Below are 57,671 nucleotides of genomic sequence, written 5' to 3' on the forward strand. Positions count from 1 at the left end.
TGGTAGCTGGCCGGGTCGGCGGCGTCCCAGGTCTTCAGCGCGGCCTGGTAGCGTTCGTTCAGTTCGCGCAGCGCCGACTGCGCATCCCCGACCTTCTCGGACGGCACGCCGAGCCTGGACAGCTGGCCGTCCAGTTCCCCGAGCTTGGCCAGCGTGGCGCTGCCGCTCTTGCCGAAGGCCTCCTGGTACTTCGCCAGCGCGGCCGGGTCGCTGCCGCGTACGAGGATGTTCTTCCATTCCTGCACCTGGACCTTGAATTCCACCTGGGCGGCGCGGGCCGTGTCGGCGGCAAGGGCCAGCGCCTCGACCTTGTCCAGCGCCGCGGACGCGCGCGCGTTGGCTTCCCCAAGCGCGTACCAGGCGTTCAGGCTGACGATCAGCAGCGCGCACAGGAACAAGCCGCCGAGCAAACCGAGACGGGTGGAAATCTTGAGGTTGACGAGTTTCATGGCCACTATCTGCCGAATTTGATGAGATAGGAGAATAATGACCAAAGGCAACTACATATACCAGCGCAATCGTCGCAAAATTGCCGAACTGTTTGTTTCAGGCAACGGTTAACCGGGAGGCTTAAAATCGATGCTATACAAGTTGACACCGCCGTCTCCCGGCACCAGGTGCATGAAGCGCTCGAAGCGCATGCCGAGCCTGCCCAGCAGCCCGTTCGACGCCACGTTCCCCGGCGTCGTGATCGCCAGCACGCGCTGCAGTCCCAGCGTGGACGCCAGTGCCAGCACGGCGGATGCCGCCTCGAACGCATAGCCCTGGCCGCGGTGGGCTTCCAGGAAGGCATAGCCGAGATCGACGCCGGGCAACGTATCGCGCTTGATCAGGCCGCACGTGCCGATCGGTGTGCCGCAGGCGCGCAGCGTGACCACGTAACTCGAATGGCCGCGCGCGCGCTGCATGGCGACGGGGCCCTCGGCCACCATGCGCCGCGCATCGTCCAGCGTGCGCACGCCGCGGTCGCCGATGTGCGCAAGGAAGCCGGGGTCGTTGAGCAGCGCGAGGAAGAACGGCGCGTCGTCCAGCGTGGCCGTGCGCAGGCGCAGGCGGCCGGTCGACAGGATCTCGCCGCCCTCCGTCATGCCTCGTCCTGCGCTTGGTCCTGCTCCTCGTCGGCGAGCTCCCAGCGTGCCGGATCTTCCAGCAGCTTGTACATCACGTAGGCGTCGACGTAGCCCAGGCGGCGGTGGCGGTAGGCCTTGGGCAGCGTGCCGACGATGGAAAAGCCGAGGCGCTTCCACAGGTGGATGGCGGCCGTGTTGGTGCTGACCACGTAGTTGAACTGCATCGCCAGGTAGCCCCGGCGGCGCGCCTCCCCGAGGCTGTGCTCCGCCAGCAGGTGCCCGATCCCGACGCCCTGGGCGTTGGGGCTGACCATGTAGGACGCGCTCGCGACGTGGCTGCCGCGTCCCAGCTGGTTCGGCACCAGCTTGTACATGCCGAGCACGCGCTCGCGGCCCTTGACGGCCACGAAGGTCGTGGCCGGTGCGCCGAACCAGTAGTCATAGGATGCCTCACGGTCCATGTCCGGCCCATGGGGAAAGGTTTCTCCGGCGGCGACGTGCGTCTGGAAGATGCCATACATGGCATGGAAATCTTCTTCGGTGGCGGGGCGAATCTGGATATCGTTCACGTGCGGAACCTGCTTGCGTGTGTCGAAAGCGCTCGATTCTAAACCGGGTTCGTCAGTACGGGCGCCTTTCCAAAGAGACTTTTTCGTAAATATTTCTGCGGAATAAAAGGAGGAAAGAAAACCTTCCTGGCGGCTATTCCTGAGCCCGGTTCAAGCGGAAATCGACCATCTCTGGGCGCCCCGGCAGGCGCAGCGCGGCGCGTGCCGGCGGCGCCTCGCTGATCACCCGGCCACGGCGCAGCACGAGGCGCCGCGCCGCGCGCAGGCGGATCGCCTCGACGGGGCTGCCAGCGTCGAGCCAGACGAGGTCGGCCTTGCAGCCGGGCGCGATGCCGTAGCCCTGCAGGCCCAGGATGCGCGCGGGCGTGGCCGTCACCGCCTCGAAGCACTGCAGCATGGCGGCCTGCCCAGTCATCTGCGCCACGTGCAGGCCCATGTGCGCCACTTCCAGCATGTCGCCGGAACCGAGCCCGTACCACGGGTCCATCACGCAATCGTGGCCGAAGGCGACGGGCACGCCGGCCGCCAGCAGTTCCGGCACGCGGGTCATGCCGCGCCGCTTCGGATAAGTGTCGTGGCGGCCCTGCAGCGTGATGTTGATGAGCGGGTTGGCGATCGCCGCCACGCCCGATTCCGCGATCAGCGGCAGCAGCTTGCTGACGTAGTAGTTGTCCATCGAGTGCATCGACGTCAGGTGGGAGCCCGTCACCCGGCCCTGCAGGCCCAGGCGCAGGGTTTCCGCCGCCAGCGTCTCGATGTGGCGCGACAGCGGGTCGTCGCTCTCGTCGCAATGCATGTCGACCATCAGGCCCTGCCCGGCGGCGTATTCGCACAGCAGGCGCACCGATTCGGCGCCCTGCGCCATCGTGCGCTCGAAGTGCGGGATGCCGCCGACGACATCCACGCCCATCCCGATCGCCCGCTTCAGGTTGTCGAAGGCGCCGGGACTGCGCAGCAGGCCGTCCTGGGGAAAGGCGACCAGCTGCAGGTCGATGTACGGGGCCACGCGGCGCTTGACGTCCAGCAGCGCCTCGACGGCCAGCAGGCGTTCGTCGCACACGTCCACATGGGTGCGGATCGCCAGCAGGCCGCGCGCGGCCGCCCAGTCGCAGTACTGCAGCGCGCGCTCGACCAGGGCGTCCTGGGCCAGCTGCGGCTTCAGTTCTCCCCACAGGGCGATCCCTTCGAGCAGGGTGCCGGAAGCGTTCACGCGCGGCAGGCCGTAGCTCAGCGTGGCGTCCATGTGGAAATGGGCGTCGACGAAGGGCGTGCTGACCAGGTCGCCGCCCACGTCGATCGCGCGCCCCGCCTGCACTTGCAGCGCGAGGCCGACCGCGGCGATGGTGTCGCCGTCGATGGCGATGTCGATGTTGCGGCGGCCGTCGGCCAGCGTGGCGTTGCGGATGACGAGGTCCATGCATGCTCCGGATTGATGCGCTTGTCGCAAGATTAACACGCAAGACATCGAATGTTGCATTGTCAATGATCTAGATCAGTGGCTAATGCTGCGACGCAAGATTTCCTTGTAAAAACAACATAGAATTTCCTTTTCAACCCAAATGAACACCCTTACACTCTTCGCTATTGCAGTGCGTCATAACCCGAACTGAAAGACAAGGAACCCAGATGACTTTACTCTCCGAACAGTTGTCCGCCGTCCGCAAGTCCCAGTGGGAAGCCCAGCTCGACATGTTCCGTGCGCTGAGCACCCGTGCGCTGGACAGTACCGAGCAGTTGATCGCGCTCAACATGAACACGTCGCGCCGGTCGATGGAACAGGCGGCCGGCACTTTCCGGCAGATGCTCGACGTGCGTGATCCGCGCGACCTGCTGGCCCTCGGCACGGCGGCGCAGGGACAGTGGCAGCAGCTGTTCAGCTACGGCCGCGACCTGCTGGGCATCGCCACCGGCAACCGCGTGCAGTCCTGGAGCACGGTATGGACCACCCTGCCGCTGGCCGCGCCGGCGCCGAGCGTACCGCGCCTGTCCGCGCCGCCGGTGCTGGAACAGGCGGCCATCGCCACCGCCGAGGCGACCACGGTCGTGAGCGAAATCGCGGCGGCGGCCACCGAATCGGGCAGCGCGCTAGCCGAGGCCACGCTGGATGCCGGCCAGCAGGCCGTCTCCCGGGCGACCGGCGACGCGGCCCAGCCGCAGCAACCGCAGCAGCAGCCCGCCGCCCCGGTCGATGAGCCGACCGAGCTGGAAGCGGAAAAGACGAACGAGGCGCCTTCCGAGCAGCCTGCCGGCGAGGCGGACGACGCCGGCGCCACGGTCGACGGCGCCCCGTCGGTCGTGACGAAGGAAGCGGCCGCCGACCCGATCGACGCCGTCATCGCCGAGGAAGCGCCGCCGGCCAAGGCCAAGCCGCTGGCGCGCGCCCTGAACAAGGTGGCGCCGAAACCGCTGGCCGCCGGGCACCCGCTCGCCTCGACCGTGCCGCTGGAAGCGAACGGCCACGTCGCGCTGCCGATCGTCACGCCGGTGGAAAGCACGCCGCCGCTGCACATGCCGGCGCAGGAAGGCAAGCCGGCGCGCGCGTCGCGCAAGAAGTGAGCGCTCCGCTGCGCCGTCGCCGCGGACGCCACGGCATGCAGCGCCGCATTGCCTCTGCAAAGGACGGTCAAAAATAGTACATTAGCGGGCCTCGGCCCGCCTGTCGTTCCATTCCTTCGAAGCGGGCCGCGGCCCGCTTTTTCTTTTCCGGCCTCCGTCCGGCAGTAATAAGAACAGGATATTCCATGGGTCTGGCAAGGCTGATCGGCGGCTTCGTGCGCCGGCATTGGCGCTCTTATGCATCGTCGGCGGTCATGCTGTTCGGCGTGGCCGTGTGCACGGTCCTCATTCCCCGCAAGACGGGCGCCCTCATCGACGGCCTGGCCGCGCACCGCCTCGGCCAGCACGAGCTGGTCGTGGGCATCCTCGAGCTGCTCGGCCTGGGCCTGGCGATCTACGGCTTGCGCGTGGCCTGGCGCCTGCGCCTGTATTCGGCCGCCTACCGCCTCGGCGTCGAGCTGCGCACGCAGCTGTATGCGCGCCTGGCGGCCCAGGGCCCCGCCTTCTTCCAGCACCAGCGCACGGGCGACCTGATGGCGCTGGGCACCAACGACATCGACGCGATCGAACAGGCCGCCGGCGAGGCGCTGCTGGCCGCGTTCGACGGCAGCCTCACGCTCGTCATGGTGCTGGGCGTCATGTTCCTGGGCGTGGACTGGCGCCTGACCGCCATTGCCCTGCTGCCCTTCCCGCTGATGGCGCTCGCGTTCTGGCACATCTCGAGCCACATCCATACGGCGTCCGGCGATTCGCTCAAGCGCTTCTCGGACTTGAACGACCACGTCCAGGAGACGCTGTCCGGCGTGCGCACGCTGCGCGCCCTCGGCCTGGAGGCGCGCAGCAGCCAGCAGTTCTCGCAACTGGCCGCCGGCGCGGCCGAGGCCAGCCTGCGCGCCCAGAAATGGGAAGCCGCGTACGAACCGGCCGTGGGCCTGACGCTGACGGCGGCCACCGCCCTGACGCTGGGCCTGGGCGGCTATCTCGTGTGGCAGCAGCAGCTGACCATCGGCGCCCTGACCAGCTTTTCCATGTACCTGGGCCAGCTGATCTGGCCGATGTTCGCGGCCGGCTGGGTGCTGTCGCTGATCGAGCGCGGCCGCGCCGCCCTGGCGCGCCTGCAGCCGCTGCTGGAGACGCCGCTGAGCGTCGACGACCACGGCACCGTGGCGCAGCTGGAACCGGGCCCGCTGGTGTTCGAGCATGTCGGCTTCGCCTACGGCAGCCACGAACCGCAGGAACGCCGCCAGCTGCCGCGCCTGGCGCTGGACGACGTCTCGCTGCGCCTGGAACCGGGCCGCACGCTGGGCCTGGTGGGTGCCACCGGGGCCGGCAAGTCGACGCTGCTGCGCGTGCTGCTGCGCCAGGCCACGCCGCAGCAGGGCCGCGTTCTCTGGGGCGGCCACGCGCTGGACGACTACACGCTCGCCACCCTGCGCTCCGGCATCGCCTGGGTGCCGCAGGAATCCTTCCTGTTCTCCGCTTCGATCGCCGAGAACATCGCGCTGGGCCGTCCCGGCGCCTCGCGCGCGGAGGTGGAGCAGGCCGCCAGGATGGCGGCGATCCACGACGACATCCTGCGCTTCCCGCAGGGCTACGACACGCCGGTCGGCGAGAAGGGCATCACGCTGTCGGGCGGCCAGCGCCAGCGCGTGGCGATCGCGCGCTCGCTGCTGGCCGACAGTTCCCTGCTGCTGCTGGACGACGCGCTGTCGGCCGTCGACACGGGCACCGAGACGCGCATCCTCGAACACCTGGACGAACTGCGCCGCACGCGCCCGCAACTGTCGGCGATCATCGCCAGCCACCGCCTGTCGGCCGTGGTCAAGGCCGACCTGATCGTCGTGCTGCGCGACGGCCGCATCGTCGAACGCGGCACCCACGAACAACTGCTCGCGCTGGACGGCTGGTATGCCGGCCAGTGGCGCTACCAACAACTGGAGGCCAGCCTCGATGCCATCTGATCCGAACCAGGCCACCAAGAGCGTCAGTGGCGCGCAGGCGAAACAGGCCGCAGGCCTGCTGCGCCGCGCCGCCTACCCCGATCGCGCCCACCTGGGCTGGGCCACCGCCTGGCTGGTCGTCGCCGCCGCGCTGGAAGTGCTCGGCCCCCTGCTGGGCAAGAAGCTGATCGACGACCACCTGCTGCCGCACCACCTGGACTGGACCCGCATGGCCCTGCTGCTGGGCGGCGTGCTGGTCACCGGCTGGGTCGCGTCGTGGCTGCGCTTCCTGCAGCTGGTACGCCTGTCGGGCCTGGCGATGCGCTCCGTGCAGCGCCTGCGCGAATGGGTCTACGGCCACGTGCTGCGCCTGCCGATGGCCTTCTTCGACCGCGCCATCACGGGCCAGCTGGTCAGCCGCGTCACCAACGACACCGAGGCCGTCAAGACCCTGTACATCCAGGTGCTGTTCGTGATCCTGGACAGCAGCATCGTCCTGGTCGGCACCTCGGTCGCCATGGCGTGGCTGGACTGGCGCCTGATGCTGATCGTGCTGGCCCTCGTCCCCGCCGTGCTGGGCATCGTGTGGCTGTACCAGCGCCTGTCGGCGCCGGCGGTGACGCGCGCGCGCGCCCTGCGCAGCGACATCAACGGCCAGATGGCCGAATCGATCGGCGGCATGAGCGTGCTGCAGGCGAACAATGCCCAGCACCGCTTCGGCCAGCGCTTCGCCGCCACCAACGAGCAGCACTACACGGCGCGCGTGGCCGAGCTGCGCGCCAACGCCTTCCTGCTGCGACCCGCGCTCGACTTCCTGAACGTGGTGCTGCTGGCGGTGGTGATCTACAGCTTCGGCCAGCGCAGCATGAACGCGGTCGAGGTCGGGGTGCTGTACGCCTTCATCAGCTACATCGCGCGCGTGGTCGAGCCGCTCATCCAGATCACCATGCAGTTCAGCGGCCTGCAGCAGGCCGTCGTCGCCACCGCGCGCGTGGCCACGCTGCTGGACGAGGCGGCGGCGGCCGAACATGCGGGCGACCGCGTGGCCGCCGAGCGCCCGGTCGTCGCGCCCGACGTGCCGGCGGTACGGGTGCGCAACGTGAACTTCGCCTACGTCCCCGGCCAGACCGTGCTGCACGACCTGTCGCTGGACATCCCGCAGGGCGCCTTCTTCGGCATCGTGGGCCACACGGGCAGCGGCAAGTCGACCTTCCTGTCGCTGCTGCTGCGCTACTATGCCTTCGACGACGAGGCGCTGGGCAACCGCGGCAGCATCGACCTGTTCGGCGAGCCGCTGGCCGGCATCGACAATGTCCGCTTCCGGGCGGAGGTGGGCCTGGTGCCGCAGGACCCGTTCCTGCTGGCCGCCTCGGCCCGCGAGAACATCGACATGGGCCGCGGCCTGCCGCAGGACACCATCGAGGCGGCAGCGCGCGCCGCCCATGCCCACGACTTCATCATGGCGCTGGAACAGGGCTACGACACGGCGCTGGGCGAAGGCGGCTCGCGCCTGTCCTCGGGCCAGAAACAGCTGATCGCGATCGCCCGCGCCCTCGCCGGCCGCCCGCGCATCCTGCTGCTGGACGAGGCCACGTCGCGCATCGATAGCCAGACCGAGCAGATCGTGCAGCAGGCGCTGGCGGGATTGCGCGGCCAGGTGACCATCGTCGCCATCGCCCACCGCCTGTCGACCATCCGCGACGCCGACCGCATCGTCGTGCTGAACCACGGCCGCATCAGCGAGGCGGGCCGGCACGAGGAGCTGATGCAGATCGAGGGCGGACTGTACCAGCGGCTCTACCTGCTGCAGCAACTGGCCGTGTAATTTCACCTTTGGAAAGCCTACTGTTCAATTTCTGACACAGTAGTGTGTCTTTTACGCATACTGGTCACAAAATTGATCTTTCTCGCTAGCAAGCGGCCTATAATTTCGCCTCTCGACCCGTCCTGGGTCGAACGACGAATTCCTGGGGAACTATGTTGGCAGCCCTGTATAGCGCATTGCGGCACCATGGCCGCCACCTGCTGCGGGGCGCCCCCCTGCTCGCGTCCCTGCTCGCGTCCCTGTCTGCCCCCGTTCCGGCAAGTGCCCAGGACGACAACCCCGCGCCGCTGGACCGCATCACCCAGATCGAGGAGATCACCCGGGTCACGCCCCAGCGCGCCATTCCCCTGCTCGACAAGCTCGATGCCGAGACGCGCAGCGGCACGCCGGCCGAACGGGCCAACTACCTGATCCTCGCCTGCGACCTGCGCCACCGCCTGGGTGACCACGTCAAGTCGGCCGCGCTGTGCGACGAGGCGTTGCGGCTGGCACGCCAGGCGCGCGACAACGACGTCATCGCCAAGGCCATGCTGTCCAAGGCCTACGCGCTGTTCAGCCTGAACGAGATGACGAAGTCGCACGAACTGATCTGGGCAGCGGAACAGGCCAGCGCGGCCAGCCGCGATGCCGGCCTGCGCGTGCGTGCCCTGATCTCCTCGGGCGAGGCCTTCGGCGAGGACGGCAACCTGCCGATGGCGCTGGTCAAGACCCAGGCCGCCGTCACGCTGGCGCGCCAGACCGGCCAGCCGCTGCACGTGCTGGTCGCCCTGAAGGCGCTCGCCTACCAGTACTACCTGATCCGCGAATACGACAAGGGCTTCGAGGCGATCGGGGAAGCCGAGGACATCGCCGTGGCGATGAAATGGCCGGGCCGCCTGGCCATCCTGAAGACGACCGAGTACTTCCTTTCCGTCGGCGCCGGTACGCTGCAGCGCGGTACCAGGGTGCTGCTCGAGGCGCTCGCCCTCGAGCGGGAAATCGGCGCGGACGAACTGATCGCGAATACCCTCGTCAACCTGTCCGACGCCTATCTGCAGCAGTGCAAGTATCCCGAGGCGCTGTCGTATGCCCAGCAGGCGCTGGGCCAGGCCCTGCGCCTGCACAACGATGGGCTCACGGCCACGGCCCGCATCAACGTCGGCCATGGCTACCTGGGCATGGGCCGCCTGGCCGAGGGCAAGAAGACCATCGAGGAAGGCATCGCCTGGTACGACCGCGCCGCCAACAAGCCGGACCTGCAGAGCGTGCTGGTCGAATACGGCGACGCGCTCGAGCGCGTCGGCGACCTGGCCGGTGCGCTGGCCGCCTACCACCGCGAGCGCAAGCTGTCCGACGAACTGTTCGAGGCGCGCCGCCAGAAGGCGGTAACGGAACTGCAGGAAAAATACGAGGCCGACAAGCGCCAGCGCCAGATCCAGCTGCTGCGCCAGGAGAACCAGGTCAAGTCGACGGAGCTCGACAACCCCCGCCTGCAGCAACGCATCTGGTGGCTGCTGGCGCTCGTGTTCGCGCTGGCCTCCGTCATCGTCGGCATCCTGTACCGCAAGGTGCGCAATGCGAATGCCCAGCTCGAGGAGAAGAACCAGGAACTGAAGCAGCAGAGCGCGCGCGATCCGCTGACGGCGCTGTACAACCGCCGCCACTTCCAGGAATTCATGCGCAGCCACGACGGCGTGGAGCGGCGCCACGCCGGCGGCGACGACATGGTCGGCGCCATGATCCTGCTCGACGTCGACCACTTCAAGCACATCAACGACACCTACGGCCACGGCGCCGGCGACGCCGTGCTGCGCGAGATCGCCGACGCGCTGCGCGACATCCTGCGCGAGACCGACATGATCGTGCGCTGGGGCGGCGAGGAATTCCTCGCCTTCCTGCCGGCCGTCCCGCGCGGCAAGCTGGACGAGGTGGCGCGCCGCCTGCTGTCCGGCATCCCGGCGCGCACCATCGACTGGCAGGGCATCACGCTGTCGGTCAACGTCTCGATCGGCTTTGCCCCGTTCCCGCTGGCGCCGGGCGGCGCCGCCATCTCGTGGGAGCGCGCCGTGAACATCGTCGACATGGCGCTGTACCTGGCCAAGGGCCACGGCCGCAACCGCGCCTACGGCGTGCGCGGCCTGGTGCCACTGGACGAGGCGGCGATGGACGTGGTCGAGCAGGACATCGAACAAGCCTGGCGCGACGGCCTCGTCGAGCTGTCGATCGTGCAGGCCGATCCGGCCGAGCTGCACGCCGCGTCCTGAGTCACGGAGCGACGGGCTTGGGCCTATCCCGGTAGGGTGGGCACCACGTGCCCACCGGGCGCTGACGTGACCGGAGCACTTGGTGGGCACATGGTGCCCACCCTACGGTTTGGCGCCTGCCCGACCATGTTCTCAATGGGCGGCCTGCTGGATCTTCTGCCCCGTCTCTTCCACTTTTTCCCCGACCTTCTCGGTAGCGCGGTCCAGGTTGCGGCGCGCTTCCTCGGTCGCGTCCTCGGCATCGATGCGGGCGCGGCGCGCCGCGGCATCGGCCTTGACGACCTGTTCCTGCACCTTGTCCCTGACCTTGTCGCCGGCCTGGTCGACCGCGGCGGCGGCGCGGGCGCCGGCATCGTCGACGGCCTTGCCGGCGCGCTCGGCCGGACCGGGGCCGGCGTCGTTGTGGTTGCAGGCGGACAGCAAGGCGGCGACCGAGAACATGGCGATGAGCGATAAGCGTTTCATGACGGATCTCCTTTTTGTTGTCAAATATACACCCAACGACAACAAGATGGCGCCAGCCGCTAGGGCACCGCCAGCGGATGCTCGCGCCGCGCGGCGTCGATGCGGCCGCGCAGCGCGCGCGTGTCCTCGTCCTCGCCCCAGCGCTTGACGTAGGCCTGCAGGCGCAGGCGCGCCCGTTCCGCGTTGCCGGCCTTGAGCGCCGCCTCGGCCGCGTCCTGCGCTTCCGTCCACGCCTTGTCCTTCTGGCGCCGGCGCGTGCATTTGCCCGCTTCCTCGTTCAGCGCCTTCTGCACCCGCTCGAGCTGGGCCGGCGTCGCACGCGCCTCGCGCAACGCGATCAGCTCGTCCTGCGCCTCCCGCGCCTTGCACTCGCGCGCCAGCGCGATGGCGGCCTCCATGCGCCGTTCGGTCTTCCTGGCCGACGGCTTGGCGACGAGCCACACGGCCCACAGGATCGCCAGCGCCAGGATCCACCAGCGCAGGCGGATCGGTTCGCGCTGCCGCGGCCGCGACTGGCCGCCCGTGACGCCCTGGCGCGGGAGCGGGCCCGCCGTTGCTCCCGCCGTTGCGCCGGGGCTGGCCGTGCCGCTGCGGCCGAATGCGTGCGGCGATGGCGGCGGAGGTGGCGGGGGCGGCGGCTTGGGCGTTGGAGGCGGCGCCGGCGATGGTGGCGCTGGCGATGGCGCTGGCGATGGCGGCGGCGGCGGCGGCGCCGACGCTTCCGCTTCCGGCGCATCCGCCCATCCGGACAGCGAAGCCGCCGTCGTGGCGCCGGCAGCGGCCAGCGCGGCGCGTTGCGCCTCGCGCTCCTCGGCGGCGCTGCGCTCGTCCGCCTGCGCGCGCGCGCCGGCGTGCTGCGCCGTGCCGCACCACGGACAGAAGTTCACCGGACGCGGCATGGTGCGCGCGCAGGTGGGATTGATGCAGCGGTAGATCGTGTCGTCCTGCACGTCGGCCCTCATTCCGGATCGGGGATGCCGTCGTCCGGATCGGGGATCGCGGCGTCGAGGAGCGGCGCCAGCTCGGGCATCTCGCCGACCGTCTTCCATTTGTCGACGCGCGGATTCCACCCCATGTTCCAGATGCGCGTGCCGGCATCGATCTCGCCGCGCGCCAGCTGCTGGGCCACTTCATCGATCCCGAACGGCCCGCGCTGGACGCCGCCGACGAACAGCTTGTAACGCGCGGACGGCAGCGCTGCCGTCGCCGGCGCGGCATGCGCTACGCCCGTCGATGCGCCGGTCGATGCACCAGCCGCGCGCCGTTCCAGCGCCTGCGCCGCGCGCGCCTCGCTGGCCAGGAACTCCGGACGGATCGCGCGCTTGTCGACGGCGCGCTCGACTTCCCATTGGTAGGCGTCGCCGGCCGAATCCGGGACGACGTCCGTCCACGCGTCGAGCTGGGCGAGCGCGGCCTCGACCTGGGCCGGCGACAGCGTCGGATCGAGCGCCGTCGCGCGCTTGATCCAGGCGTCGTACAGGCGCCGCGCCGTGATGTTGGGCAGCGACGGCGACGGCAGCTGGGCACCCGTCTCGTCCACTTCCAGCTTCGGTTCGTACACGCGCAGCTGGTAGTGGCGCATCAGCGCGGCCAGCAGCGCCAGCTGGTGCGGTCCCATCGCGTTGAGGCGCCGGCGCACGGCCTCGAGTATCTGCTCGCGGTAGTACGGCGGCAGGCCGTTGGAACGGATCGCATACTCGTTACCGATCTGCAGCCATTCCCCGGAGCCCGGCTCGACCTCGAACAGGTACTGGCCGCGCGGCTGGAATGCCGCCTCGCGATCGCCTGCGTCGCCCTTGCGCCGCAGGATGCCCAGCGCCACGGCCTGCAGGAACCAGTCGTAGTCGTCGGCCAGGCGATTCAGCTCGTCCATCGACGGCGAGATCGGATGGCGGTAGCGGGTCGAGTCGAAGTGCACGTGGGTCGGGATCTTCGGGTTCTCGATCTGGTAGCTGGCGCGCCAGGTCGGCAGGCCGCGCAGCACCGTCATCGGATAGCCGGACAGCTCGATATAGCACACGGCCCGTCCCGGCACGCCCGTGTTCACGATCGACACCAGGTCGCCGTGGAAGAAATTGGTCGGGACGGCGGCGCGGATCTCCCCTTCCAGGCGGCGCCAGGCGGCCGGGTCGCCCACGCCGATGAAGCACTTGAACTGGTCGGCGCCGGGCGTGAACTCGGCCGAGAAGCGCGCGTTCACCCACGGCATGGCGCTGCGGATCCATTCGCTGAACACGCGGTGGCGCTCCTGGGGCGGCATGGCGGACAGGCGGTCGAGCAGCGGATCTTCCGCCGGTGTCGCGTCCTGGCCAGACAGCTGCACCTGGGCGCGGCGGAACAGCTTGAGCAGCAGGTCGGCGCGGCGGCGCTCGTCGGCCAGTTGCGGGAACAGGCGCGCCGAGCCGCCGAATTCCAGCAGCACTTCCTCGCTCCAGGCACTGACGTCGCCCGTCAGGCGCACCGGCTCGGGCAAGGTCTCGTCGGCCAGCTTGATCGTCGTCGCGTGTTCCTGGCGCGCGTCGGCACGCAGCTGGCCGATGCGCTGGTCGACGGCGGCCAGCATCGCCTGCACGGCGCGGCGCCCGTCCTGGAATTCGCCGGCCAGCCCGCTCCAGCGCGGCTGCCCCTGCTCGTCCAGCGATTGCGGGTCGCCCAGCCAGGCCGACAGCGACTGCATGACCTCGATGGCCTGGCCGGCCGCGACGGCCAGCAGGTGGAAGCGCAGGTAATCGGCGATGTCGCGCTTGAGGTGGTTCATCACCTCGCGCGCCTGGGCGTCCTTACCGAACAGGCGAGACGACGCCTGCGACAGGTTGTTCATCGATTCCTCGACCTGGCGCGTGCGCAGCGCGTCGCGCACATCGCGGTAGCGCTTGCCGTTGCGCTGGGCATTGGCCAGGTCGCGCTGGGCCAGGCGCGCCTTCACCTGTTCCAGCAGCGACAGCACGAATTCCAGGCCGCCCTGCTTGCGGTCGTCCAGCAGCATGTACAGGCGGCCGCGCACGTTCAGGCGCAGCTGCGCCAGCAGTTCCCCCGTGTGCCGCTTGATGCGGTCCTCGCTCGTCTCGGCGGTGGCGCCGGCCTCGCGGATGGCGTCGCGCTCCAGGTTGGGCAGCAGCTCGACGACCTTCTCGCGCCAGACCTTGAGGTCATAGGACGCCATGATGCGGTCGATCTCCAGCTGCACCTTGCTCTCGACGCGCTCCAGCAGCGAGCGGCCGTCGCGGTCCAGCAGCAGCATGTCGGTGAGCGCGTATTCCTGGAACGGCGTGACGTCGACGGTGCCCTTGCGGAAGTCGGGGAATTCCGTGAACGGGCGCTCGTTCATGCCCATCTGCTCGCGCATGAAGGCATCGCGCTCGTTGTCGGCGGCGCGCCGGGCCGCCGCGCCGTCGCTGCCCGCGAGGCCAAAGAAGGCCTTCACCATCAGCGCCGCCAGCTCATAGGCACGGATGTCCTCGCGCAGGCTTTGCTGGGTATCCAGCACGGACTGGCCGAACGCCGAATACACCTTCGAGTACGACAGGCGCATGTCGCCGAAGCGGCTTTCCGGCACGCGCGGGTTGTACGGCCCCAGCTTGTGCTGCTGCTGGTTGACGGCCACCGAGCGCTTGCGGTTGGCGAAGTCGGCCGAGGCGAAGTCCTCGAACAGCGTGTCGGCCACCATCTGGTACACGTCCTTGACGTCCTGCGTGGCCTTGTTGGCCAGGTTGGCCGTGTCGACGAAATACACGTCGTCGAACGGGGCGCCGCGGCCCGTCACGCTGTCCGGCTCCATCCACTGCACCTGCGCGTTCATGTCGCGCATCGTCGTTTCCAGTTCCATCAGCGTGGCGTAGGCGTTCGCCTCGGTGCGCTCCTTGTTCGCCTTGGCGTAGCCGGACGGCAGGAACATCACGAGGTCGACCTGGCTGTCCGACACTTCCTGGCGCGCGATGGCCTTGGCGATCCAGCCCAGGTCGATGGCGCTGCCGGCGCCGGTGCCGCCCGCGTTCGACGCGATCACGACGATGCGGAACTTCGACGTGTCGACCTGCAGGCCGAGGCGCTGGTAGTTTTCCTTGCGCTCGATGCCGGCGTTACTGCTCAGGAAATTCAGCGCGCCCTTGATGCGGCCGCGCAGCTTCGGGTATTTGTCGAACAGGTACAGCCTGGCAAGCGCGCGGATCTGGCCCGCCCCCTTGGACGGGTCGATGCCCAGCGAGCGCAGCTTCTTCGGCCGCAGCGGCATCCAGCTTTCGATCAGCGGGAACCGCGCCAGGCTGTCGTCGGACTCGTGGTATTGCGGCAGGTCGAGCGGTTCGACGAGGCGTTCCTCGTCGGCCAGCTTGACCAGGTCGAACCACGGGTCGGTGCGCTGCGACTTGCCTTCGTCGATGACGGCATTCGTGTCCAGGTCGAAGTGCAGGAAGCGCGCCACAGGAAAATCGGCGATCGACTCGACGCGGGTCGGGTGGTGGCGGTTCCATACGGCCGACAGGATGCGGCGGCGGATGCGCATCATGACTTCCATGCCGGTGCCGCCGGCGCCGATGAACAGCGTCGGGCGCAGGTCGACCTTCAGTTCGTTCTTGCGGTTCAGTGCGGAGGGATCGGGAAAATCTGCCATGGGGTGCTTGCTCCTGGTTCCTGGTTCCTGGTCTCAACGACGGCCGACGAATAAAGCGGCGACGAGGGTCACGACGCCGACCACGACGAGCGGCCCCGTGATCGCCAGCGTCAGGTACTTGCTGGCATTGACGATCGCCAGCACGGCCGCCGCCGACAGGAAGGACATGCCGACGAACAGCAGCCATCCCGCGCTGCCCGCCGCCGACGGCGACACCCGCTTGACCACCAGGTGGTGCACGTAGGCGTTACGCACGAAAAAATAAATCACCAGCAGCACGACGATGATCGCGCCGGCGATCGCCATGTCGCGTCCCGACGTGTCGCGCAGCGGCGCCGCGCTCGGGTTGGTGGCGCCGCCCGGCGCGATCTCGACCGGCATGCGCGAAGTATCGGGCGCCGTCTTGGGGCCGGCGTCGTCCGGCGTGGTCTGGCCCGGCAACTTGAAGCCGGGATCGGCGGCCGTATCCGGCGGTTGCGTTCCTGGCGTCGATGGGCTTGGGGTGGCTTGCTTGATGGTCCTTCGTCGTCGTTATCAGCGGCCCAGCCGGACTTGCGCACCGTCGCGCAGGTCGATCAGCTCGTGGCCGAACAGGGTCGTCTTCAGGCGGGCCACCTGGTTGCCCGCCTTGTCGTAGATCGGCTGCACGGCGCCGGCGCGCGTGCGCACCGTGCGCAATTCGTCTTCCACCGTGAGGTGCACGCGCCGCGGCCGCGCATAGGCCCAGGCCGCGGCGGCCCCGGCGGCGAGCAGCGCCAGCGCGGCGCCGATGGCCGCGTACAGCGGTCCCGACCCATAGTGCACCCTTACCTCGACGGGCAGGCGCGCGATGGAATCGTGGACCTCGGCGGGCGGCGTGAAGATGTCCGGCAGCGGATCGCCCGGGAACAGCGCCGCCATGCGCGCGCGGAACGCCTGCGACAGCGCCAGCTTCTGGCCGTGCAGCTGCAGTTCGATGCGGCCCGGCAGCACGAAGGCCGAGCCGGCGGCCTTGAGCGCGTCGAGCGACCAGGTGCCGGGCAGCTGCGCCACCGGCAGCTGCACGCGCGAGACGAGCGGCGCCTGCTTGCCGGGTGCCAGGCGCTCGACGCTGCCGTCTTCCAGCACGATGCGGTGGTTGGCGCCGTTCAGCACGGAGCGCGCGCCGACGCTGGCGCCGACGATGGTGTACGGGTAGATCGTGTTCTCCAGGTTCCAGCGCACGGTGGCGAAGGGTTCCAGCGCGCCCGGCGCGACGTCGGCGCGCAGCACGCCGTTCGCATCCATCGACATCGCGACGCCGGGCGCATCCTCGACCCGGCGCGGCACCAGGCGCACCGTGTCGCGGTCCAGCGGCTTCAGGCGCGCCGGCGGTTCCGTGATCACGCGCTTCACGCGCCCTTCCGCCACCAGCTGGTCGAGCGCCCGTTCCCCCTCGGCGCCGACGGCGAACACGTACACCATCAGGCCGTTGGCGCGGTAATGCGCGCCCTGCACGGGCATGCGCAGCGGGAAGGCGAGCGCCTTGGCGATGGCCGGGCCGCGGTGGATCAGCCCATAGAAGTCGCGGTTGCGCTGGGCCGTCGCCTGGTCGTTGTTCGGGCTGTTGCGGTTGTTCGTGAACAGCCACACGAGGCCCGGCTTGCCGCGCAGGACGCCGTCGATGGACGCGGTGACGGCTTCGCCCAGGTCGGTATCGGCCAGCGCCCCGCCCTGCGGCTTCCTGGCCGTCTCCAGGCCCGCCAGCGCATCGCGCACGTGCGCGGCCGTGGCGCCGCCCGCCTGCTCCGACAACAGGCCGCGCGGCGACGGCGCGCCGGGCTGCGACTGGTTGAACGCGGCCAGCACCAGCGCGTCGCCGGGCTGCACGACGCTGTCGACGAGGGCCGCCACCAGCGGCTTGAACGGCGACTTCGGATCGGCATAGAACGGTTCCATCCAGCCCGAGTTCTGCACCAGCACCACCTGCGGGATGGCCTGCGCCGGCACGGCGGCGGCCAGGCCCAGGGCCGCCAGCGCGGCCGCGAGAAAGCGTGCGGTACGGGTCATGGCGCTTCCAGGTCCCAGCCCCGGATCCGGTTCCAGTCCGGATGGTGCAGCCACAGGCGGCCCGCGTACACGAAGGGCACGCAGGCGAGCGGACGCGCCAGGCGCGCCACCTCGTCGAGGATGACGTTGCGCCGGCCGATCCACTCCACCGTCGTGCGCGGGATCACGCGGTCGGCCAGCGCATCCTCGGCGCGGCCCGTGTACTTGTGGAAGCGCAGCACGAGGCCGCTGGGCTGGGCGCGGTTGTTGTTGAAGCCGCGCAGCAGCGGCAGCACCAGCGCATCGTCTTCCATCTGGTCTTCCACGTGTTCGCCGGACCAGGGTTCATCGACGACCGGGTGGCCGCGCCGGAACAGCAGGTTGGCGAAGCCCAGGCGCGCGCCGTCGATCGGGGCGCGCTGCGGCGCCGCCACGCCCAGCTCGAGGAAGGAATACGACTGGCCGTCGTGCCCGATCAGCCACATGCGCCCGTCGCGGCTCAGCGTGGGGCCGCCCAGGTCCAGGCTGGGCAGCCAGGTGTCGGGCCAGGGGAGCCAGCGCGGCGCCTCGCCCGGACGCCAGGCCAGCTGGCCTTCGCCGTGCAGCCAGAACAGCTGGCCGTCGTAGCCGATGGGCCGGGTCCAGCCGGACAGCGGCAGCGCGCCGCAATCGTAGGCGGGACCGGGTGAGAGATCCGCGCCCAGCGTGCACAGTTCCAGCGCGCCGGCGCTGCCGCGCACGAGGCAGCCGATCTGGTGCCGCATCATGCCCGGCGCCGCGACCACCGGGGCGGCCAGCACGGCGCGCGTGCGGCAGGTTTCGCCGACGGGGTCCATCCACAGGCGGTACAGGCCGCGCGCCGTCGGCACCAGGCCGACCTCGCCGCGTTCGCCTTCGACGGCCGGCAGCCAGCCGTAGTCGGACGCGCCGAAGGCCAGGTCGGCCGCGCCGTCCTCGGGCAGCAGCACGTGCCAGGTCTCGCCCAGCGGATCCCAGTACTGCAGCACGCCGCGCGCGGGCGCCAGCGCCAGCAGGCGTTGTTCGTGGAAACCGAAGGTGGCGGCGGCGAACACGCAATGGGCGTTCGGCGGCGCCGGCAGCGTGGCGTCGAAGCGGCCCACGTGCGGCGCCGGCGGGCGCTCCTCCAGGCTTTCTCCCAGCGCCAGCGAGGTCACGGGCAAGCCGTGCGGCACGTGGCGCGGCAGCAGCGGATCGGCCCAGGCGCCCCACCAGTCGGGCCGGCGCTGGCGTTCCAGCGCCAGCCGGCGCAGGGGCTGGCCGCATTCCGGGCAGAAGGCGAATCCTTCGGGATAGACGGGGGCATGCGCGCAGGCCGTCGGCAGCGAGGCGCCGAGCAGGTGCGCGCAATCGGTCACGCGGCCACGCGCCTGCACGCCGGCCTGCCAGTCGATGCGGCCCAGGCCCGTGCCGGCGGCCAGCTCGTAGCCGCTGCCTGCCTCGCGTTCCAGCCAGACGCTGGCTGGCGTTTCCCATCTGTATGCCATTCGCTCCGTCCGATTGTCAAAAATCGCCCGGTCCACATGCATATCGGGACCGTTGCGCTTTTGAAATGATATATCCGGCGTCAACGCGACGGCGCCCCGTACACGAGGTAGCGGCTGGCTATGCTTCAGGGATCAAATCACGGGATGTTCGAGGGAACTTTCGGCGCCCTGCTCGCGGGCCGGGTTCACGTGGCGAATCTTCCAGCTGCCGCCTTCCAGCACCATGTCCAGCGCCAGCGAGCGCATCGGCTCGCCGCCGGCGCCCAGCGTGACGATGACGTCGGCGACGCGCTCCCGGCCCTGGGTGCGCTGGTGCACGGTGACGGCGTGCACCTGGCGGCGCAGCCAGTTGCCGTCGTAGTGCGCGGCCTGCAGGAAGTAGTCGTGGTCCGGCACGGCGCCGCCCTTGCCCGCCTGCGCGTCCTGCAGGCGCGCGACCAGCTGCGCGGCGAGGTCGCGCGCCACGTAGGTGAGGAAGCGCTCGTGGCGGTCGCTGAGCGGGTCCTGGTCGGCGGCCAGCGTTTCCAGGTACCAGCCGTAGAATTCCACCGCCACCGCATCCGGCGGCCTGGGCGCGGCCGGCGCCGCCGTCGGCGCGGCCAGCGCGCACAAAGCCAGCAGGACCGAGCACAGGGCCGCGGCACATCTCGCCACTAAGCTAGAAAATAAGAAATTTCCTTTTAGAATCAACATGATGGCGCTCCCGACAGCATCCACTGTGCAGCAAGGACGGCCCCTGCCCCGTGAGCTGGCGCAAGCGGCGGCCGGCGGGGCGGCGGGCGGCCGCCGCCACGCGCCTGATCGCCAGGATGGCGCCGGATCGTATAATGCCGGGCTGTATCCACCAGCCGTTTTCGCCATGACCACCCCGGACCTCCCCGCCGCCGCCATCGACGCCGCCACCGCCCACCTGCGCGACGTGCTCGCGATCGCGCTCGAGCACGGCCCCGGCCGGCGCGCGCTGGTCGTGTACGACACCCGCACGGGCCTGGCGCGCGCGCTCGTCGAAGCCTACCGCCGCAACCTGCCGGAAGGGCCGGACGCGCGCTTCGTCGACTTCGACGCCGTCGCGCCGCAGCAGGTGCTGGACACCTTCGGCACGCTGGCGCCGGGGGACCTCGTCGTGCTGGTGCAGTCGACCAACTTCCGCCTCGACGGCTTCCGCCTGCGCGTGGAACTGTTCAAGCTGGGCCTGAAGGTGATCGAACACGTGCACCTGTCGCGCATGCCGGGCGAGCAGGGCGAGCACTACATCGCGTCGCTCGCCTACGACCCCGCCTATTTCCGCGGCGTGGGCCACGCGCTCAAGGCGCGCATCGACAAGGCCGCGCGCGCCGAGGTGCATGGCGGCGGCGAGGTGCTGGTATTCGATTCGCCGTTCGAAGGCGCCAAGCTGAACGTGGGCGACTACGGCGCGATGCACAACGTCGGCGGCCAGTTCCCCATCGGCGAAGTGTTCACCGAGGCCAGGGACCTGGAAGCCGTCAGCGGCCGCGCCCAGGTCCACGTGTTCGGCGACACCTCCTACCTCGTCAACCGCCCCGCCGTGCCGGTGACCGTCATCATCGAGCGCGGGCGCGTGGTGGGCGCCGAGAACGTCACGCCGGAATTCCAGGAAGTGCTCGACATCATCCGCCGCGACGAGGGCGAGGTGTGGGTGCGCGAGCTGGGCTTCGGCATGAACCGCGCCTTCACGCGCGAGCGCCGCGTCGACGACATCGGCACCTACGAGCGCATGTGCGGCATCCACCTGTCGCTCGGCGCCAAGCACGGCGTGTACGCCAAGCCGGGCTTCAAGCGCAAGGATGCGCGCTACCATATCGACGTGTTCGTCGTGACGGATGCCGTCTACCTCGACGACGAACGGGTCTACGCGGACGGCGCGTGGACCGTCCAGTGAACCACGAACCAACGAGAACGACCATGCTTACCCAGGAACAGCGCGACCAGTACCAACGCGACGGCTACATCGTCATCCCCGGCTTCAAAGCCGCCAACGACATCGCCGCCCTGCGCCGCCGCGCCGGCGAGATCGTCGATGCCTTCGACCCCAGCGAGTCGCGCAGCATCTTCACCACGCAGAACCAGATGAGCGCCAGCGACGCCTGGTTCCTCGGCTCGGACAACACCGTGCGCTGCTTCTTCGAGGAAGAAGCGTTCGGCCCCGACGGCCAGCTGAAACAGGCCAAGGCCCTGTCGATCAACAAGATCGGCCATGCGATGCACGACCTCGACCCCGTCTTCGAAGCCTTCACGCGCGATGCGAAGCTGGCGGTGGTGGCGCGTGACCTGGGCCTAGAACAGCCGCAGGTCTGGCAATCGATGTACATCTTCAAGCAGCCCGGCATCGGCGGCGAGGTGCGCTGGCACCAGGACGCGACCTTCTTCGACTCGACCCCGATCAGCGTGACCACGTTCTGGTTCGCGCTGGAAGACGCGACCATCGAGAACGGCTGCCTGTGGGTCGAACCGGGCGGCCACCGCGGCCCGCTGCGCGAGCGCTTCCTGCGCGACGGCGAGCGCATCTCGATGGAAAAGCTGGACACGACGCCCTGGCCCGACGACAGCACCGCCGTGCCGCTCGAAGCGAAGGCCGGCGACCTGGTCTGCTTCCACGGCCTGCTGCCGCACTACAGCGCGCCGAACCGCTCGCCCGTCTCGCGCCATGCATTCACGCTGCACGTGACGGATGCGCGCACCGCCTATTCGCCGCGCAACTGGATCCAGCGCGACGCCAGCCTGCCGGTGCGCGGCTTCGACTGAGGCCCGGCGGCGCCCGCGCTACGCCTGCCGTCCCACGGCGGCGTAGCGGCGCCGGCACGCTTCGGTTGCGTCGGCCAGGTCCACGATCGGCGCCGGATAATCTGGAATCGGCTCCTTGCGCTTCCAGGGTTCGTGCAGGTCGCGCGCATCGATGGACGCCAGCGCCGGCAGCCAGTGCTTGATGTAGGCGGCATCCGGATCGTAGGTCCGCGATTGCGAGGCGGGATTGAAGATGCGGTAAGGCGGCTGCGCATCGGCGCCGGTGGATGCCACCCATTGCCAGTTGCCGTTGTTCGAGGCCTGGTCGTAGTCGTTCAGCTTGAGCGCGAAATAGGCTTCGCCCGCGCGCCAGTCGACGCCCAGCGTCTTGACCAGGAACGAGCCCGCGACCAGGCGCGCGCGGTTGTGCATCGCGCCCGTCGTGTTCAGCTGCGTCATGGCCGCGTCGACGATCGGATAGCCGGTCGCGGCGTTCTTCCACGCGTCCAGGCGCTTCCTGCCTTCCGCGCCGTCGATCCAGTCGAGCTTCGCATACTTGTCCAGGTAGGGACCGTCGGCGACGCGTGGCACGTGGAACAGCAGCTGCGAAAAGAACTCGCGCCAGCACACTTCGCGGATCCAGCCCGCCACGCTGGCGTCGTTCACGTCCCTGCGCCGGCCGAGCGCGCGGAAGATCTCGCGCACCGACAGCGTGCCGAAGCGCAGGTGGATGTCCAGGCCCGAGGTGGCCGGCAGCGCCAGCGCATCGCGCCGCGCCATGTAGTCGCCGACCTTGCCCTCGAATTCGCGCAGTACGCGGCGGCCGCCCGTCGTGCCGGGATACAGGCTCAGGCCCTCCAGGTCGACCGTGTCGAAGCCGAGCTGGTCCAACGGGATGTTCGACGCGCCGTCCGCCGGCGCGGCCAGCCGCGCCTTCAGTGGCGCCGGGTCGTGGTCGCCCAGGATCCGTTCGTCCTGGCCCAGCCGCTGCAGCCAGGCGCGGTAGTAAGGCGTAAAGCGGGTGTAGGGGGTGCCCGACTTGCTGAGCACCTCGTCCCGGTGCAGCAGCACCTGGTCCTTCGAAAGCAGCAGCGCACGGCCGTCGCGCTCCAGCGCCGCGCCGACCGCCGCATCGCGCCGCCGCGCGGACGGTTCGTAGTCCTCGTTGGCGAACACGCGGCCGGCATCGTGGCGGCGTGCCAGTTCCGGGATCACCCGGGCCGGATCGCCTTCCAGCGCGAGCAGCTTGCCGCCCAGGCGCGCCAGCTGCGCGCCGGCTTCGGCGACGCTGGCGTGGATGAAGGCCACGCGCCGGTCGGTGCGCGGCAAGTCGTCGAGGATCGTGCGGTCGTAGACGAATACGCAGATGACCTCGTCGGATGCGGACAGCGCCGCGTGCAATGCCACGTTGTCGTGCGCGCGCAGGTCGCGGCGCATCCAGAAAATCGATCGTCGGTCGTTCATGCCTGCCAGCGCCATGGTTGAGCTAGGGGCATTGTAGGCAAGCGCCGCATGGACCGGCGCACCGTATCGTGCCCGTTCGGCATCGAAAAATGCAAACCATAATACGAAGAATGTCAACTATTGGAAGGCGGGGGCAAGTATCCGCTTAACAACAGTAACTTCGGCAATTTTCCTTCACTTTCACTCTCATCACAAAATTAAGTTTCATATTTTTCGAATATTAAAAATTTTGTACACCGACGACTCAACAATGTTAACGCTATCATTGATTTCGGTTTCTTTTTGATAACGTTTTCAGGAGTCGGAACATGCCTTGTCAGCATCATCGCCCTACCCGCGTTGTTCAAACCATCTTCATTGCCTGCTGCCTCTTGGCGGGCGCAGCCCCGGCCTTCGCCACCACGATCGACTTCGAAACCCACAGCAATGTCGTGACGCCCGTGCTCGGCAGCGGCGACACGGCCTACGCCGGCCGCGACCGCTTCACCACCGCCGGCTACACGGCAACGGTGGCCGACAGCGTCTACGCCCAGAGCCTGCCCGACTATGAACCCGGCGCGGCCGGCGTGATCGTCGACCATTCGGACCGCCTGGCCTGCAGCATCGTCGTCTGTCCCGGCAGCTTCTTCAACCAGAGCCATTACTACGCCGGCCTCAACGACGGCTCGCTGACGCTGGCGCGCACCGACGGCCTGGCGTTCCGCCTGTTCTCGCTCGACTTCGCCTTCGTCGCGTACACCTATGACCTGCCCAATTTCAGCTACGGCCAGCTGGTGCTGAGCGCCACGGCCGAAGGCAGCGACGATCCCATCACGCGCAACATGAATTTGCCGGGGCAATTCCTGGACGGCAACTTCATCTTCGACACCTGGCAGCTCGACGGCCTCTTCAGCGGCCTGAACCTGACCAGCCTCACCATCAGCGCCTGCGTGTTCGACGACGGCCTGAACTGCGTGAACGGCGCGACCAGCTACAACCTGGCGCAGTTTGCCATCGACAACCTGCAAGTCGAGGCCGTGCCGGAACCGCAGGACTGGCTCGTGTTCGGCAGCGGCCTGGGCCTGCTCGCGGCCATCGTCCGCCGCCGCCGCACGGCCGGCGCCGGCAGCGTGGCCGGAGGTGCCGCATGATGCGCCGCCTGCTCGTCCTGCCCCTGCTGCTCGCCGCTGGCGCTGGCGCTGGCGCTACCGCTGCCGATGCTCCGCGCCGCACCTACATCGTCCAGCTCGGCGACAAGCCCGTGGCTTCGTACACGGGCGGCGTCGCCGGCCTGGCCGCGACCAAGCCGCCGGCGGGCTCGCTGATCAACCCGCAATCGACGGCCGTGCAGCACTACATGCAGTACCTGCAGCAACGGCGCACGGCCGCGCTCGCCGCGCTGCCGCCGGGCGCGCTGGTGCACGACCTGAAGGTGGTGTACAACGGCTTCGTCGCCCGCCTGACCGAGGCCGAGGCGCTCGCGCTCAAGCACAGCGACGGCGTGGTGGCGGTCCGTCCCGACACGTATTTCGCGCCGGCCACCAGCTATACGCCCACCTTCCTCGGCCTGGACCGGCCGGGCGGCCTGTGGAGCCAGCTGGGCGGCAAGGAGCATGCCGGCGAGGACATGATCATCGGCGTCCTCGACACCGGCATCTGGCCCGAGAATCCCGCGTTCGCCGACCGCGTCGACGCCAAGGGCGCCCCCACCCACGATCCGGACGGCACCCCCGCCTACGGGCCGCCGCCGGCGCGCTGGCACGGCACCTGCCAGACCGGGCCGGGATTCGGCGCGGACGCCTGCAACAACAAGCTGATCGGCGCGCGCGCCTATAACTTCCTGGCCGATGCCGGGCGCGAGCCGCACTGGACCGAATTCGATTCGCCGCGCGATTCGCTGGCCGGCCCCGAAGGCAAGGGCGGCCACGGCACGCACACCTCGTCCACCGCCGCCGGCAACAATGGCGTGGCGACCAGCATCGGCGCCGCCGCCCTCGGCACGACGTCGGGCATGGCGCCGCGCGCGCGCCTGGCCATGTACAAGATCTGCTTTTCCAGCGTCGACGAAAAGGGCAAGGCGAGCAACGGCTGCTCGACCAACTCGGCCGTCGTGGCCATCGAGCAGGCCGTGCTGGACGGTGTCGACGTCCTCAGCTATTCGATCAGCGGCAGCAGCGATTCGGTCGACGACCCGGTCGAGCAGGCCTTCCTCGGCGCCGCCAATGCCGGCGTGTTCGTGTCCGTGGCAGGCGGCAACTATGGTCCCGGCAACGCCGTCAACCACCCGTCGCCATGGCTGACGACGGTGGCCGCGTCGACCACCGACCGCATCCAGGGCGCCCAGGTGCAGCTCAGCACGGGCGTCCGCTACACGGGCGCATCGCTGAACGCCACGGCGCTCCCACCTGCGCCGGCGATCCTGTCCAACGACGCCGGCACCATCCCCTACGCCAACCTGGCGGCCGGCGACCGCGAGGCGCGCCGGCTCTGCTATACCGAGGCCGACCGCCTGGAGAACGGCGCCAGCAGCAATGCCGCCCTGGATCCGGCGCTGGTGGCCGGCAAGGTAGTGATCTGCCAGCGCGGCAAGAACGCGATGGTCGACAAGAGCCGCGCCGTGCAGGAAGCGGGCGGCGTCGGCATGGTGCTGGTGGACGACGGCAGCGGCCTGGTGATCAACGACTTCGTCGTGCCGACCGTGCACGTGTCGACCAAGGACGGCGCCGCCATCAGCGCCGCCCTCACGCCGGCACTGCGGATCGGCATCGGCGCCACCGAACTGGTGCCGAATCCGGAAGCGGCGCCCAAGCTGGCCCGGTTCTCCAGCCGCGGACCGAACATGGCGACGGCGAGCATCCTCAAGCCCGACCTGACGGCGCCGGGCGTCAACATCCTGGCCGGCTTCGCGCCCGACCTGACGCCGGCCGAGCACGACGCCATCGCCGCCGGCAGCCCGGCCGGCGGCGCGACCTGGGCCTATGCCAGCGGTACCTCGATGGCGACGCCGCACGTGTCCGGCCTGGCGGCGCTGCTCAAGCAGAAGCATCCGGACTGGTCGCCGGCGGCGATCAAGTCGGCGCTGATGACGACCGCGACGCCGACCGTCGACGACGGCCTGCCCGCCGACTTCAACGGCAAGAACGCGTTCGGCCAGGGCGCCGGCCACGTCGCGCCGACACCGGCGGCCGATCCGGGCCTCGTGTACGAGCTGGGCGCCACCGACTACCAGCGCTTCCTGTGCGGCCTCGGTTCGTACAGCGTGCCGGCTTCCGTGTGCAGCAGCGTCGGCACCGTCGCCGACTACGACCTGAACCTGGCATCGCTGTCCGCCGCCAACGTCGCGGACACGCAGACCATCAAGCGCCGCGTCACCAATGTGGGCGGCGCGCCGGCGACCTACACGGCCAGCGCCAGCCTGCCCGGCTTCACCGTCACCGTGGCGCCGGCCAGCCTCACGCTGGCGCCCGGGGCCAGCGCCGACTACAGCGTGACGCTCAAGCGCACCAGCGCGGCCAACAACACCTGGGCCTACGGCACGCTGGACTGGAGCGACGGCACGCACCGCGTGCGCAGCCCGCTCACGGCCCGCACCTCGCTGTTCACGCCGGACGACTACTATTATTCGGAAGGCACGTCGGGCAACAAGACCGTGAGCGTCACCACCGCCTACAACGGCAAGCTGACGGCCAAGGTGGCGGGCCTGCGCGAAGCGACGCAGGACACGTACACGCTGCATGCGAACGCGTCGAGCGACCACGGTGTGGCCGAGTGCGCCGCGGGCGGCAGCGACAGCGTCAGCTACAAGCGCGTCACGATCCCCGCCGGCACCGTCGGCGCGCGCTTCGCGCTGTACGAGGAGGACACCAGCGGCGGCTCGGGCGACGACCTCGACCTGCTGCTGCTGGATGGCCAGGGCAACCTGATCGTGGGCAGCGTCAACCTGTTCTCCTCGGCCGAGGACATCGAGTCCCCGCACCCGGACCCGGGCGAGTACATCGTCTGCGTGGTCGCGCGCACCCCGGTCGGCGGCGCCGCCACCGCCAAGCTGTCGAGCTGGGTGATCGCGCCGGGCCAGACGGCCATCGGCAACCTCAAGGTGCTGACGCCGTCGACCGTGTTCGCCTACCGTCCCGCCTCGGCCAGCTATACCTGGTCGGGCCTGGCGCCGGGACGGCACTACATGGGCGGGGTCGAGTTTTCCAACGGCAGCCTGCGCCTGGGCGCGACGCTGATCCAGGTGGAAAGCATCGAGACCGTCTGGGGCCGCGCCGCGGGCCGCGGCACCAGGCTGGAGGGGCTGCAGGCGCGGCGCAGCGACCGCTAGCGGCGTGCGGACCGGACGGCAAGGCCTGCCGGCGGCTACCCGCCGACCAGCTGCAGCCTGCGCCCCGGTCCGCGCTCCGGCACGTCGCGCCCGTACACGCTGACGCGGTCGCGCCCGTGCTGCTTGGCGTGGTACAGCGCCTCGTCGGCGCGGCGCAGGATATCTTCCCATTTGTGGTCGCCCGCCTCCAGCGCGGCCACGCCCACGCTTACCGTCATCGCCACTGCCTGACCCTGCGCATGCAGCGGCGACTGGGCGACCAGTTCGCGCAGGCGCTCGGCGATGTGGGCGACGTCGTCCACCGTGGCGCCCGTCAGCAGCACGGCGAATTCCTCGCCGCCCGTGCGGAACAGCGCATCGTAGCCGCGCAGCACGCGTGCCGACAGCGTGGTGACGTGGCGGATGGCGGCATCGCCCACGCCATGGCCGTAGCGGTCGTTGATCGACTTGAAGTGGTCGATGTCGAAGGTGAGGAAACAGGCCGGCGTACCGGTGCGGCGGCAGCGCCGGAACTCGCGCGTGGCGATGTCGTGCAGCGCGCGCCGGTTCAGCCAGCCGGTGAGTACATCGGTGAGCGAGGCGCGGCGCAAGGCCAGCGTCTGCTGCTGAGTCACGATGAGCGCGCAGCCCATGGTGCCGACCGACAGGAACACCAGCATCGACAACGCGCCGGTCGTCAGCAGGAACTGGCCGCCAAGGAAAGACGGGGCATGGCCATCGTTGGCCGCCATGGCGGCGCAGCGCAATGCCATCTGCAGGCCCGACAACAATTCCAGCACGATCAGCGGCAGGTAGGCGGCCCGCGCTTCGCGCTCGCTGCCGCGCCACAGCAGCCAGGCCGTCGCCACGCTGATCGTGACCACGATTGGCGTCATGAAATACAGGCGATGGACGGGCGAGGCGCTCAGGTAGGGCAAGCCATGCGCCGCCAGCACCAGCGCGGACACCGCCGCGAACCAGCCCCAGCCCGGGCGCAAGTTCAGGTGCCGGCGCGCGCCGGCCAGCATGCCGAACTGGCCGGCCACGTGCAAGGCATTGCCCAGGCCGGCGAACATGGGGCCGGCGTCATGCCCGTGGATGATGTAGGCGGCGATGCTGTTGTTCAGGGCAAAGAAGATGCCGGCCAGGGCCCAGTGCACGAGGGAGCGCTGGCGCGAACTGGCGAGATACAGCAATCCCATGCTGCCCGCCATGATCGAACTGGCGAGCGCTGCGGCAACGACGAGTGTGAATGCATCCATCCTCTTCCCTGGGCACCATGTGCAATATAAACAACTGTGATTTCACTATTATAAGAGTCTTGCCATTACGGAATCTCTCTGATTGTCTCGCCCCGTTGAAATCGCTCGCGAAACCCGTCCTGAGCGCGACACCAGTACCGAAAACGCAACGTTTTTCAGAGGTATAGACATATATAAATTTGCCGCCAGCACGTGCTCCCTTAAAAAATTCGCTTTTATTTATCACAAGGTCTTTGTAACAGCCTTGTTACAAATCAAGATCCTCATTATCAGGAGGCAAGACTAGAATATTTTCTTTCTTTCAACCATAAATACAGGGAAAACATGATACGTTTGCCGATCGGCTTGGCGGCACTGTGCTTCACCATGTCTGCCATCGCAGCGGAACCCTTCGACGACAAGTTCCGCCAGCTCGACGAATTGCTCCCGACCCCCACGACGATCCGCACCGCCTCCGGTGCGCCGGGCCACGCCTACTGGCAGCAGCGCGCCGACTACACGATCCGCGCCACGCTGGACGAGGCCAAGCGCACGATCACGGGTGCCGAGACGATCACGTATCACAACAACTCCCCCGACGCGCTGACCTACCTGTGGATCCAGCTCGACCAGAACCTCTTCAAGCCGGGTTCGGACGCGCGCACCACCGCCACCCTGCCCTCGCGCGATGCATGGCAGGGCGCGACGCCGGCAACCGGCGTCAAGTTCGACGCGATCCGCAGCACGCTGGAAGCACGCACCTTCCCGGGCGGCTTCGACATCAAGGCCGTCAAGGACGGCAGCGGCCGTCCGCTGCACTACGTCATCAACCGCACGATGATGCGCATCGACCTGCCCCAGCCCCTGAAGCCGGGCCAGCGCCTGTCCTTCGGCATCGACTGGAGCTACAACATCACGGAATCGAAGATCCTCGGCGGCCGCTCCGGCTACGAGAAATTCGACGACAAGAACGACCTGTTCGAGATCGCCCAGTGGTTCCCGCGCATGGCCGCCTACTACGATGTGTATGGCTGGCAGCATAAACAGTTCCTCGGCGCCGGCGAATTCACGCTGGAGTTCGGCGACTACGACGTGCAGGTCACCGTCCCGGCCGACCACATCGTCGCCTCCACCGGCGAACTGCAGAACCCGGACGCCGTCCTGACGGCCGCCCAGCGCGACCGCCTGAAGCAGGCGCGCACCGCGAGCAAGCCGGTCGTCATCGTGACCCAGGCCGAAGCCGAGGCGAAGGAAAAGACGCGCGTCGACGGCACCCGCACCTGGCACTTCAAGGCGAAGAACGTGCGCGACTTCGCGTTCGCGTCGAGCCGCAAGTTCATCTGGGATGCACAGGGCTTCAAGAAGGACGGCACCAATGTCCTGGCGATGTCCTACTATCCGAAGGAAGGCAACCCGCTGTGGGGCCAGTACTCGACCCAGTCGATCATCCACACCATCAACGAGTACAACAAGTATTCGTTCGACTACCCGTACCCGGTGGCGATTTCCGTGAACGGCCCCGTGGGCGGCATGGAATACCCGATGATCTCGTTCAACGGCCCCCGTCCGACGAAGGACAAGAAGACCGGCGAACTGACCTACTCGAAGCGCACCAAGTATGGCCTGATCAGCGTGATCATCCACGAGGTGGGCCACAACTACTTCCCGATGATCGTCAACTCGGACGAGCGCCAGTGGACCTGGATGGACGAGGGCCTGAACTCCTTCGTGCAGTACCTGGCCGAGCAGGCATGGGAAGAGCACTACCCGCAATCGCGCGGCGAGCCGCGCGTGATCGCCGAGTACATGAAGAGCCGTAACCAGGTGCCCATCATGACCAACTCGGAATCGGTCCTCCAGTTCGGCAACAACGCCTACGCGAAGCCCACCGCCGCGCTGATCGTGCTGCGCGAAACCATCCTGGGCCGCGAGCTGTTCGATTTCGCGTTCAAGGAATACGCGCAGCGCTGGAAGTTCAAGCGCCCGACCCCGGCCGACTTCTTCCGCACGATGGAAGACGCGTCGGGCACGGACCTCGACTGGTTCTGGCGCGGCTGGTTCTACACGACCGACGCCGTGGACGTGAGCGTGGACGGCATCAGCGAGTACACGATCGGCTCCAAGGATCCGGAAGTCGAGAAGGCATGGCAGCGCGCCCAGAAGGATGCGCAACCCGTGTCGATCACCGACCAGCGCAACAAGGGCACCCTGCCGCGCCGCGTCGATGCGCATCCGGAACTGAAGGACTTCTATAACGAGCACGACGACTTCACGGTCACCAACAAGGACCGCAACAAGTACGCGGAAACGACCGAAGGCCTGGAGGACTGGGAAAAGGCGCTGCTCAAGGAAGGCAAGCACATGTACCTGGTCGACTTCTCGAACCTGGGCGGCCTCGTCTCGCCGCTGGTCCTCGAGATCCAGCTCCAGAGCGGCAAGAAGTACATCGAGCGCATCCCGGCCGAAGTGTGGCGCTACTCGCCGAAGAAGATCACGAAGCTGATCATCACCGACGAGCCGATGGTCGCCCTCACGCAGGACCCGTACTGGGAAACCGCCGACACCGACACCAGCAACAACAGCTGGCCGCGCAAGGCGACCCCGTCGCGCCTGGAACTGTTCAAGACGCAGCGCGAACAGTCGGACATGATGAAGGACTTCAACGAGAAGCTGAAGACCAAGGACGCCGGCAAGGACAAGGCGGCCGCCACCGAAGCCCAGAAGGCCGAGTGACACTTGGATGGTGGGCACGTGGTGCCCACCATGCGTGACCGATCCGTAAGAAACCGGGGTCAGAGCCCCTGAAAAGCAACACCGGGCTCTGACCCCTGCGTTGCCGTTTTCCCCCATCAAGATCCCATGAAACGCCTCCCGCTCGCCCTCGCCGCCCTCTCGCTCATCGCCTCCCTGTCGAACGCCACCGCCCAGGCCTTCGACGACAAGTTCCGCCAGCTCGACGAACTCCTCCCCACGCCCACCGACACCCGCACCGCGTCCGGCGCCCCGGGCCACGCCTACTGGCAGCAGCGCGCCGACTACCGCATCCGCGTCACGCTGGACGAAGCGAAACGCGCCGTCAGCGGCAGCGAGACGGTCACGTACCACAACAATTCGCCGGACACGCTGTCCTACCTGTGGGTGCAGCTGGACCAGAACATGTTCCGCAGCGATTCGGACAACCGCAACATCTCGAGCTACCCGTCGCGCGACGCCTGGCGCACGGCGGCCACGCCCGGCGGCCAGGCTGGCCTGAACTACGAGGCGGCCCGCTTCCTCGTCGAGAGCCGGAAGTTCGACGGCGGCTTCAAGCTGGGCGGCGTCACCGACACGTCCGGCCGCCCGCTGGCCCACGTCGTCAACAAGACCATGATGCGCATCGACCTGCCTCAGCCCCTGAAGCCGGGCCAGCGCTTCTCGTTCGACGTGGCATGGAGCTTCAACGTGCCGGAGACGAACGTGCTGGGCCGCCGCATGGGCTTCGAGCGCTTCGACAAGAAGGGCCAGGACAACAACGACCTGTTCGAGATCGCCCAGTTCTTCCCGCGCATGGCCGCCTACTACGACGCCCACGGCTGGCAGAACAAGCAGTACCTGGGCGACGGCGAATTCACGCTGGAGTTCGGCGACTACGACGTCGAGATCACGGTGCCGGCCGACCATATCGTGGCCGCCACCGGCGAACTGCAGAACGCGGGCGACGTGCTCACGACCGCCCAGCGCGAGCGCCTGAAGCAGGCGCGCACCGCCACCAAACCGGTCGTCATCGTGACCCAGGCCGAAGCGGAAGCGAACGAGAAACAGCGCGCCACCGCGACCAAGACCTGGCGCTACAAGGCCAAGAACGTGCGCGATTTCGCCTTCGCCACCAGCCGCAAGTTCATATGGGACGCCCAGGGCTTCAAGAAGGGCGGCACCGACGTGCTCGCGATGTCCTACTACCCGAAGGAAGGCAATCCGCTGTGGGAGCAGTACTCGACGCAGGCGATCATCCACACGATCGACAGCTATAACCAGTACTCGTTCGACTATCCGTACCCGGTCGCCATCTCGGTGAACGGCCCCGTCGGCGGCATGGAATACCCGATGATCTCGTTCAACGGCGGCCGCCCGACCAAGGACAAGAAGACGGGCGCCCTCACCTATCCGAAGAACGTCAAGTATGGCCTCATCAGCGTGATCATCCACGAGGTGGGCCACAACTACTTCCCGATGATCGTCAACTCGGACGAGCGCCAGTGGACCTGGATGGACGAGGGCCTGAACTCCTTCATGCAGTTCCTGGCCGAGCAGCGCTGGGAAGAACACTACCCGTCGCGCCGCGGCGAAGCGCGCAACATCGTCGACTACATGAAGAGCCGCAACCAGCAGCCGATCATGACGAATTCCGAATCCGTGACGAACCGCGGCGGCAACGCCTACGCCAAGCCGGCCACGGCGCTCAACGTCCTGCGCGAGACGGTGCTGGGCCGCGAGCTGTTCGACTTCGCGTTCAAGGAATACGCCCAGCGCTGGAAGTTCAAGCGCCCGACCCCGGCCGACTTCTTCCGCACCATGGAAGATGCGTCGGGCACGGACCTCGACTGGTTCTGGCGCGGCTGGTTCTACACGACCGACGCCGTGGACGTGAGCGTGGACGGCATCAGCGAATACACGATCGGCTCCAAGGATCCGGACGTCGAGAAGGCATGGCAGCGCGCCCAGAAGGATGCGCAACCCGTGTCGATCACCGACCAGCGCAACAAGGGCACCCTGCCGCGCCGCCTGGACACGCATCCGGAACTGAAGGACTTCTATAACGAGCACGACGACTTCACGGTCACGAACAAGGACCGCAACAAGTACGCGGAAACGACCGAAGGCCTGGAAGACTGGGAAAAGGCGCTGCTCAAGGAAGGCAAGCATTTATACTTGGTCGATTTCTCGAACATCGGCGGCCTGGTGAGTCCGCTCGTGCTGGAGATCCAGCTGCAGAGCGGCAAGAAATACATCGAGCGCATCCCGGCCGAAGTGTGGCGCTATTCGCCGAAGAAGATCACGAAGCTGATCGTCACCGACGAGCCGATGGTCGCCCTCACGCAGGACCCGTATCTCGAGACGGCCGACATCGACACCGGCAACAACAGCTGGCCGCGCAAGGCCCAGCCTTCGCGCCTCGAGCTGTTCAAGTCGCAGCAGACGCAGAACGACATGATGAAAGACTACGCGGAAAAACTGAAGCTGAAGAAAGAACCGGTGCAAGACGCCAAGGACGCCGTGCAGAAGGCGGACCAGGCGGTCGAAGCGGGCAAGGCGGTCGAATGACGTCGCGTCGCACCGTATTGAAGGGCATGCTGGCGGCGCTGGCTCTCGGGGCGAGTCCGCTCGCCCCGGCGCACCGCTTCCACGCCGGCATCGCCGACATCAGCCGCAACGAACGCACGGGCAGCCTGGAGATCGTGCACACCTATATGGCGCACGACGTCGAGGCCCTGCTCATGAACGTGTACCAGCGCCAGTTCGACATGGCGGACCCGGACGACCAGGCCGTCGTGCGCAAGTACATAGACAAGCAGTTCTGGCTGGCCGACAAGGACGGCAAGCGCATCCCGCTGAACTGGGTCGGCGTCACGATCGACACCGACAGCCTGACGGTATTCCAGGAAGCGCCAGGCACGCCGGCCGAGAAGGTCGAGACCATCCACAATGCCGTGCTGATCGACTTCCTCCCGGACCAGGTCAACACCGTCAACTTCACCGCGGGCGGCAGCCTGCGCACCTTCGGCTTTTCCGCCGGCCGCATCGAGATTTCCGTTCACTGACATGCAATTACGCTTCATCCCTTGCGCACTGGCTGCGCTGTTCGCGCACACCCATGCTTTCGCCGACGACCCCGTGATCCAGCGCGTGCTGGTCGAGGGTTCCCGCGCCAGCCAGCTCGGCATCGCCGATTCCGCCAACGCGGGCAGCGTCAGCCAGAAGGAACTGGAGATGCGCACCATCTACCGTCCCGGCGAGCTGCTGGAAGCGACGCCGGGCCTGATCGCCAGCCAGCACAGCGGCGAAGGCAAGGCCAACCAGTTCTACCTGCGCGGTTTCAACCTCGACCACGGCACCGACCTCGCCACCTTCGTCGACGACATGCCCGTCAACCAGCGCAGCCACGCGCACGGCCAGGGCTGGACCGACCTGAACTTCCTGGTCCCCGAGCTGACCGCGCGTCTGGACTATGCCAAGGGGCCGTACTCGCCGCGCAACGGCGACTTCGCCTCGGCCGGCAGCGCCGCCATCACCTATGCCAACCGCCTGGTGCGCAACGTGGCCACCCTCAGCGGCGGCCAGAACGGCTACGGCCGCGCGGCGGTGGCCGGGTCGCTTGATGCGGCCGGCGGCGCCCTCACCTATGCGCTGGAGCTGATGCACAACGACGGCCCGTTCACGCGCGGCGACAATTACCAGAAGCAGAACGTCGTGCTGCGCTACAGCCGCGGCTATGCCAACAATGGCTGGAGCGTGACGGCGATGGCCTACCACGGCAAGTGGAACTCCACCGACCAGATTCCCGAGCGCGCCGTCGACGATGGAACGATCGGCCGCTTCGACCCCATCGACCCGACCGACGGCGGCGAGGCGCGCCGCTACAGCCTGTCCGGCGTGTGGCGCCAGACCACGTCCGACACGGCGACCAAGGTCAACGCCTACGTCATCCGCAACCAGCTCGACCTTTGGTCGAACTTCACCTACTTCATGGACGACCCGGTCAACGGCGACCAGTTCGCCCAGCCGGACCGCCGCGTCACCAGCGGCATCAATGCCATCCACACCTGGCACGCGCACCGCTCCGACACGCTGACGTCGGACGTCACCGTCGGCGTGCAGGGCCAGAACGACAATATCTTCAATGCGCTGACGCACACGGCGGCGCGCGAGACGATCGGCATCACGCGCGAGGACCACATCCGCGAGACGAGCCATGCGGCCTGGATCGAGAACGCGACGCGCTGGACGCCGTGGCTGCGCTCTACCGTCGGCCTGCGCGCCGACCGCTACGACTTCCGCGTCCGGAGCGACCGCCCCGAGAACTCGGGCAAGGCCGACGACACCCTCGTCAGCCCCTCGCTGAACATCGCCCTGGGCCCGTGGAAGGACACGGAGCTCTACTTCAACTACGGCACGGGCTTCCACAGCAACGACGCGCGCGGCACCGTCGCGCGCGTCGATCCGAAGACGCTGGACGCGGTCGACCGGACGCCGGGCCTGGTGCGCTCGCGCGGCATGGAGATCGGCCTGCGCACGGAAGCGATCCCGAAGAACCAGACGTCGGTCTCGCTGTACCGCCTCGACTTCGACTCCGAGCTGACCTATATCGGCGACGCCGGCAATACGGAAGCGGGACCGCCGAGCCGCCGCTACGGCATCGAGTTCTCCAACTACTACAAGCCGTTCAAGTGGCTGTCGGTGGACTTCGACGCCGCCTTCGCCCGTGCCCGCTCGCGCGGCGTGGAAGCAGGCCAGGACCGGATCCCCGGCGCCGTCGAGGGCGTGGGCCAGCTGGCGCTGACGGTCAGCCAGCTGGGCGACTGGGACGGCGCGCTGCGCCTGCGCTACTTCGGCCCGCGTCCGCTGGTCGAGGACAACAGCGTGCGCTCGCAGGCCAGCACCACGCTCAACGGCCGCATCGGCTACCGTCTCGCGAAGGACCTGCGCGTGGAACTGGAAGGCTTCAACCTCGCGAACCGCAAGGTGTCGGCGATCGACTACTACTATGCCTCGCAGCTGCGCGGCGAGGCCGAGCCGCACGACGACATCCACTTCCACCCGATCGAGTCGCGCTCGTTCCGGCTCACGCTCATCAAGAACTTCTGAACCCCGCGGCGGGCGGCTGGCGCCGCGACACGTTGTACAAATGCGCCAGTGCCCGCCCGCCCATCGGTGCGCGCCCCGTGCACCCGTTCTCCACTGCTAGACTGTATTGACAGCCATGCGTCCGGCTGCGAGCCCGTTGCGGCATGACGCCGTCGCGGCATCATCGACTTTCTTCGGAGAACACCATGCGTATCTTCCTGGGTCTCATGCTGCTGGCCGGCATGCTGCATGCACACGCGGCGCACGCGCAGAGCGTCACCGTCGGCACGACGAGCAGCGGCATCGTCTACCGCAGCGACATCGACGGCGTATTCGACGGCACCGTGCTCGATACGGGCACGCCCTATGTGCTGGACGTCAAGGCGACCTTCGACATGCGCCGCTTCAACGACAGCGGCTACGGCTCGGCCGACGCCAACCTGGCGTGGATCGACGCCACGTTCGACGCGGGCGGCACCGTCCATGCCTTCCACGCCAGCGGGCTGGCCAGCTTCTTTTTCTCGCGCGACGCGAGTTTCTCCGACGACCGCGTGTTCTTGAGCTGGGCCGCGTCGATTCCCTACGGCGGGTCGGACGACAGGCTGCTCGGCTTCGTCCACACCTTCGAGGTGCCGTTCGTGTTCTTCCCGAGCGAGCACCTGCTCGATCCGGCCGACATCACGTTTACCCATGCGACCCAGCGCGAAACCACCATCGTGCTGCACGACACATTCTCGTCGTTCGGCGCCGTGTACATGGTGCCCACGTCGCTGACCTGGCAAGTGACGTCGTCGCCGACCAGCCCCGTTCCCGAACCCGGCGCCGGTGCCATGCTCGTGGCCGGCGCGGGCGTGCTGTTCGTGCTGCGCAAGCGGCGGGGGGCGCAGGGGCATGCGCCCGGCCTGCCACCGCCCGCGGCAAAAGGTGCTACGCTACCGGGATGACTACACCGCAACCTCCCTACACCGATCCCGCGCGGGTCGTCGACGCCCTGCGCGGCGACGGCTATGCGCTGCTGGCGCCGGCCGCCGTGGCGCAACTGGCCGGCTGCTCCATCGACGAGCTGCAGGCCCTGGTCCCCAGCTGGGACCACCTGGAACTCGACAACTACCTGAAGGACGGCGGCCGCTACCGCCGCCGGCGTCATTCCTGCTTCGTCGACGATGGCGGCGCGCTCGTGCAAAGCCCGCACCGCGCGCACTGGCAGCCGGTCGAGTACAACGCCCTGCACGGCGGCATGCACCGCCTGTTCGTGCCGATCGAGCCGGCCACCGTCGCGCAACCGGCCTGGAACAAGCTGCTGCGCGCCCTCGGCACCGTCTGCTCGCAGGCCAAGGCGCCGCAGACCTGGTACGTCGAGGCGCACCAGTTCCGCATCGACACCGCCGACGGCATCGGCCGCCCGACCCCGGAAGGCGCGCACCGCGACGGCGTCGACTTCGTGGCCGTGATCCTGATCGGGCGCGAAGGCATCAAGGGTGGAGAGACGCGCGTGTTCGAAGCGGACGGGCCGAAGGGCCAGCGCTTCACCATGACCGAGCCATGGACCATGCTGCTGCTGGACGATGCGGCCGTGATCCACGAATCGACGCCCATCCAGCCGCTGGCCGCACATGGCCACCGCGATACGCTGGTGCTGACCTGGCGCGCGGGCGCGTTCCAGGGGGACGACGTGGAGCAGGCAGCTGCGTAGTAGAGGAACTTGGGTCCCTGCCTGCGCAGGGACGACGTGCTGACTGCGCAGGCAGGGACCCGATTTACTGCAAGCCGTACGGGCAAAAAAAATGGCCCGTGTCCAGGGGACCGGGCCGTAATCCAGGTTTTTCGGAGAAAAACTGGAGGAGACGGTTCCAATATATTCCGATTTTTTGTGCACCGCAATACAGTAGAACTACGTAGTCGAAATCTGTCGCGCCAGAGTGACGTTTGCTGTCATCCTGGCCAGATGGCAGGTGACTTTTGCGGCAACGCGGGAAAGATTTTCCGCGGACATCGCCCGCCGACGCGTCCATACAAAACGCTGGCTATGCAGCATGGTTTGTTACACTGTAGAAGTCCCGGCTTGCCGGGGTTTCCACTCACCGACATTCCATGACTTCAGCCCGCAATCGCCGCCTCGCCATCCCTGCCGCGCTCCTCCTTGCCCTGGCCACGGCAGTCTCCCTGTTCGCCACCAGCCGCGCCGCCGATGCCAACAAGCCTGCCGTGGCGCGGCCCGCCCTCACCGTCGCCACCGCCCGTCCGCAAACGGTGCGCCTGCCACTGGGCCTCGCGGCCAACGGCAACGTCGCCGCCTGGCAGGAAGCCGTGATCGGCAGCGAGTCGAACGGGCTGCGCCTGCAGGAAGTGCGCGTGAACGTCGGCGACGTGGTCAGGAAGGGCGAGGTGCTGGCCGTGTTCGACGCGCGCACCGTGGAAGCCGACCTGGCGCAAGCCAAAGCTGCCGTCCAGGAAGCGGAGGCGAATGCCGCCGCCGCCACCGCCGATGCGCAGCGCGCCGCGGCGCTGAAGGAATCGGGGGCGCTGAGCGCCCAGCAGATCACGCAATACGTCACCACCGAACGCACGGCGCAGGCGCGCGTCGCCTCGGCCAAGGCCACGCTGGAGCAGCAGCGCCTGCGCCTGCAGTATGCGCGGGTGGTGGCGCCGGACGGCGGCGTCATCTCGGCGCGCGGCGCGACCGTGGGCGCCGTGGCCGGCGTCGGCACGGAGCTGTTCCGCCTGATCCGCCAGGGCCGGCTCGAATGGCGCGCCGAGGTCACGGCGGCCGAGCTCCCGCGCATCAAGCCGGGCCGGAAGGCCGTCGTGAAGGCGGCCAACGGCAGCAGCGTCACCGGCACCGTGCGCGCCGTGGCCCCGACCGTCGACGCCCAGACCCGCCTGGCCCTCGTCTACGTCGACCTGCCGCCGGCGCTGGATGCCAATGCGCCGCTCAAGGCCGGCATGTTCGCCAGCGGCCAGTTCGCGCTGGGCGAGTCGGACGCGCTGACGGTGCCGCAACAGGCCGTCGTCGTGCGCGACGGCTTTTCCTATGTGTTCCGCCTGAATCCCGACAGCCGCGTCAGCCAGGTCAAGGTGACGACGGGACGGCGCCTGGGCGAGCGCATCGAGGTGGTCCAGGGCATCGATGCCGCCACGGCCGTCGTCACCAGCGGCGCCGGCTTCCTGAACGACGGCGACCTGGTGAAGAACGTGGCCGCCGCCCCGATGGCCGGACGTTGAGCGCACCATGAACTTTTCCGCCCTCTCGATCCGCAACCCGATCCCGGCGATCATGCTGTTCGTCCTGCTCACCTTTGCCGGCGTGCTGGCGTTCAAGGCGAACAAGGTGCAGGACTTCCCGGACATCGAGCTGCCCATCGTCACCGTCACCGCCACGCTCGACGGCGCCGCGCCCGCCCAGCTGGAGACGGAGGTCGCGCGCAAGATCGAGGATTCGATCGCGACGCTGGAAGGCATCAAGAACATTTATACGCGCGTGCTCGACGGCGTGGCCACCATCACCGTCGAGTTCATCCTCGAGAAGAACCTGTCCGATGCCGTCAACGACGTGCGCGACGCCGTGTCGCGCGTGCGCGCCGACCTGCCGGCCGAGATGCGCGACCCCAGCGTCACCAAGACCACGACGGCGGGCCGCGTCGTGCTGACCTATACGGCGCAGGCGGCCCAGGCGAATGGCCGGCCCGCGCTCGACCAGCCGGACCTGTCCTGGTTCGTCGACAACACGGTGGCCAAGCGCCTGCTCAGCGTGCCCGGTGTGGGCGCCGTCAAGCGCGTGGGCGGCGTCTACCGCGAGGTGCGCGTGGAACTCGATGCGGATCGCATGGCGGCGCTGCGCGTGTCGGCGCTGGACGTCTCGCGCCAGCTGCGCAACGTGCAGCGCGAGGAGCCGGGCGGAAGGGGCGACGTCGGCGGCGCCGAGCAGTCGGTGCGCACGCTGGCCACCGTGCAGACGGCCGACGAGCTGGCGCGCATGAACATCCCGCTGCCCGACGGCCGCCGCGTGCGCCTGGACGAGGTGGCGCGGGTGATGGACACGATCGCCGAACCGCGCGCCATCGCCGAGCAGGACGGCAAGCCGGTCGTCGGTTTCGAGATCTTCCGCACCCGCGGCGCCGGCGAGATGGACGTCGCCGGCGGCGTGCGCGCGGCCGTGGCCGAGCTGCAGCGCAAGCACGCCAACGTGGTGCTGCGCGAGGTGATCGACAATGCCGCGCCCGTCGAGGAAAACTTCGACGCCTCGATGGAGATGCTGTACGAGGGCGCCGTGCTGGCCGTGCTGGTCGTGTGGTGGTTCCTGCGCGACTGGCGCGCGACGCTGGTGGCCGCCGCCGCGCTGCCGCTGTCCGTGATCCCCGCCTTCCTCGGCCAGTACCTGTTCGGCTACACGCTGAACATGGTCACGCTGCTGTCGCTGGCGCTGGTGGTGGGCGTGCTGGTCGACGACGCCATCGTCGAGATCGAGAACATCTCGCGCCACCTGCGCATGGGCAAGACGCCGATGCAGGCCGCGCTGGAAGCGGCCGACGAGATCGGGATGGCGGTGATCGCCACGACCTTCTCGCTCGTGGCCGTGTTCCTGCCGACGGCGTTCATGAGCGGCATTCCCGGTAAATTCTTCAAGCAGTTCGGTTGGACGGCCGTGCTGGCGATCCTGGCCTCGCTGCTGGTGGCGCGCCTGCTCACGCCGATGATGGCGGCCTACTTCCTCAAGCCCGCCAAGGTCCACGAGGAGAAGGACGACCCGCTGATGCGGCGCTACATGCGGACCATGCGCTGGTGCCTGCGGCACCGCGGGCTGACGATGATCGCGGCCGCCCTGTTCTTCGTCGCGTCGATCTCCCTCGTGCCCCTGCTGCCGACGGGCTTCGTGCCCGCCGCCGACCGGTCCCAGACCCAGATCAACGTGGAGCTGGCGCCCGGCTCCACGCTGGCCGAGACGCGCGCCGTGGCCGAGCGCGTGCGCCTGGCCGCGATGCAGGTCAAGAACGTCAAGGGCGTGTTCAGCTCCATCGGCGGCGGCTCCAGCGGCGACGCCTTCGCGCCCGGCGCCGCGGCCGAGGCGCGCCGCGCCGTGCTCACACTCACCACAGTGCACCGCGACGACCGCAAGGAATCGCTGGCCGCCATCGAATCCGCGCTGCGCGCAAAACTGGCCGAGATCCCGGGCGCGCGCTTCACCGTGGGCCCGCCCGACACCGGCGTCAAGATGCAGCTGGTGTTGCGCAGCGAGGATCCGGTGGCGCTGAACGCGGCCGCGCGCCAGGCCGAACGGGAACTGCGCGGCCTGCACGGCATCGGCAACGTCACGTCCAGCGCCTCGCTGGTGCGGCCCGAGATCATCGTGCGTCCCGACTTCGCGCGCGCCGCCGACCTGGGCGTGACGGCCGCCAGCATCGGCGAGACGGTGCGCGTGGCCACGGCCGGCGACTACGACCAGGTGCTGGCCAAGATGAACGTGTCCGAGCGCCAGGTGCCGATCCGGGTCAAGCTGCCGGACGCCACGCGCGCCGACCTGGACGCCATCGGCCGCCTGACGGTGCCCGGCAAGAACGGCCCTGTGCTGCTGGCGAACGTGGCCGACATCACGGTGGAAAGCGGCCCCGCGCAGATCGACCGCCTGAACCGCAGCCGCAACGTGACGCTGGACGTGGAACTGAACGGCCGCTCGCTGGGCGAAGTGAATGCCGAGGCGCGCGCCCTGCCCGCGCTGCGCAACCTGCCGGCCAGCGTGGCGATCGCGGAACTCGGTGACGCCCAGGAAATGCAGGCGTTGTTCGCCAGCTTCGGCCTCGCGATGCTGATCGGCGTGCTGTGCATCTACGGCGTGCTGGTGCTGCTGTTCACTGACTTCCTGCAGCCGGTGACGATCCTGGCCGCGCTGCCGCTGTCGATCGGCGGCGCCTTCGTGGCGCTGCTGCTGACGCACAGCGCCCTGTCGATGCCGACCATGATCGGCCTGATCATGCTGATGGGGATCGTGACGAAGAACTCGATCCTGCTGGTGGACTACGCGATCCTCGCGCGCAAGGCGGGCATGAACCGCTTCGACGCCCTCGTCGATGCCTGCCACAAGCGTAGCCGCCCCATCGTCATGACGACCATCGCGATGGGCGCGGGCATGATGCCGCTGGCGCTGGGCCTGTCGGGCGACCCGAGCTTCCGTTCGCCGATGGCGATCGCCGTGATCGGGGGACTCATCACGTCCACCTTATTGAGCCTGCTGGTGGTGCCGGCCGTGTTCACCTACGTGGACGATGCGGAGCACCTGATGGGGAGGATGATGGGGAAGGTGCGCGGGAAGGGGCGCAAGACGGTGGGCAGCGAAGAGAGTGCGGTGAAATAAGAGACACCGCACGTCGCCCCTGCGCAGGCAGGGGCCCAAGTTGTCGTACGGCTTGAACATTGGGTCCCTGCCTGCGCAGGGACGACGGCGTGCGCTAACGGTTCAGAAGGTTTCCCACTCTTCCGTCATCGCCGCCTTCGATACCGGCTTCGCCTTCGGCCGGGCCGCGACCACGGCCGGCTTGCGTGCCGGCGCCTGCACGGCGGCATGCACGGCAGCACGCAGCGCCGGCGCGGCTGCCGGCTTCGCCGCCACCTTCGCCGCCACCCCGGGCCCGCCATCGACCTTGAACACGGCTACCATCTGCGTCAGCCGCTCCGCCTGCTCCTGCAGGCTGCCGGCGGCGCCGGCCGCTTCCTCGACGAGGGCGGCGTTCTGCTGGGTCACCGCATCCATCTCGCCCACGGCCTGGTTGATCTGGACGATGCCGCCCTGCTGCTCGTGGCTGGCGTTGCTGATCTCGCCCATGATGTCCGTCACGCGCTGCACGCTGGCCACCACTTCCTCCATCGTGCTGCCGGCCTGGTTGACGAGCTCGGAGCCCAGCTGCACCTTGGCCACCGAATCGTCGATCAGCTGCTTGATTTCCTTGGCGGCGGAGGCCGAGCGCTGGGCCAGGCCGCGGACCTCGCTCGCCACCACGGCAAAGCCGCGCCCCTGCTCGCCGGCCCTTGCCGCTTCCACGGCGGCATTCAGCGCCAGGATATTGGTCTGGAAGGCGATGCCGTCGATGACGGCGATGATCTCGACGATCTTGCGCGAGGCCGTGTCGATGTCGCCCATGGTGCCGACGACGCGCGCGACCACGTCGCCGCCCTTGCGCGCCACGTCGGACGCGCTCTGCGCCAGCTGGTTGGCCTGCTGCGCGTTCTCGGCGTTCTGCTTGACGGTCGACGTCATTTCTTCCATCGACGACGCCGTCTCTTCCAGCGCGCTCGCCTGCTGCTCGGTGCGCGAGGACAGTTCCAGGTTGCCGGTGGCGATCTCGCGCGACGCGGTCGCGATCTCGCTGCTGCCCACGCGCACTTCCGACACCACCTTGCGCAGCGCGTCGTTCATCTCCTTGAGCGCCCGCATCAGCTGCGCCGCCTCGTCCGTGCCGCGGACCTCGATGTCGCTGGTCAGGTCACCTGCGGCCACGGTGCGCGCCACGTCGACGGCGTGGCCCAGCGGACGCACGACCGAGCGCGTGGTGAGGAACGCGGCGCCGATGGCCAGCAGCACGCTGACGGCGGCACCGATGCCGATGACGAGCGAGGAACGCGCGAAGACGTCGTCCGCATCCTTGGACAGGGCATCGAAACGGCTTTCCTGGAACTCGACCTGCTTGCGCAGCACCTGGGCGAACGCCAGCAGGCTGTCGTAGTTCTTGCTGAAGGCCAGGACGGTCGCTTCGTCGATCTTGCCCTGCTTGACCAGTTCCTGCACCTTGGCGACGTTTGCCAGGTACTCGTCGCGGCGCTCCTTCGCTTCCTGATGGATGGCCTTGCCGGTCGGCGTCACGAGCAGGCCCTCGAGGTCCTGCAAGCCCTTGTTGACGGCATCGATGTTCACCGCCAGGCGTTCCATGGCGGTGGCGCGCACCGCCGGGTCGTCCGAGCCCACCATCTGGCCGACGCGGCCCATGCTGCCGCGCAGGTTGTCCAGCACGAAGCTGGCTTGCTTGGCGCGCGGCCAGACGCCCTTGGCGAGGTCGGTGCTGCTCTGGTGGAGCTTGCCGAGCGATTGGATGCCGACGAAGGCCAGCACGAGGATCAGGACGACGAGCAGGCCGAAACCGAGCCGCAGCCGGTTGGCGATATTCAGGTTCAGGAGACGCATAGCGGGAAAGGATGGACGCAGGCGGCCGGCGCCGGAGATGGGGGCGCGCTGGATGCAAGCTGACGACGTTGGTCGGAACTGCCGGCGAGAGATGGGGGCGGCGAGAGAAGCGGGAAAACGCTTCAGTGGCCAAAGACTAACTGAATTGTTTTCCTAATGCAATTTTTTGATAGATTTGTCGATTTTCAACAACTGAGCGCGCCGCAAGAGCGGGAAATGTGCGGTTTTTGATGGCGACAATGACAAAAGCCGGCGCGTAGCCGGCTTCCGGGGTGGAATCGATCCTTCCGCGTCCGGCCAGGCCTAGGGGCCGGGCCGATCTCGGAAGTCGATGCCGAACGGCTGGGCGCCGATCAGTAGTCGCGGCGCGAGCCGCCCAGCAGCTTGGCCAGCACGAAGCCGGCGGCAGCGGCGATGGCCAGGGCGGTGGCCGGCTTTTCGCGCACGTAGTCGAAGCTGGCATCCTTCCACTTGCCGTAGGCGTCGGTCAGTTGTGCCTGACGCTCGCCCAGGCCGCTGGTGGCGCCGCTCAGCATGCCTTGCAGCTTGTCCACGCCGGCGTGGGCGCTGGTGGCCAGGCGCTCGACGACCGGTTGCACGCTGTTGACGGCCTTGTCGACGTAGGGCTTGGCGGCATCCGCTGCCTTGTCGATCGACTGGTGCAGGTCCTGGGCCTTGGCGTCCACCTGGGAACCGAGGTCCTTGCTGTCGCCGCCGGTGCCCGAGCCGGTCGCCGAATTGGCACTCTGGCTGTTCTGGCTGCCGGTCGAGCCGATGCTCGATGCGGTGGCGCCGCCGGTGCTGCTGCCCATGCCGACCTGCTGGTCCTTGCCCTGGTTCAGCGGCGTGCTCTTGCTCATGCTGCCCGAGCCCGAGGTGCTGCCCAGGTTGCCCGAACCGCTGACGGACGACTGGCTGTTGCCGCTGTCCTTGCCCAGGTTGCTGACGTTATTGTCCTTGCCGAGGCTCGAACCCTGGGTACCGATGGTGCTGCCTTTTGCTTCGTTCGACTTCTGATTATCCATGATGTATTCCTCGTTAAATGGTTGACCAGCGTGGTTGACCAGCGCGGATAGGACCGAAACTCGACCATCACCACATTTTTCCTGTATTCCCTTCGAAACAAAACGAAGGCACGAGAACGGGCTGCGTTACATCAACGAATGCTGTTGGACAGTGCACGGGATCAAGTTTTGTTAGCGTTGACCGCGCAACTGCTCAAAAGTTCCATCGATGTCCGATCCGCCTCGCGTCTCACTGCGTGCAGCGGGTGCCTGAAATTCGACAACGTCGAAATACGGCGTCGCAATAGAAAAAATATAACTTTTGGTCATCCTGCACTGTGCGGTGCATAACAGAGAGTCGGGAACGCAGGAGTTAGCGCAAGCGGGACGCGTGCGGCGGCGCGAAAAGCGCATTTGGAAGCGGAAAACAAAAAGCCCAGCGATGAAGCTGGGCTTGATGTATTTGGTGCCGCTGACCGGAATCGAACTGGTGACCTTCGCATTACGAATGCGCTGCTCTACCGACTGAGCTACAGCGGCGGGAGCCATATTCTAGCAAAGAAGCTCACTGGATTGCTAGAGTAACTCGGCAATTTTATTCGGGCAGCTTGAAAAAAGGTGCTGTCCGAACAATTGGGCCCCTGCCTGCGCAGGGGCGACGTGCGATTTGCGGCGCGAGTGCGATTCGCGCTGCGGCTTTACTCGGCGTGGTACGAGGTCACGCGGTCCACTTCGCTCTTCGAACCGAGGAAGACGGGCACGCGCTGGTGCAGCTTCTGCGGCGGGATGTCGAGGATGCGTCCCTTGCCGTCGGTAGCGGCGCCGCCGGCCTGTTCGACGATCATCGCCATCGGATTCGCTTCGTACATCAGGCGCAGCTTGCCCGGCTGCGACGGGTCGCGGCTGTCGGCCGGGTACATGAAGATGCCGCCGCGGTTCAGGATGCGGTGCACGTCGGCCACCATCGAGGCGATCCAGCGCATATTGAAATCCTTGCCGCGCGGGCCGGTCTTCCCTTCCAGCATTTCGGACACGTAGCGCTGGACCGGCGGGTACCAGTGGCGCTGGTTCGACATGTTGATGGCGAATTCCTTCGTCTCCACCGGGATCTGCATATTGCGCTGGGTGAGAACCCAGGAACCCATCTCGCGGTCCAGCGTGAAGCACTGCACGCCGTTGCCGGTGGTGAGCACCAGCATCGTCTGCGGGCCGTACACGGCATAGCCGGCCGCCACCTGCTTGCTGCCCGGCTGCATGAAATCCTGCTCGGTCGGGTGGGTCATGCCGTCCGGCGCCTTGAGCACCGAGAAGATGGTGCCGATCGAGACGTTGACGTCGATGTTCGAGGAGCCGTCGAGCGGATCGAACAGCAGCATGTATTCGCCCATCGGGTAGCGGTTCGGGATCGGGTGGATCGATTCCATCTCTTCCGACGCCATGGCCGCCAGGTGGCCGCCCCACTCGTTCGCCTCGAGCAGGATCTCGTTCGAGATCACGTCGAGCCTCTTCTGCACCTCGCCCTGGATGTTCTCCGTTTCCGCGCTGCCCAGGATGTCGCCGAGGGCGCCCTTGCCGACCGAGTGCGAAATCGTCTTGCAGGCGCGCGACACGACCTCCAGCAGGAGGCGCAGCGATGCCGGGATGTTGCCGTGGAGGCGTTGCTCCTCGACGAGGTATTGGGTCAGGCTGACACGTTTCATGGTTTCTTTCGGTGTGTGTGAATTCGTTATCTTGCTGGTGGCGATGGTGGCTGCACACCGGGGTCGGAGCCCTTTGAAAAGCAACACCGGGCTCCGACCCCTATGCATCGCAGGGTGGGCATCATATGCCCACCATGCATGTCGCTACCGCGTCAGTTGGCGAGCGCCTTGCCGACGACTTCGCGCACGTCGTTCGACAGCTTGGCCTGGCCGCTCACCTGCTGCAGCGCCTTTCTCATGTGCGCCTGCAGGGCCGGCGTGTAGCGGCGCCAGCGGTCCATCGCGCGGGCCAGGCGGCTGGCGACCTGCGGGTTCAGGGCGTCGAGCGCGATCACCTGCTCGGCCCAGAACGCGTAGCCGCTGCCGTCCGGCGCGTGGAAGCCGACCGGGTTGCCGGCACAGAAGGTGGACACCAGGCTGCGCGCGCGGTTCGGATTGCGCAGCGTGAACGCCTTGTGCGTCATCAGCTCGCGCACGGCGGCCACGTTGGTGGTCGGGGCCGAGGCCTGCATCGCGAACCACTTGTCGACCACCAGCGCCTCGCCCTGGAATTCGTCGTAGAAGCGCTGAAGGGCATCCGCGGCCCCGTCCGCGCGCGCATGCACGAGGGCGGCCAGCGCGGCGACGCGGTCCGTCATGTTGCCGGCCTCGTCGAACTGCTGCTGGGCCAGCGCGATCGATTCGGCGTCCGGCGCCGCGCACAGGTAGGACAGTGCCAGGTTCTTCAGCGCGCGCTTGCCGATCGATTCGGCGTCCGGGCTGTACTCGCCCGGGGTCTGGTTCGCGTGGTACTGGGCCAGCAGCTCGGTACGCAGGCGCGCGCCGATGTCGGCCCGCACGAACTGGCGCGCGACGTGGATGGCCAGCGGGTCGACCACCTCGAGCTGGTCGGCGACCATGGTTTCCGACGGCAGCAGCAGGGCCTGCTCGCGGAAGGCCGGGTCCAGCGTGTCGTCGGCCAGGATCTTGCGCATGGCCTCGACGAACACGTCGTCCAGGTCCAGCTTGACCTTCTCCGGGTTGACGGTGTCGACCTGGGCCGCGAGCTTGAGCAGGCGGCTCATCGCCAGGCGCTGGCCCGCTTCCCAGCGGTTGACGGGGTCGCTGTCGTGGCTGAACAGGTGGACCAGTTCGGCATCGTTGTAGCCGTACTTGAGGATCACGGGGGCGGAAAAATCGCGCAGGATCGACGGGGTCGGCTGCTCGGCCACGCCCGTGAACACGAAGGTCTGGTCCGCTTCCGTCAGTTCCAGCACGGCGGTGCCGCCGTATTCCTTGCCGTCGACGACGAGCGGCAGGTCGCGGCCATCCTGGCCGAGGAGGCCGACGGCGACGGGGATGTGGAACGGCAGCTTCTCGGGCTGGCCCGGAGTCGGCGGGCAGGATTGCAGCAGGCGCAGCGTGTAGGTCTGCTGCTGGGCGTCGTAGCGGGTCTCGGCCTGCACGACGGGCGTGCCGGCCTGGCTGTACCAGCGCTCGAACTGCGTCAGGTCGCGGCCGTTGGCGTCGGCCATCGCCATGCGGAAGTCGTCGCAGGTGACGGCCTGCTCGTCATGGCGTTCGAAGTACAGGTCCATGCCCTTGCGGAAGCCGTCGCGGCCCAGCAGCGTCTGGTACATGCGCACGACTTCGGCGCCCTTCTCGTACACGGTCACCGTGTAGAAGTTGTTGATCTCGACAAAGGAGTCGGGACGCACCGGGTGCGCCATCGGGCCGGCGTCTTCCGGGAACTGGGCCTGGCGCAGCGTGCGCACCTGGTCGATACGGGTGACGGCGCGGCCGGTATCCGTGCCGATCATGTCGGCCGAGAATTCCTGGTCGCGGAACACCGTCAGGCCTTCCTTCAGCGACAGCTGGAACCAGTCGCGGCAGGTGACGCGGTTGCCGGTCCAGTTGTGGAAGTATTCGTGGCCGACCACGGCTTCGATGCCCTGGAAGTCGGTGTCGGTGGCGACGCGCGGGTTGGCCAGCACATACTTCGTGTTGAAGATGTTCAGGCCCTTGTTTTCCATCGCGCCCATGTTGAAGTCGCCCACGGCGACGATCATGAAGCGGTCCAGGTCGAGCTCGAGGTTCCAGCGCTCCTCGTCCCAGCGGATGCTGTGCTTGAGCGACTGCATCGCGTAGTCCGTCTTGTCGAGGTTGCCGTCCTCGACCCAGACCTGCAGCAGCGCGTCGCGGCCGTCGGCCAGGCGGAACGTCTCCTCCTGGCACACGAGGCGCGCGGCGACCAGCGCGAACAGGTAGGACGGTTTCTTGAACGGGTCTTCCCACAGCGCGTAGTGGCGGCCGTCGTCGAGGTCGCCCTGCTCGACCAGGTTGCCGTTCGACAGCAGCACCGGGTACTTGTCCTTGTCGGCGCGCAGCATGACGGTGAACTTGGCCATCACGTCCGGACGGTCCGGGAAATAGGTGATGCGGCGGAAGCCCTCGGCCTCGCACTGCGTGTAGAAGCTGCCGTTCGACGTGTACAGGCCGCTCAGCGTCGTATTTTTTTCCGGCACACAGATGGTTTCGATTTCCAGCACGACGTCGTCGGGCGCGCTCGCGATGCGCAGCACGGTGCCGTCGATCGCGTACTCGCGCTCGCCCAGGGTCTTGCCGTTCAGGCGGATGGCCACCAGCTCGATCTCCTCGCCGAACAGTTCGATCTCGCGCTGGGCGCTGGCCGGGTTGCGGCGCAGCGTCAGGCGGTTGGCGACGACGGTGCGAAGCGGGTCGAGGTCGAAGCCGAGTTCCACGGTATCGACCAGGTAGCTGGGGGCGGTGTAGTCTTTCCGGTAGATGGTCAGGGGCGTATCGGTGCGCATGGTGAGGAATCCGCAAGGCCGTTGGTGAAGTGCCTATTTTACCAACATGACGGGCTTGCAAAACGCGCGCATTTTTGCGCGTGCCATGTATCTTCATGTAGAGGTCGTAACCGCTCGTAAATGTATCGACGAATATCAAACAACAGGCATATCATGTCTGGTGTATAAGTCCGATTGCCGAACAGAATCTTTGGAGAAAGTCATGAAATTCACCATGCTCGCTGCGGTAACGTCGCTGAGCCTGTTGCTGGGTGGTTGCGCGACCACGATCCGCAGCGACGTCACCACCTTCCACCAGTGGCCGGCCCAGCTAGCCGACAAGAGCTATGCCTTCGAGGCGCCGCCGCCGCAGGACAATACGCTGGAACTGCAGGCCTACCAGAACCTGGTGCGCGGCCAGCTCGGCCGCCTCGGCTTCCGCGAGGCGCCGCAGTCGCCCGCCCTGAAGGTGTCGATGCGCTTCTCGACCATCGACGTGCCGACCCAGGTGATCTATCCGAACTACGCGCCCGTGTATGGCCCGTACTCCCCCCGCTTCGGCTACCTCGGCTGGCATCGCCGCGTGTGGGGCGGCGGCTGGTACAGCCCGTTCTACGACCCGTTCTGGGGCCCGTTCCCGGCCTATGACGTCCAGACCGAGCACCGCTACCACCGCCAGCTGCAGGTCGGCATCGTGGAAGCCGGCGACGGCAAGCGCCTGTTCGACGTCACGGTGCGCAACGTCAGCCGCAATATGTCCACGCCGGAAGTGATGCCGGCGCTGGTGCAGAGCGCATTCGAAGGGTTCCCGGGGCCGAACGGGGGGTCGCGTCTGATCGAGTTGAAGCAGGAACCGAAGACCTGATGCTCGCTAACGCATGACACGTCGTCCCTGCGCAGGCAGGGACCCAATTTCCACGCATCGCGTCTACGCATGCAACATTGGGTCCCCGCCTTCGCGGGGACGACGTGTCATGGAAGCTTGAATATCAGCGGCAGCATCGGCCGAAAATCGTGTATCCGCCCTGACGCTGCGCCGTCGAACCCGATCTCCAGGCAGTGCGCCTCCCCCTCGACCAGCACCACCCCACCCTCTTCCATCGCCGCCCGCGCCGCCGCCGACCAGCGCGACACGCCGGGCACCGTCACCGTCACCGACGTGATCGCGCGCAGGCCAGCGGCATGTTCCGGCACCAGCTGCGGCGCCCGCGCCTGGGCCAGGTAAAACCACATCGGCTCGGCCAGCGGCACGTCCCGTCCGACCTGGATCGCCATGCCCGCCGGCAGGTAGGCGGGCCGGTAATCCCATGCGGGGAACGGCACCGTGGCGGGGCCGGGAGATGGCCTGAAGCAGATGCCGAACGGCGAGGCGGAGCCGGGCCGCAGCCGCTCGGCCAGCTGCGTCGGGCGCGTGACGTCGCTGGCGGCTTCGGCGTCGTCCTCGATCCACAGCAGCTCGATATAGGCATTGCCGAAGAAGAAGCGGCGGTTGGCCGTGCCCTGGCCCGGATGCGTGTTGGGGCTGCCTTCGGCGAGGCCGAGGTCGCGCAGCGCCTGCGCCTCCGGTGCGCCGATCCGGGCGCGCAGGAAGACGTGGTCCAGTTCCATGCGGCGTCAGGAAAAATACGCCTGCGAGGCGAACGTGATGGCCACGATCAGCAGCACCGCCAGCAGGAGCACGAGCAGCAGGCGGCCGAATTTCGGTTGCGGCGCCTGCTGCGGCTCCATCTGCGGCTCATGGTCGTCGCTGAACTCTCTCATGGTGGTCCCCGCGAGCGATGGTCAAGGCAGCAGGATGGTCTTGCCCGTGGTCTTGCGCGCTTCCAGGGCGATGTGAGCCTGGGCCGCGTCCGCCAGCGGGAAGCGCTGGTTGATCTCGATACTGATCTTGCCGCTCGCGACCATCTCGAACAGGTCGGCCGCCATCGCTTCCAGCTGCGCGCGCGTACCCGCATAAGCCGGCAGCGACGGGCGCGTGATGTACAGCGAGCCGCGCGAATTGAGCTCGGACAGCGCGAACGGCGGCACGGCGCCGGAGGAATTGCCGAAGCTGACCATCAGGCCGCGCGGCTGCAGGCAGTCGAGCGAACGCGTGAAGGTATCCTTGCCGACCGAGTCGTAGACGACCGGCACCTTGGCCCCGCCCGTGATCTCGATGACGCGCTGCACCACGTCCTCCGTGTTGTAGTTGATGACGTGCGCGGCGCCGTGCGCCCTGGCCAGCGCCGCCTTCTCGTTGGACCCCACGGTGCCGATGAGGTTCGCGCCGATCGCGCGCGCCCACTGGCAGGCGATCAGGCCCACGCCGCCCGCGGCCGCGTGGAACAGGATCGTCTCGCCCCGTTTCACCTGGTAGGTCTGCTTGAGCAGGTATTGCACGGTGAGGCCCTGCAGCATCATGGCGGCGCCCGTCTCGAAGGAGATGGCGTCGGGCAGCCGGACCAGGATGTCGGCCGGCATCGTGCGGACCTCGCTGTAGGCGCCGTTCGGACGCGCGGCATAGGCCACGCGGTCGCCCGGCTTGACGTGGCTCACGCCGGTGCCGACGGCCTCGACCACGCCCGCTCCTTCCTGGCCCAGGCCGCCCGGCAAGGGTTGCGGGTACAGGCCGGTACGGAAATAGACGTCGATAAAATTCACGCCGATCGCGTGGTGGCGCACGCGCGCTTCGCCGGGTCCCGGCTCGCCCACCTCGACGTCGACGTATTCCAGCACTTCGGGACCGCCGGTGCGGGCGATGCGGATCGCTTTGGCCGCTGTTGCCATGGTCGTTCTCCTCGATTCGGATTGACAGGATCAGGCGCGCGCCATCAGCTGCGACAGCACCAGGTGGGCCGTCGCGACGTTGGTCGCGCAGGGAATGTCGTGCACGTCGCAGGCGCGCACCAGCGCATTGATGTCCGGCTCGTGCGGCTGCGGCGTCATCGGATCGCGCAGGAAGATCACGCAATCGACCTCCCCGTTGACGAGCTGGGCGCCGATCTGCAGGTCGCCGCCGACGGGGCCGGAATGCATGCGCTTCACCTCCAGGCCCAGCTCGTTGATCAGGCGCCCGCCCGTGGTGCCGGTGGCGGACAGCGTGCATCCCTTCAGGAAGCCGAGGTACTCCCCGGCCAGGGCGATCATGTCGTCTTTTTTCTTGTCGTGGGCAATCAGGGCGATGCGCGGCTTCATTCGTTCTCCGTTGTTATGGATGGATCGTTTATTTTTTCAGCGACAGCAGGTAGATCCCGGCCAGCACGAGCGCGGTGCCCGCGAGCTGGATGGCCGTGATCGGCTCGCCCAGCAGCGCCCAGCCGAGGAACAGCGTGGACACGGGGCCGATCATCCCGGCCTGGGAGGCCGTCGCCGCGCCGATGCGCTGCACCGCCACCATGGTCATGAAGACCGGGAAGATCGTACAGAATATCCCATTCACGAGCGACAGCCCATAGACGGGCAGCGGCTGCACCAGCATGCTGGCCGGGCGCAGCAGGAAGAACTGGGCGACGCAGGCCGCGCTGGAGACGCACATCGCGTAGGCGACGAGGCGCAGCGAGCCGATGCGCTTGACCATGCCGCCCGTGCCCAGCAGGTAGACGGCGTAGGCGGCGGCCGAGCCCAGCACGAGCAGCGACCCGAGCACGATGCTGGAACCGCCCTGCAGGTCGTGCACGAACACGAGCACGATGCCGCAGTAGGACAGGCCCAGCGCCGCCCACTGGGTGCGGCCGATGCGCTGCTGCAGGAAGACGGCGCTGACCAGCAGCACGAAGGTGGGCGTCAGGAAGAGGATCAGGCGCTCCAGGCCCACCGAGATGTATTGCAGGCCGAGGAAATCCAGGTAGCTCGACAGGTAGTAGCCGACCAGGCCCAGCGCCACCAGGCGCCAGCGGTCGCGCCCGGACAAGGGCGGTTCGGTCCGCATCTTCCAGATCGCCACGCCGGCGAATACGGGAAACGAGAACAGCATCCTGAACGCGATCAAGGTGACGGCGTCGATGTGGTAGCGGTACAGCAATTTGGCGACCACCGCCTTCGTAGAGAACAGGACGGCGCCGCCAATGGCAATGGCCAGGCCGGCGATGAGGGCCGGGCGTGTGGCCGGCGCAACGGATATGTCGCTTGCAGTTTTGCTCATCCGACGATTGTAAGGCGAATCGATACGGTCCGTTCAGGCTGGCCGAGAACGCGGCCGGGTCCGATCCGGTCCAAGCTGCACCGTCAACCCGACTTTACGGAGGAAACACATGGGCCGCCGCCAGATGTTCCACATCGCACAGCGCGTCGAGGGAGCGGCCAGCCCATGAGCCAGGCCGGCGACGTCAAGCGCACCGGCACCGAGCGCACCGTCGTCCTCGCCGTGCTGGGGCTGCTCGCGGCCCTGTGCTGGGCCTGCCTGCTGCTGCGCGTGGGGCGCATGGCGCCGATCGGTGGCGTCGGCAAGGCCGCGCCCATCCCCTACCATGCGGCCGACCTGGGACGCCTGTTCGCCCTGTGGGTCGTCGTCATCGCCGCCATGATGCTGCCGGCGGCGGCCCCGTCGGTGCTGCTGTATGCACGGCTCAAGCACGAACGCGGCGACGGCTGGGTCCATGCCGGCATCGCGGCATTCAGCGCCGGCTACCTGCTCGTCTGGAGCGCCGGCGCCGCCGCCGCCACCGTGGCCGCCTGGGCGCTGCACGACGCCGGCCTGCTGGACGAGACGCTGGCCGTGGCGCACCCGAGCGCCGTGGCGCTGGCCCTGGTCGCCGCCGGCGTCTACCAGTGGACGCCGGCCAAGCACTGGTACCTGGGCAATTGCCGCGAGCCGCTGGCCGTCCTGCTCACGCATTGGCGCCGCGGCGCCTGGGGAGCGCTGCGCATGGGCATGGCCGACGCGCGCTACGGCATGGGCTGCTGCTGGCTGCTGCTGGCCGTGATGCTGCCCGCCGGGGTGCTGAACCTGCCCGTGACGGGCGGGCTGGTGGCCCTCATCCTGGCCGAGAAATTGTTACCTGGAGGACACATATTTGCCTGCGCCACGGGCCTCGGCCTGGTGGCCTGGGGCACCACCTTGTTGTTTCCCTGACAGTTTTTGTACAGTGCCCCTATGCTAAAATGTCGAGGATCACGTATACCCTCTCAAGGAATTCTCGACATGGCTGGACACAGCAAATGGGCCAACATCAAGCATAAGAAAGCCGCTACCGACGCCAAGCGCGGCAAGATCTGGACCCGACTGATCAAGGAAATCACCGTCGCCGCGCGCATGGGCGGGGGCGACGTCGCCACCAATCCGCGCCTGCGCCTGGCAGTGGACAAGGCGGCCGACGCCAACATGCCGAAGGATAACGTCACCCGTGCGATCCAGCGCGGTTCGGGCGGCCTGGAAGGCGTCAACTACGAAGAAATCCGCTACGAAGGCTATGGCATCGGCGGCGCCGCGATCATCGTCGACTGCATGACGGACAACCGCGTCCGCACCGTGGCCGAAGTGCGCCACGCGTTCAGCAAGTTCGGCGGCAATATGGGCACCGAAGGTTCCGTGTCGTTCATGTTCAAGCACGTCGGCCAGTTCCTGTTCGCCCCGGGCGTCGAGGAAGACAAGCTGATGGAAGCGGCGCTGGAAGCGGGCGCCGACGACGTGGTCGCCGACGAGGAAGGCGGCTTCGAGGTGCTGTGCGATCCGAACGCCTTCTCCGGCGTCAAGGAAGCGCTGGAAGCGGCCGGCTTCAAGGCCGATTCGGCCGAAGTCATCATGAAGCCGGACACGGAAACCGTGTTCACCGGCGAAGACGCGCTCAAGATGCAGAAACTGCTCGACGCCCTGGAAAACCTGGACGACGTGCAAGAGGTGTACACCAACGCCGTGATCGACGAATAAGCAGCGGAACCCATCCATGAAAATCCTGGTAGTCGGCTCTGGCGGCCGTGAACATGCCCTGGCCTGGAAACTGGCCCAATCCGATCGCGTGCAGATGGTCTATGTCGCGCCGGGCAACGGCGGCACCGCGCGCGATGCCCGCCTGGTCAACATCGACATCACGGACCCGGCCGCGCTGGCCGACTTCGTCGTCGCCGAGCACATCGGCCTGACCCTGGTCGGCCCGGAAGCGCCGCTGGCGGCCGGCATCGTGAACCTGTTCCGCGGGCGTGGCCTGAAGGTGTTCGGCCCCACCCGCGAGGCGGCCCAGCTGGAAAGCTCGAAGGACTATGCCAAGGCCTTCATGGAGCGCCACGGCATTCCGACCGCGAAGTACCAGACCTTCTCGGACGCGCAGCAAGCCCACGCCTACATCGACGCCAACGGCGCGCCGATCGTGATCAAGGCCGACGGCCTGGCCGCCGGCAAGGGCGTGGTCGTCGCCATGACGCTGGCAGAAGCGCACGGCGCCGTCGACGACATGCTGTCGGACAACCGCTTCGGCGACGCCGGCGCGCGCATCGTCATCGAGGAATTCCTGGCCGGCGAGGAAGCGTCCTTCATCGTCATGTGCGACGGCAAGAACGTGCTGGCGCTGGCCACCTCGCAGGACCACAAGCGCCTGAAGGACAACGACCAGGGCCCGAACACGGGCGGCATGGGCGCCTATTCCCCGGCCCCCATCGTGACCCCGTCGATGCATGCGCGCGTGATGCGCGAGATCATCAACCCGACCATCCAGGGCATGGCCAAGGACGGCATCCCGTACACGGGCTTCCTGTACGCGGGCCTGATGATCGACGCCGCCGGCAACCCGAGGACGCTGGAATTCAACTGCCGCATGGGCGACCCGGAAACCCAGCCGATCATGGCGCGCCTGAAGAGCGATTTCGTCACCGTGCTGGAACATGCCTGCAACGGCACGCTCGACGCCGTCGAGCTCGAATGGGACCGCCGCACGGCCGTGGGCGTGGTGATGGCTGCCGCCGGCTATCCGGACAACCCGGCCAAGGGCGACGTCATCGACGGCATCCCGGCCGAGACGCCGGAATGCGTCACCTTCCACGCCGGCACCAGGCTGGTCGACGGCACCCTGCAGACGGCAGGCGGCCGCGTGCTGTGCGTGGTGGGCCTGGGCGACAGCGTCAAGATGGCGCAGAAGCAGGCCTACGAGACGGTCGAGAAGATCCACTTCAACGGCGCCCAGTACCGCCGCGACATCGGCTGGCGCGGCGTGAAGTAAGCCGCGCACCAGCGCACATCGATACGGAAGGACGGCAGCCGCGAGGCGCCGTCCTTTTTTTTGGGCGCTGCCCGGCCGTTCGGCCAGGGTGCGCGGGCGGCGAACATGACAGGATTGTCATCCGACTGCCATTCTTGCGTCACCGTGCGCTTCCTAGAATGGCGCTTTGACCCACTCGACGGCAGACCACCATGCGCGACCATTCCGATTCCCAGCCGGCGGGCGGCCCGGCCGAGGCGCTGCGGCGCGCCCTCGGCCTGCCCGACGGGGCCCCGATCCTGCTGCCGCTGGCCGCCATCGCCGGCGCCGGCGCCCTGCTCGCCGCCGGCTACGCCTACGCGGCCGGCTGGATCACCCCGCAACGCCTGACGCCGCAACACGTCGTGGATGCCTTCGGCACCAATTTCGGCGTCCATCCCGGCCTGCGCCGCAACCATACCAAGGGCATCTGCGTGACCGGCCACTTCGACGCCAACGGCACGGCGACGCCATGGTCCAGCGCCACCGTATTCGCGCCCGGCCGCACGCCCGTGATCGGCCGCTTC

Annotated in this window: 43 protein-coding genes and 1 tRNA gene (2 of these 44 cut by a window edge); 21 read left to right on the plus strand and 23 right to left on the minus strand. The window is 67.9% G+C overall.

All coding sequences use genetic code 11. The features are described from left to right. The 4 genes from ACI1V7_RS19925 to ACI1V7_RS19940 form a co-directional block, all read right to left on the minus strand. A protein-coding gene (locus ACI1V7_RS19925) for a methyl-accepting chemotaxis protein (RefSeq protein ID WP_404533521.1) crosses the window boundary here: on the minus strand, positions 1-449 show its 5' end (the start). The gene continues 1,228 nt to the left of window position 1, outside the view; 449 of the gene's 1,677 nt are visible here — the first part of the coding sequence; its start codon is at positions 447-449; its stop codon lies beyond the left edge, outside the window. Positions 450-557: 108 nt separating this feature from the next. Further along, positions 558-1,088 carry a GNAT family N-acetyltransferase gene (locus ACI1V7_RS19930; RefSeq protein ID WP_404533522.1) on the minus strand — a complete coding sequence of 177 codons (531 nt, stop codon included), beginning with the start codon at positions 1,086-1,088 and terminating at the stop codon, positions 558-560. Further along, positions 1,085-1,639, minus strand: a complete 555-nt coding sequence (locus tag ACI1V7_RS19935) for a GNAT family N-acetyltransferase (protein WP_404533523.1) — start codon at positions 1,637-1,639, stop codon at positions 1,085-1,087. Before ACI1V7_RS19935 ends, ACI1V7_RS19930 begins: the two co-directional genes overlap by 4 nt. A gap of 133 nt (positions 1,640-1,772) precedes the next feature. Next, positions 1,773-3,056, minus strand: coding sequence for an amidohydrolase family protein (locus ACI1V7_RS19940; RefSeq protein ID WP_404533524.1), 1,284 nt, complete (start codon positions 3,054-3,056; stop codon positions 1,773-1,775). Positions 3,057-3,265: 209 nt separating this feature from the next. On the opposite strand from ACI1V7_RS19940, the gene ACI1V7_RS19945 reads away from it, so the two are divergent. From ACI1V7_RS19945 to ACI1V7_RS19960, 4 genes are all read left to right on the plus strand, one after another. After that, positions 3,266-4,195, plus strand: a complete 930-nt coding sequence (locus tag ACI1V7_RS19945) for a phasin family protein (RefSeq protein WP_404533525.1) — start codon at positions 3,266-3,268, stop codon at positions 4,193-4,195. A 185-nt stretch (positions 4,196-4,380) separates the two neighbouring features. Beyond that, the gene (locus ACI1V7_RS19950) at positions 4,381-6,156 is read left to right on the plus strand and encodes an ABC transporter ATP-binding protein (protein WP_404533526.1); all 1,776 of its coding nucleotides are present in this window, start codon (positions 4,381-4,383) and stop codon (positions 6,154-6,156) included. Next, positions 6,146-7,960 (plus strand): ABC transporter ATP-binding protein, encoded by a 1,815-nt coding sequence (locus tag ACI1V7_RS19955; RefSeq protein WP_404533527.1) that lies wholly within the window; start codon positions 6,146-6,148, stop codon positions 7,958-7,960. Before ACI1V7_RS19950 ends, ACI1V7_RS19955 begins: the two co-directional genes overlap by 11 nt. 152 nt (positions 7,961-8,112) lie before the next feature. Further along, complete coding sequence (locus ACI1V7_RS19960) at positions 8,113-10,203, plus strand: tetratricopeptide repeat-containing diguanylate cyclase (RefSeq protein ID WP_404533528.1); 2,091 nt, start codon at positions 8,113-8,115, stop codon at positions 10,201-10,203. Between the two features lie 132 nt (positions 10,204-10,335). Here the strand turns inward: ACI1V7_RS19960 and ACI1V7_RS19965 are convergent, their stop codons facing one another. From ACI1V7_RS19965 to ACI1V7_RS19995, 7 genes are all read right to left on the minus strand, one after another. Further along, positions 10,336-10,668, minus strand: coding sequence for a hypothetical protein (locus tag ACI1V7_RS19965; RefSeq protein WP_404533529.1), 333 nt, complete (start codon positions 10,666-10,668; stop codon positions 10,336-10,338). A 59-nt stretch (positions 10,669-10,727) separates the two neighbouring features. Continuing rightward, a complete protein-coding gene (locus ACI1V7_RS19970) occupies positions 10,728-11,630 on the minus strand; it encodes a hypothetical protein (RefSeq protein ID WP_404533530.1) in 903 nt (300 codons plus the stop codon). Beyond that, complete coding sequence (locus ACI1V7_RS19975; protein ID WP_404533531.1) at positions 11,627-15,277, minus strand: tubulin-like doman-containing protein; 3,651 nt, start codon at positions 15,275-15,277, stop codon at positions 11,627-11,629. The genes ACI1V7_RS19970 and ACI1V7_RS19975 overlap by 4 nt, the downstream gene beginning before the upstream one ends. A 33-nt stretch (positions 15,278-15,310) precedes the next feature. Further along, entirely contained in the window at positions 15,311-15,718 is a 408-nt protein-coding gene (locus ACI1V7_RS19980; protein WP_404533532.1) for a hypothetical protein, read from the minus strand. Between the two features lie 93 nt (positions 15,719-15,811). Then, positions 15,812-17,305: a hypothetical protein gene (locus ACI1V7_RS19985; protein WP_404533533.1), complete on the minus strand. Its 1,494-nt coding sequence runs from the start codon at positions 17,303-17,305 to the stop codon at positions 15,812-15,814. Further along, positions 17,302-18,789, minus strand: coding sequence for a hypothetical protein (locus ACI1V7_RS19990; RefSeq protein WP_404533535.1), 1,488 nt, complete (start codon positions 18,787-18,789; stop codon positions 17,302-17,304). Before ACI1V7_RS19990 ends, ACI1V7_RS19985 begins: the two co-directional genes overlap by 4 nt. Before the next feature lie 132 nt (positions 18,790-18,921). Then, entirely contained in the window at positions 18,922-19,443 is a 522-nt protein-coding gene (locus tag ACI1V7_RS19995) for a DUF3828 domain-containing protein (protein ID WP_404533536.1), read from the minus strand. A 205-nt stretch (positions 19,444-19,648) separates the two neighbouring features. Here ACI1V7_RS19995 and ACI1V7_RS20000 point away from each other — a divergent pair, with 205 nt between their 5' ends. Continuing rightward, the gene (locus ACI1V7_RS20000) at positions 19,649-20,689 is read left to right on the plus strand and encodes a M29 family metallopeptidase (RefSeq protein WP_404533537.1); all 1,041 of its coding nucleotides are present in this window, start codon (positions 19,649-19,651) and stop codon (positions 20,687-20,689) included. 23 nt (positions 20,690-20,712) lie between these two features. Then, entirely contained in the window at positions 20,713-21,552 is an 840-nt protein-coding gene (locus ACI1V7_RS20005; protein ID WP_404533538.1) for a phytanoyl-CoA dioxygenase family protein, read from the plus strand. A gap of 18 nt (positions 21,553-21,570) precedes the next feature. Here ACI1V7_RS20005 and ACI1V7_RS20010 read toward each other — a convergent pair whose 3' ends face one another. Then, a complete protein-coding gene (locus ACI1V7_RS20010; RefSeq protein ID WP_404533539.1) occupies positions 21,571-22,995 on the minus strand; it encodes a cryptochrome/photolyase family protein in 1,425 nt (474 codons plus the stop codon). Positions 22,996-23,366: 371 nt separating this feature from the next. On the opposite strand from ACI1V7_RS20010, the gene ACI1V7_RS20015 reads away from it, so the two are divergent. Beyond that, positions 23,367-24,125: an NF038120 family PEP-CTERM protein gene (locus ACI1V7_RS20015; protein WP_404533540.1), complete on the plus strand. Its 759-nt coding sequence runs from the start codon at positions 23,367-23,369 to the stop codon at positions 24,123-24,125. Beyond that, positions 24,122-27,298 carry a S8 family peptidase gene (locus ACI1V7_RS20020; protein ID WP_404533541.1) on the plus strand — a complete coding sequence of 1,059 codons (3,177 nt, stop codon included), beginning with the start codon at positions 24,122-24,124 and terminating at the stop codon, positions 27,296-27,298. Before ACI1V7_RS20015 ends, ACI1V7_RS20020 begins: the two co-directional genes overlap by 4 nt. A gap of 35 nt (positions 27,299-27,333) precedes the next feature. On the opposite strand, the gene ACI1V7_RS20025 is transcribed toward ACI1V7_RS20020, so the two are convergent. Further along, positions 27,334-28,539 (minus strand): GGDEF domain-containing protein, encoded by a 1,206-nt coding sequence (locus tag ACI1V7_RS20025; RefSeq protein ID WP_404533542.1) that lies wholly within the window; start codon positions 28,537-28,539, stop codon positions 27,334-27,336. A gap of 366 nt (positions 28,540-28,905) precedes the next feature. Here ACI1V7_RS20025 and ACI1V7_RS20030 point away from each other — a divergent pair, with 366 nt between their 5' ends. From ACI1V7_RS20030 to ACI1V7_RS20065, 8 genes are all read left to right on the plus strand, one after another. Beyond that, positions 28,906-31,251 carry a M1 family metallopeptidase gene (locus tag ACI1V7_RS20030; RefSeq protein WP_404533543.1) on the plus strand — a complete coding sequence of 782 codons (2,346 nt, stop codon included), beginning with the start codon at positions 28,906-28,908 and terminating at the stop codon, positions 31,249-31,251. A gap of 126 nt (positions 31,252-31,377) precedes the next feature. Beyond that, on the plus strand, positions 31,378-33,819 hold the full coding sequence (locus tag ACI1V7_RS20035; RefSeq protein WP_404533544.1) for a M1 family metallopeptidase: 2,442 nt from the start codon (positions 31,378-31,380) through the stop codon (positions 33,817-33,819). Beyond that, positions 33,816-34,316, plus strand: a complete 501-nt coding sequence (locus ACI1V7_RS20040; RefSeq protein WP_404533545.1) for a DUF6702 family protein — start codon at positions 33,816-33,818, stop codon at positions 34,314-34,316. Before ACI1V7_RS20035 ends, ACI1V7_RS20040 begins: the two co-directional genes overlap by 4 nt. Before the next feature lies 1 nt (position 34,317). Beyond that, entirely contained in the window at positions 34,318-36,360 is a 2,043-nt protein-coding gene (locus ACI1V7_RS20045) for a TonB-dependent receptor (protein ID WP_404533546.1), read from the plus strand. A gap of 185 nt (positions 36,361-36,545) precedes the next feature. Further along, positions 36,546-37,283: a PEP-CTERM sorting domain-containing protein gene (locus ACI1V7_RS20050; protein ID WP_404533547.1), complete on the plus strand. Its 738-nt coding sequence runs from the start codon at positions 36,546-36,548 to the stop codon at positions 37,281-37,283. Beyond that, on the plus strand, positions 37,280-38,032 hold the full coding sequence (locus ACI1V7_RS20055; RefSeq protein ID WP_404533548.1) for a 2OG-Fe dioxygenase family protein: 753 nt from the start codon (positions 37,280-37,282) through the stop codon (positions 38,030-38,032). Before ACI1V7_RS20050 ends, ACI1V7_RS20055 begins: the two co-directional genes overlap by 4 nt. Before the next feature lie 398 nt (positions 38,033-38,430). Then, positions 38,431-39,561 (plus strand): efflux RND transporter periplasmic adaptor subunit, encoded by a 1,131-nt coding sequence (locus ACI1V7_RS20060; protein ID WP_404533549.1) that lies wholly within the window; start codon positions 38,431-38,433, stop codon positions 39,559-39,561. Positions 39,562-39,568: 7 nt separating this feature from the next. Then, entirely contained in the window at positions 39,569-42,685 is a 3,117-nt protein-coding gene (locus tag ACI1V7_RS20065) for an efflux RND transporter permease subunit (protein ID WP_404533550.1), read from the plus strand. Between the two features lie 102 nt (positions 42,686-42,787). On the opposite strand, the gene ACI1V7_RS20070 is transcribed toward ACI1V7_RS20065, so the two are convergent. The 5 genes from ACI1V7_RS20070 to pepN all read right to left on the minus strand — a co-directional run bounded on the left by ACI1V7_RS20070 (position 42,788) and on the right by pepN (position 50,020). Continuing rightward, a complete protein-coding gene (locus ACI1V7_RS20070) occupies positions 42,788-44,506 on the minus strand; it encodes a methyl-accepting chemotaxis protein (protein WP_404533551.1) in 1,719 nt (572 codons plus the stop codon). A 353-nt stretch (positions 44,507-44,859) separates the two neighbouring features. Further along, positions 44,860-45,531 (minus strand): hypothetical protein, encoded by a 672-nt coding sequence (locus ACI1V7_RS20075; RefSeq protein ID WP_404533552.1) that lies wholly within the window; start codon positions 45,529-45,531, stop codon positions 44,860-44,862. Positions 45,532-45,974: 443 nt separating this feature from the next. Continuing rightward, positions 45,975-46,050: transfer RNA gene (locus ACI1V7_RS20080), tRNA-Thr, on the minus strand. A 158-nt stretch (positions 46,051-46,208) separates the two neighbouring features. Next, positions 46,209-47,210 (minus strand): class 1 fructose-bisphosphatase, encoded by a 1,002-nt coding sequence (locus ACI1V7_RS20085; protein WP_404533553.1) that lies wholly within the window; start codon positions 47,208-47,210, stop codon positions 46,209-46,211. Between the two features lie 152 nt (positions 47,211-47,362). Next, positions 47,363-50,020: an aminopeptidase N gene (gene pepN / locus ACI1V7_RS20090; protein WP_404533555.1), complete on the minus strand. Its 2,658-nt coding sequence runs from the start codon at positions 50,018-50,020 to the stop codon at positions 47,363-47,365. A 202-nt stretch (positions 50,021-50,222) separates the two neighbouring features. Between pepN and ACI1V7_RS20095 the strand changes: the two genes are divergently transcribed. After that, positions 50,223-50,864 (plus strand): DUF4136 domain-containing protein, encoded by a 642-nt coding sequence (locus tag ACI1V7_RS20095; protein WP_404533556.1) that lies wholly within the window; start codon positions 50,223-50,225, stop codon positions 50,862-50,864. A 107-nt stretch (positions 50,865-50,971) separates the two neighbouring features. Here the strand turns inward: ACI1V7_RS20095 and ACI1V7_RS20100 are convergent, their stop codons facing one another. From ACI1V7_RS20100 to ACI1V7_RS20120, 5 genes are read right to left on the minus strand one after another with little or no spacing between them, the layout of a single operon-like run. Beyond that, positions 50,972-51,607: a VOC family protein gene (locus ACI1V7_RS20100; RefSeq protein ID WP_404533558.1), complete on the minus strand. Its 636-nt coding sequence runs from the start codon at positions 51,605-51,607 to the stop codon at positions 50,972-50,974. A 6-nt stretch (positions 51,608-51,613) separates the two neighbouring features. Further along, entirely contained in the window at positions 51,614-51,760 is a 147-nt protein-coding gene (locus ACI1V7_RS20105; protein WP_290413889.1) for a hypothetical protein, read from the minus strand. 21 nt (positions 51,761-51,781) lie between these two features. Next, a complete protein-coding gene (locus ACI1V7_RS20110; RefSeq protein ID WP_404533560.1) occupies positions 51,782-52,765 on the minus strand; it encodes a quinone oxidoreductase family protein in 984 nt (327 codons plus the stop codon). 30 nt (positions 52,766-52,795) lie between these two features. Next, positions 52,796-53,173: a methylglyoxal synthase gene (locus tag ACI1V7_RS20115; RefSeq protein ID WP_404533562.1), complete on the minus strand. Its 378-nt coding sequence runs from the start codon at positions 53,171-53,173 to the stop codon at positions 52,796-52,798. Between the two features lie 28 nt (positions 53,174-53,201). Continuing rightward, positions 53,202-54,119, minus strand: a complete 918-nt coding sequence (locus ACI1V7_RS20120) for a DMT family transporter (protein WP_404533564.1) — start codon at positions 54,117-54,119, stop codon at positions 53,202-53,204. Positions 54,120-54,284: 165 nt separating this feature from the next. On the opposite strand from ACI1V7_RS20120, the gene ACI1V7_RS20125 reads away from it, so the two are divergent. The 4 genes from ACI1V7_RS20125 to ACI1V7_RS20140 all read left to right on the plus strand — a co-directional run. Then, on the plus strand, positions 54,285-55,049 hold the full coding sequence (locus tag ACI1V7_RS20125) for a DUF2182 domain-containing protein (protein ID WP_404533565.1): 765 nt from the start codon (positions 54,285-54,287) through the stop codon (positions 55,047-55,049). Between the two features lie 69 nt (positions 55,050-55,118). Continuing rightward, a complete protein-coding gene (locus ACI1V7_RS20130; protein ID WP_404533566.1) occupies positions 55,119-55,844 on the plus strand; it encodes a YebC/PmpR family DNA-binding transcriptional regulator in 726 nt (241 codons plus the stop codon). Positions 55,845-55,860: 16 nt separating this feature from the next. Further along, positions 55,861-57,126 carry a phosphoribosylamine--glycine ligase gene (gene purD / locus ACI1V7_RS20135; protein ID WP_404533567.1) on the plus strand — a complete coding sequence of 422 codons (1,266 nt, stop codon included), beginning with the start codon at positions 55,861-55,863 and terminating at the stop codon, positions 57,124-57,126. A gap of 191 nt (positions 57,127-57,317) precedes the next feature. Further along, positions 57,318-57,671 carry the beginning of a catalase family peroxidase gene (locus ACI1V7_RS20140; protein ID WP_404533568.1) on the plus strand. 762 nt of this gene lie beyond the right edge of the window, so 354 of the gene's 1,116 nt are visible here — the first part of the coding sequence; its start codon is at positions 57,318-57,320; the stop codon falls past the right edge of the window.

Origin of the sequence: Massilia paldalensis, from assembly GCF_044901715.1 — a bacterium.
Lineage (GTDB): Bacteria > Pseudomonadota > Gammaproteobacteria > Burkholderiales > Burkholderiaceae_D > Telluria > Telluria paldalensis.

Bases quoted from the DNA above. Each gene is read 5' to 3' on its own strand.
- ACI1V7_RS19930 (WP_404533522.1), bottom strand. From the start codon at position 1,088: ATGACGGAGGGCGGCGAGATCCTGTCGACCGGCCGCCTGCGCCTGCGC.
- ACI1V7_RS19940 (WP_404533524.1), bottom strand. From the start codon at position 3,056: ATGGACCTCGTCATCCGCAACGCCACGCTGGCCGACGGCCGCCGCAAC.
- ACI1V7_RS19945 (WP_404533525.1), top strand. From the start codon at position 3,266: ATGACTTTACTCTCCGAACAGTTGTCCGCCGTCCGCAAGTCCCAGTGG.
- ACI1V7_RS19950 (WP_404533526.1), top strand. From the start codon at position 4,381: ATGGGTCTGGCAAGGCTGATCGGCGGCTTCGTGCGCCGGCATTGGCGC.
- ACI1V7_RS19955 (WP_404533527.1), top strand. From the start codon at position 6,146: ATGCCATCTGATCCGAACCAGGCCACCAAGAGCGTCAGTGGCGCGCAG.
- ACI1V7_RS19960 (WP_404533528.1), top strand. From the start codon at position 8,113: ATGTTGGCAGCCCTGTATAGCGCATTGCGGCACCATGGCCGCCACCTG.
- ACI1V7_RS19965 (WP_404533529.1), bottom strand. From the start codon at position 10,668: ATGAAACGCTTATCGCTCATCGCCATGTTCTCGGTCGCCGCCTTGCTG.
- ACI1V7_RS19970 (WP_404533530.1), bottom strand. From the start codon at position 11,630: ATGAGGGCCGACGTGCAGGACGACACGATCTACCGCTGCATCAATCCC.
- ACI1V7_RS19975 (WP_404533531.1), bottom strand. From the start codon at position 15,277: ATGGCAGATTTTCCCGATCCCTCCGCACTGAACCGCAAGAACGAACTG.
- ACI1V7_RS19985 (WP_404533533.1), bottom strand. From the start codon at position 17,305: ATGACCCGTACCGCACGCTTTCTCGCGGCCGCGCTGGCGGCCCTGGGC.
- ACI1V7_RS19990 (WP_404533535.1), bottom strand. From the start codon at position 18,789: ATGGCATACAGATGGGAAACGCCAGCCAGCGTCTGGCTGGAACGCGAG.
- ACI1V7_RS20000 (WP_404533537.1), top strand. From the start codon at position 19,649: ATGACCACCCCGGACCTCCCCGCCGCCGCCATCGACGCCGCCACCGCC.
- ACI1V7_RS20005 (WP_404533538.1), top strand. From the start codon at position 20,713: ATGCTTACCCAGGAACAGCGCGACCAGTACCAACGCGACGGCTACATC.
- ACI1V7_RS20010 (WP_404533539.1), bottom strand. From the start codon at position 22,995: ATGAACGACCGACGATCGATTTTCTGGATGCGCCGCGACCTGCGCGCG.
- ACI1V7_RS20020 (WP_404533541.1), top strand. From the start codon at position 24,122: ATGATGCGCCGCCTGCTCGTCCTGCCCCTGCTGCTCGCCGCTGGCGCT.
- ACI1V7_RS20025 (WP_404533542.1), bottom strand. From the start codon at position 28,539: ATGGATGCATTCACACTCGTCGTTGCCGCAGCGCTCGCCAGTTCGATC.
- ACI1V7_RS20030 (WP_404533543.1), top strand. From the start codon at position 28,906: ATGTCTGCCATCGCAGCGGAACCCTTCGACGACAAGTTCCGCCAGCTC.
- ACI1V7_RS20035 (WP_404533544.1), top strand. From the start codon at position 31,378: ATGAAACGCCTCCCGCTCGCCCTCGCCGCCCTCTCGCTCATCGCCTCC.
- ACI1V7_RS20040 (WP_404533545.1), top strand. From the start codon at position 33,816: ATGACGTCGCGTCGCACCGTATTGAAGGGCATGCTGGCGGCGCTGGCT.
- ACI1V7_RS20045 (WP_404533546.1), top strand. From the start codon at position 34,318: ATGCAATTACGCTTCATCCCTTGCGCACTGGCTGCGCTGTTCGCGCAC.
- ACI1V7_RS20050 (WP_404533547.1), top strand. From the start codon at position 36,546: ATGCGTATCTTCCTGGGTCTCATGCTGCTGGCCGGCATGCTGCATGCA.
- ACI1V7_RS20055 (WP_404533548.1), top strand. From the start codon at position 37,280: ATGACTACACCGCAACCTCCCTACACCGATCCCGCGCGGGTCGTCGAC.
- ACI1V7_RS20060 (WP_404533549.1), top strand. From the start codon at position 38,431: ATGACTTCAGCCCGCAATCGCCGCCTCGCCATCCCTGCCGCGCTCCTC.
- ACI1V7_RS20065 (WP_404533550.1), top strand. From the start codon at position 39,569: ATGAACTTTTCCGCCCTCTCGATCCGCAACCCGATCCCGGCGATCATG.
- ACI1V7_RS20070 (WP_404533551.1), bottom strand. From the start codon at position 44,506: ATGCGTCTCCTGAACCTGAATATCGCCAACCGGCTGCGGCTCGGTTTC.
- ACI1V7_RS20075 (WP_404533552.1), bottom strand. From the start codon at position 45,531: ATGGATAATCAGAAGTCGAACGAAGCAAAAGGCAGCACCATCGGTACC.
- ACI1V7_RS20085 (WP_404533553.1), bottom strand. From the start codon at position 47,210: ATGAAACGTGTCAGCCTGACCCAATACCTCGTCGAGGAGCAACGCCTC.
- pepN (WP_404533555.1), bottom strand. From the start codon at position 50,020: ATGCGCACCGATACGCCCCTGACCATCTACCGGAAAGACTACACCGCC.
- ACI1V7_RS20095 (WP_404533556.1), top strand. From the start codon at position 50,223: ATGAAATTCACCATGCTCGCTGCGGTAACGTCGCTGAGCCTGTTGCTG.
- ACI1V7_RS20100 (WP_404533558.1), bottom strand. From the start codon at position 51,607: ATGGAACTGGACCACGTCTTCCTGCGCGCCCGGATCGGCGCACCGGAG.
- ACI1V7_RS20105 (WP_290413889.1), bottom strand. From the start codon at position 51,760: ATGAGAGAGTTCAGCGACGACCATGAGCCGCAGATGGAGCCGCAGCAG.
- ACI1V7_RS20110 (WP_404533560.1), bottom strand. From the start codon at position 52,765: ATGGCAACAGCGGCCAAAGCGATCCGCATCGCCCGCACCGGCGGTCCC.
- ACI1V7_RS20115 (WP_404533562.1), bottom strand. From the start codon at position 53,173: ATGAAGCCGCGCATCGCCCTGATTGCCCACGACAAGAAAAAAGACGAC.
- ACI1V7_RS20120 (WP_404533564.1), bottom strand. From the start codon at position 54,119: ATGAGCAAAACTGCAAGCGACATATCCGTTGCGCCGGCCACACGCCCG.
- ACI1V7_RS20125 (WP_404533565.1), top strand. From the start codon at position 54,285: ATGAGCCAGGCCGGCGACGTCAAGCGCACCGGCACCGAGCGCACCGTC.
- ACI1V7_RS20130 (WP_404533566.1), top strand. From the start codon at position 55,119: ATGGCTGGACACAGCAAATGGGCCAACATCAAGCATAAGAAAGCCGCT.
- purD (WP_404533567.1), top strand. From the start codon at position 55,861: ATGAAAATCCTGGTAGTCGGCTCTGGCGGCCGTGAACATGCCCTGGCC.